The 52,320-nt window shown below is 55.2% G+C and carries 53 protein-coding genes; 38 read left to right on the top strand and 15 right to left on the bottom strand.

Features of this window, described 5'->3' with window-relative positions:
• Together WHS88_06360 and WHS88_06355 are read left to right on the top strand one after the other, a co-directional pair.
• Nucleotides 1-246, top strand: a 246-nt coding sequence (locus WHS88_06360) for a hypothetical protein (protein ID MEJ5259796.1), incomplete at its 5' end; no start/stop codon positions are given.
• Nucleotides 247-294: 48 nt separating this feature from the next.
• Nucleotides 295-1,557: a tagaturonate epimerase family protein gene (locus WHS88_06355; protein ID MEJ5259795.1), complete on the top strand. Its 1,263-nt coding sequence runs from the start codon at nt 295-297 to the stop codon at nt 1,555-1,557.
• Here the strand turns inward: WHS88_06355 and WHS88_06350 are convergent.
• The gene (locus WHS88_06350; GenBank protein MEJ5259794.1) at nt 1,554-2,864 is read right to left on the bottom strand and encodes an FtsW/RodA/SpoVE family cell cycle protein; all 1,311 of its coding nucleotides are present in this window, start codon (nt 2,862-2,864) and stop codon (nt 1,554-1,556) included. The two genes, WHS88_06355 and WHS88_06350, sit on opposite strands and share 4 nt — an antisense overlap.
• A 485-nt stretch (nt 2,865-3,349) precedes the next feature.
• Here WHS88_06350 and WHS88_06345 point away from each other — a divergent pair, with 485 nt between their 5' ends.
• Together WHS88_06345 and WHS88_06340 are read left to right on the top strand one after the other, a co-directional pair.
• Nucleotides 3,350-4,318 carry a hypothetical protein gene (locus WHS88_06345; GenBank protein MEJ5259793.1) on the top strand — a complete coding sequence of 323 codons (969 nt, stop codon included), beginning with the start codon at nt 3,350-3,352 and terminating at the stop codon, nt 4,316-4,318.
• Nucleotides 4,319-4,393: 75 nt separating this feature from the next.
• Nucleotides 4,394-4,894: a PEP-CTERM sorting domain-containing protein gene (locus WHS88_06340; GenBank protein MEJ5259792.1), complete on the top strand. Its 501-nt coding sequence runs from the start codon at nt 4,394-4,396 to the stop codon at nt 4,892-4,894.
• Between the two features lie 267 nt (nt 4,895-5,161).
• Here the strand turns inward: WHS88_06340 and WHS88_06335 are convergent, their stop codons facing one another.
• From WHS88_06335 to WHS88_06325, 3 genes are all read right to left on the bottom strand, one after another.
• Nucleotides 5,162-5,491 (bottom strand): DUF86 domain-containing protein, encoded by a 330-nt coding sequence (locus tag WHS88_06335; protein ID MEJ5259791.1) that lies wholly within the window; start codon nt 5,489-5,491, stop codon nt 5,162-5,164.
• Complete coding sequence (locus WHS88_06330) at nt 5,488-5,814, bottom strand: nucleotidyltransferase family protein (protein ID MEJ5259790.1); 327 nt, start codon at nt 5,812-5,814, stop codon at nt 5,488-5,490. The genes WHS88_06335 and WHS88_06330 overlap by 4 nt, the downstream gene beginning before the upstream one ends.
• A 259-nt stretch (nt 5,815-6,073) precedes the next feature.
• Nucleotides 6,074-6,451 carry a GxxExxY protein gene (locus tag WHS88_06325; GenBank protein ID MEJ5259789.1) on the bottom strand — a complete coding sequence of 126 codons (378 nt, stop codon included), beginning with the start codon at nt 6,449-6,451 and terminating at the stop codon, nt 6,074-6,076.
• A gap of 562 nt (nt 6,452-7,013) precedes the next feature.
• Here WHS88_06325 and WHS88_06320 point away from each other — a divergent pair.
• Together WHS88_06320 and WHS88_06315 are read left to right on the top strand one after the other, a co-directional pair.
• Nucleotides 7,014-7,511 (top strand): PEP-CTERM sorting domain-containing protein, encoded by a 498-nt coding sequence (locus tag WHS88_06320; protein ID MEJ5259788.1) that lies wholly within the window; start codon nt 7,014-7,016, stop codon nt 7,509-7,511.
• Between the two features lie 177 nt (nt 7,512-7,688).
• Complete coding sequence (locus WHS88_06315) at nt 7,689-8,285, top strand: hypothetical protein (GenBank protein ID MEJ5259787.1); 597 nt, start codon at nt 7,689-7,691, stop codon at nt 8,283-8,285.
• Between the two features lie 15 nt (nt 8,286-8,300).
• On the opposite strand, the gene WHS88_06310 is transcribed toward WHS88_06315, so the two are convergent.
• The 10 genes from WHS88_06310 to WHS88_06265 all read right to left on the bottom strand — a co-directional run bounded on the left by WHS88_06310 (nt 8,301) and on the right by WHS88_06265 (nt 19,753).
• On the bottom strand, nt 8,301-8,774 hold the full coding sequence (locus WHS88_06310) for a type II secretion system protein (GenBank protein ID MEJ5259786.1): 474 nt from the start codon (nt 8,772-8,774) through the stop codon (nt 8,301-8,303).
• Nucleotides 8,775-9,185: 411 nt separating this feature from the next.
• Entirely contained in the window at nt 9,186-10,181 is a 996-nt protein-coding gene (locus WHS88_06305; protein MEJ5259785.1) for a GTPase, read from the bottom strand.
• A gap of 100 nt (nt 10,182-10,281) precedes the next feature.
• Nucleotides 10,282-12,702, bottom strand: a complete 2,421-nt coding sequence (locus WHS88_06300) for an alpha-L-arabinofuranosidase C-terminal domain-containing protein (protein MEJ5259784.1) — start codon at nt 12,700-12,702, stop codon at nt 10,282-10,284.
• Nucleotides 12,703-12,770: 68 nt separating this feature from the next.
• Nucleotides 12,771-13,856, bottom strand: a complete 1,086-nt coding sequence (locus tag WHS88_06295) for a 3-isopropylmalate dehydrogenase (protein ID MEJ5259783.1) — start codon at nt 13,854-13,856, stop codon at nt 12,771-12,773.
• Entirely contained in the window at nt 13,857-14,834 is a 978-nt protein-coding gene (locus WHS88_06290) for a site-specific DNA-methyltransferase (GenBank protein ID MEJ5259782.1), read from the bottom strand.
• A 66-nt stretch (nt 14,835-14,900) separates the two neighbouring features.
• Nucleotides 14,901-15,392, bottom strand: a complete 492-nt coding sequence (locus WHS88_06285) for a 3-isopropylmalate dehydratase small subunit (GenBank protein ID MEJ5259781.1) — start codon at nt 15,390-15,392, stop codon at nt 14,901-14,903.
• A gap of 123 nt (nt 15,393-15,515) precedes the next feature.
• Complete coding sequence (locus WHS88_06280) at nt 15,516-15,881, bottom strand: four helix bundle protein (protein MEJ5259780.1); 366 nt, start codon at nt 15,879-15,881, stop codon at nt 15,516-15,518.
• A gap of 69 nt (nt 15,882-15,950) precedes the next feature.
• Nucleotides 15,951-17,222, bottom strand: coding sequence for a 3-isopropylmalate dehydratase large subunit (locus WHS88_06275; GenBank protein ID MEJ5259779.1), 1,272 nt, complete (start codon nt 17,220-17,222; stop codon nt 15,951-15,953).
• 81 nt (nt 17,223-17,303) lie between these two features.
• Nucleotides 17,304-18,866 carry a 2-isopropylmalate synthase gene (locus WHS88_06270; GenBank protein MEJ5259778.1) on the bottom strand — a complete coding sequence of 521 codons (1,563 nt, stop codon included), beginning with the start codon at nt 18,864-18,866 and terminating at the stop codon, nt 17,304-17,306.
• A gap of 266 nt (nt 18,867-19,132) precedes the next feature.
• Nucleotides 19,133-19,753: a hypothetical protein gene (locus WHS88_06265; GenBank protein MEJ5259777.1), complete on the bottom strand. Its 621-nt coding sequence runs from the start codon at nt 19,751-19,753 to the stop codon at nt 19,133-19,135.
• Nucleotides 19,754-19,908: 155 nt separating this feature from the next.
• Between WHS88_06265 and pyrF the strand changes: the two genes are divergently transcribed.
• The 17 genes from pyrF to WHS88_06180 all read left to right on the top strand — a co-directional run bounded on the left by pyrF (nt 19,909) and on the right by WHS88_06180 (nt 35,530).
• On the top strand, nt 19,909-20,850 hold the full coding sequence (pyrF, locus tag WHS88_06260; protein ID MEJ5259776.1) for an orotidine-5'-phosphate decarboxylase: 942 nt from the start codon (nt 19,909-19,911) through the stop codon (nt 20,848-20,850).
• A 288-nt stretch (nt 20,851-21,138) separates the two neighbouring features.
• A complete protein-coding gene (locus WHS88_06255) occupies nt 21,139-22,941 on the top strand; it encodes a HEAT repeat domain-containing protein (GenBank protein MEJ5259775.1) in 1,803 nt (600 codons plus the stop codon).
• A 61-nt stretch (nt 22,942-23,002) separates the two neighbouring features.
• Complete coding sequence (locus WHS88_06250) at nt 23,003-23,308, top strand: AtpZ/AtpI family protein (protein ID MEJ5259774.1); 306 nt, start codon at nt 23,003-23,005, stop codon at nt 23,306-23,308.
• Nucleotides 23,309-23,423: 115 nt separating this feature from the next.
• Nucleotides 23,424-23,738: a hypothetical protein gene (locus tag WHS88_06245; GenBank protein MEJ5259773.1), complete on the top strand. Its 315-nt coding sequence runs from the start codon at nt 23,424-23,426 to the stop codon at nt 23,736-23,738.
• The gene (gene atpB, locus WHS88_06240) at nt 23,728-24,540 is read left to right on the top strand and encodes a F0F1 ATP synthase subunit A (GenBank protein MEJ5259772.1); all 813 of its coding nucleotides are present in this window, start codon (nt 23,728-23,730) and stop codon (nt 24,538-24,540) included. Before WHS88_06245 ends, atpB begins: the two co-directional genes overlap by 11 nt.
• A 39-nt stretch (nt 24,541-24,579) precedes the next feature.
• A complete protein-coding gene (locus WHS88_06235; protein MEJ5259771.1) occupies nt 24,580-24,894 on the top strand; it encodes an ATP synthase F0 subunit C in 315 nt (104 codons plus the stop codon).
• 23 nt (nt 24,895-24,917) lie between these two features.
• Nucleotides 24,918-25,517, top strand: a complete 600-nt coding sequence (gene atpF / locus WHS88_06230; protein ID MEJ5259770.1) for a F0F1 ATP synthase subunit B — start codon at nt 24,918-24,920, stop codon at nt 25,515-25,517.
• 33 nt (nt 25,518-25,550) lie between these two features.
• Nucleotides 25,551-26,141, top strand: a complete 591-nt coding sequence (gene atpH, locus WHS88_06225; GenBank protein MEJ5259769.1) for an ATP synthase F1 subunit delta — start codon at nt 25,551-25,553, stop codon at nt 26,139-26,141.
• 24 nt (nt 26,142-26,165) lie between these two features.
• A complete protein-coding gene (gene atpA / locus WHS88_06220) occupies nt 26,166-27,689 on the top strand; it encodes a F0F1 ATP synthase subunit alpha (GenBank protein MEJ5259768.1) in 1,524 nt (507 codons plus the stop codon).
• A 24-nt stretch (nt 27,690-27,713) separates the two neighbouring features.
• Nucleotides 27,714-28,610 carry an ATP synthase F1 subunit gamma gene (gene atpG, locus WHS88_06215; protein MEJ5259767.1) on the top strand — a complete coding sequence of 299 codons (897 nt, stop codon included), beginning with the start codon at nt 27,714-27,716 and terminating at the stop codon, nt 28,608-28,610.
• A 16-nt stretch (nt 28,611-28,626) separates the two neighbouring features.
• Entirely contained in the window at nt 28,627-30,045 is a 1,419-nt protein-coding gene (gene atpD, locus WHS88_06210) for a F0F1 ATP synthase subunit beta (GenBank protein ID MEJ5259766.1), read from the top strand.
• Nucleotides 30,046-30,061: 16 nt separating this feature from the next.
• The gene (gene atpC, locus WHS88_06205; protein MEJ5259765.1) at nt 30,062-30,514 is read left to right on the top strand and encodes an ATP synthase F1 subunit epsilon; all 453 of its coding nucleotides are present in this window, start codon (nt 30,062-30,064) and stop codon (nt 30,512-30,514) included.
• Between the two features lie 72 nt (nt 30,515-30,586).
• Nucleotides 30,587-30,889 carry a hypothetical protein gene (locus WHS88_06200; protein MEJ5259764.1) on the top strand — a complete coding sequence of 101 codons (303 nt, stop codon included), beginning with the start codon at nt 30,587-30,589 and terminating at the stop codon, nt 30,887-30,889.
• Between the two features lie 3 nt (nt 30,890-30,892).
• On the top strand, nt 30,893-32,026 hold the full coding sequence (locus tag WHS88_06195; GenBank protein ID MEJ5259763.1) for a PQQ-binding-like beta-propeller repeat protein: 1,134 nt from the start codon (nt 30,893-30,895) through the stop codon (nt 32,024-32,026).
• Nucleotides 32,027-32,049: 23 nt separating this feature from the next.
• On the top strand, nt 32,050-33,660 hold the full coding sequence (purH, locus tag WHS88_06190) for a bifunctional phosphoribosylaminoimidazolecarboxamide formyltransferase/IMP cyclohydrolase (GenBank protein ID MEJ5259762.1): 1,611 nt from the start codon (nt 32,050-32,052) through the stop codon (nt 33,658-33,660).
• A 167-nt stretch (nt 33,661-33,827) separates the two neighbouring features.
• Nucleotides 33,828-34,445, top strand: a complete 618-nt coding sequence (locus tag WHS88_06185) for a sigma-70 family RNA polymerase sigma factor (GenBank protein ID MEJ5259761.1) — start codon at nt 33,828-33,830, stop codon at nt 34,443-34,445.
• Complete coding sequence (locus WHS88_06180; protein ID MEJ5259760.1) at nt 34,442-35,530, top strand: hypothetical protein; 1,089 nt, start codon at nt 34,442-34,444, stop codon at nt 35,528-35,530. The genes WHS88_06185 and WHS88_06180 overlap by 4 nt, the downstream gene beginning before the upstream one ends.
• A gap of 12 nt (nt 35,531-35,542) precedes the next feature.
• Here the strand turns inward: WHS88_06180 and queG are convergent, their stop codons facing one another.
• A complete protein-coding gene (gene queG / locus WHS88_06175) occupies nt 35,543-36,490 on the bottom strand; it encodes a tRNA epoxyqueuosine(34) reductase QueG (protein MEJ5259759.1) in 948 nt (315 codons plus the stop codon).
• Nucleotides 36,491-36,649: 159 nt separating this feature from the next.
• Between queG and prfB the strand changes: the two genes are divergently transcribed.
• The 15 genes from prfB to WHS88_06100 all read left to right on the top strand — a co-directional run bounded on the left by prfB (nt 36,650) and on the right by WHS88_06100 (nt 52,233).
• A protein-coding gene (gene prfB / locus WHS88_06170; GenBank protein MEJ5259758.1) for a peptide chain release factor 2 occupies nt 36,650-37,784 on the top strand; the annotation gives its coding sequence in 2 pieces (ribosomal slippage) (nt 36,650-36,715 and nt 36,717-37,784; 1,134 coding nt in all).
• Between the two features lie 32 nt (nt 37,785-37,816).
• Nucleotides 37,817-39,337, top strand: coding sequence for a leucyl aminopeptidase (locus WHS88_06165; GenBank protein ID MEJ5259757.1), 1,521 nt, complete (start codon nt 37,817-37,819; stop codon nt 39,335-39,337).
• A 28-nt stretch (nt 39,338-39,365) separates the two neighbouring features.
• Entirely contained in the window at nt 39,366-41,225 is a 1,860-nt protein-coding gene (locus WHS88_06160; protein MEJ5259756.1) for a chloride channel protein, read from the top strand.
• Nucleotides 41,226-41,315: 90 nt separating this feature from the next.
• Complete coding sequence (locus WHS88_06155; GenBank protein ID MEJ5259755.1) at nt 41,316-41,504, top strand: hypothetical protein; 189 nt, start codon at nt 41,316-41,318, stop codon at nt 41,502-41,504.
• Nucleotides 41,488-42,099: a GTP cyclohydrolase I FolE gene (gene folE / locus WHS88_06150; protein ID MEJ5259754.1), complete on the top strand. Its 612-nt coding sequence runs from the start codon at nt 41,488-41,490 to the stop codon at nt 42,097-42,099. Before WHS88_06155 ends, folE begins: the two co-directional genes overlap by 17 nt.
• Before the next feature lie 4 nt (nt 42,100-42,103).
• Complete coding sequence (locus tag WHS88_06145) at nt 42,104-42,907, top strand: 6-carboxytetrahydropterin synthase (GenBank protein ID MEJ5259753.1); 804 nt, start codon at nt 42,104-42,106, stop codon at nt 42,905-42,907.
• Nucleotides 42,908-43,178: 271 nt separating this feature from the next.
• Nucleotides 43,179-44,495, top strand: coding sequence for a UDP-glucose/GDP-mannose dehydrogenase family protein (locus WHS88_06140; protein ID MEJ5259752.1), 1,317 nt, complete (start codon nt 43,179-43,181; stop codon nt 44,493-44,495).
• Nucleotides 44,492-45,436, top strand: a complete 945-nt coding sequence (locus tag WHS88_06135; GenBank protein ID MEJ5259751.1) for an NAD-dependent epimerase/dehydratase family protein — start codon at nt 44,492-44,494, stop codon at nt 45,434-45,436. The genes WHS88_06140 and WHS88_06135 overlap by 4 nt, the downstream gene beginning before the upstream one ends.
• Nucleotides 45,433-46,452: a GDP-mannose 4,6-dehydratase gene (gene gmd / locus WHS88_06130; GenBank protein ID MEJ5259750.1), complete on the top strand. Its 1,020-nt coding sequence runs from the start codon at nt 45,433-45,435 to the stop codon at nt 46,450-46,452. Before WHS88_06135 ends, gmd begins: the two co-directional genes overlap by 4 nt.
• On the top strand, nt 46,449-47,423 hold the full coding sequence (locus WHS88_06125; protein MEJ5259749.1) for a GDP-L-fucose synthase: 975 nt from the start codon (nt 46,449-46,451) through the stop codon (nt 47,421-47,423). The genes gmd and WHS88_06125 overlap by 4 nt, the downstream gene beginning before the upstream one ends.
• A complete protein-coding gene (locus tag WHS88_06120; GenBank protein MEJ5259748.1) occupies nt 47,420-48,538 on the top strand; it encodes a DegT/DnrJ/EryC1/StrS family aminotransferase in 1,119 nt (372 codons plus the stop codon). Before WHS88_06125 ends, WHS88_06120 begins: the two co-directional genes overlap by 4 nt.
• Nucleotides 48,539-48,642: 104 nt before the next feature.
• Complete coding sequence (locus tag WHS88_06115; protein MEJ5259747.1) at nt 48,643-50,022, top strand: hypothetical protein; 1,380 nt, start codon at nt 48,643-48,645, stop codon at nt 50,020-50,022.
• Between the two features lie 147 nt (nt 50,023-50,169).
• Nucleotides 50,170-50,550 (top strand): HEPN domain-containing protein, encoded by a 381-nt coding sequence (locus tag WHS88_06110; GenBank protein ID MEJ5259746.1) that lies wholly within the window; start codon nt 50,170-50,172, stop codon nt 50,548-50,550.
• Nucleotides 50,529-50,846, top strand: a complete 318-nt coding sequence (locus tag WHS88_06105) for a nucleotidyltransferase domain-containing protein (protein ID MEJ5259745.1) — start codon at nt 50,529-50,531, stop codon at nt 50,844-50,846. Before WHS88_06110 ends, WHS88_06105 begins: the two co-directional genes overlap by 22 nt.
• Before the next feature lie 73 nt (nt 50,847-50,919).
• Complete coding sequence (locus WHS88_06100) at nt 50,920-52,233, top strand: nucleotide sugar dehydrogenase (protein ID MEJ5259744.1); 1,314 nt, start codon at nt 50,920-50,922, stop codon at nt 52,231-52,233.
• The last annotated feature ends 87 nt before the right edge of the window (nt 52,234-52,320 follow it).

Raw genomic sequence — 52,320 nt, 5'->3', positions numbered from 1 at the left:
TGCTTTTCTCTTTCGGTGCCTTTTTTCTTTCCTTTCCTAATCTGTGTCATCCGTGAAATCTATGGTGAAATAAAAATTGTTCTCCTTTCCCCAGTCTGTGAAATCCGCGGTGAAAAACTTGTTTCGGATTTCGAGTTTCGTGCTTCGAATTTCGGCCGTCCGGCCGTCCGCTTGGATGTCTTCATCCCTCTCTTATTTCCAATCCCAAAAAATCCTTGCCCCGAGGGCTGGTTTTCCCGAAAATAACCCCTTTACTCAATAAAAAGGCGGTTTTCTTTCAGGCAGGAGTGTGTTATGGCGGACAAACGGCTGGAAACGTATTCGATGGGCATCGGCGATCGGTTCGGGCATCAGGGGCGGGCACAGCTTCGGGCGATGCAGGCGGCCCGGGCGGAGGGCATCGAGATTGTGCCGGTCTGGAATAAATCCTTTCGTGAACACTCCATCATCGGCACACGGCCGGCGGATGTCCGCGCCGAAGCGGATGCGGCCGTCTCGGCCATGGGCTGGAAGCATTCCTACTATGTGGATGCCGACCATATCAATTTCAAGAATGTCGAGTCATTTATTGAGTGCAGCGATTTCTTTACGCTCGATGTGGCCGAAGAAATCGGACACCCCGCCGAGCCGAAAGAGATGGAGGCCTTTATCCGCTCCTGCCGGGATTTTTTGGGGACGCTGACAATTCCGGGCATCGAACGTCCGTTTGTCATCGGCGAAAAGACACTCGAGGCCGCCGCGGCCAAGTATCTGTTTGCCGTTCAGCAGGCGGGCCGCATCTATCGGCATCTGGCGGAAAAGAAGGGCCCCGGCACCTTTATTACGGAGGTGTCAATGGACGAAACCGACAGCCCGCAGACACCGGTAGAGCTGCTGCTGATTTTGTCGGCGATTGCCCGCGAGGGCATCCCCGCCCAGACAATTGCCCCCAAGTTTACCGGCCGATTCAATAAGGGGGTCGATTATGTCGGGAATCTGGAGCAGTTCGAAAAGGAATTCAATGAAGATTTGGCGGTGATTGCCTTTGCCGTCAAAGAATTCGGGCTGCCGGACAATCTGAAGCTTTCGGTCCATTCCGGCAGCGACAAGTTTTCCATTTACGGCCCGATTCGGCGGGCAATTCATCGATTCGGAGCCGGACTGCACCTGAAAACGGCCGGCACCACCTGGCTGGAGGAGCTTATCGGTCTGGCCGAGGCGGGCGGCGAAGGGCTGGCCATCGCCAAAGAGGTCTATGCCAAGGCCCTCGAAAACCGCCAGGCCCTTTGTGCGCCGTATGCAACGGTGATTGACATCGATGCCGCCAAACTGCCCTCGCCGAAGGAAGTGGACCGGTGGGATGGAAAGCGGTTTGCGGCAGCCCTGCGGCACAACCCCCGCTGCCCCGACTACAATCCCCATTTCCGGCAGCTGCTGCACGTGGGCTACAAGGTCGCCGCCCAGATGGGCAGGCGGTTTACGGACGCGCTGGAGCGCTTCGAAGAGGAGATTGCCAAACACGTCTCGGCCAACCTCTTCGAGCGGCACATCCGGCCGGTCTTCGGCAAGGGGGCTTAAGAGGTTTCCGGCAGAAACTCAAAGGGCTTCTGGGCGACGGAGAAAGGCCGATATTGGCCGATGCTGTTCAGCAGCCCCAGAGCGATATAGTTGGTCAGCAGACTGGAGCCGCCGTAGCTGATAAACGGCAGCGTCAGACCAGTAATCGGCATCAGCCCCAGCGTCATTCCGATATTGACGAAGACCTGCACGGCAAACATCGTGGTAATGCCGACGGCCACCAGCCGCCCGAACGGGTCGGTATTCCGCCAGGCAATCTCCATCCCCGCCGCGAAAATCACCCCATACAGCAGGAGGATAAAGAGACACCCGACCAGACCGAATTGGTGGGCCACAATAGCAAAGACAAAGTCGTTGTGCTTGTCCGGCAGGAAGAAAAAGTCGTCCTGCACATATGGCCCGCGGGCAAAGCCGTATCCGAACAGCCCGCCGGAGGCGATGGCCTGCTTGGCCTGCAGCAGCTGGTAGCCCCCGCCCTCTTTCCAGTTATACAGCCGTTCGGGCCTGCCGACCAGGATCCGTGCCAGTGTCGGGTGCTCGCGGGCCATCGCACGCACTTTGGGACTCTGCAAAACCAGACTGGATATCCGCATCCGCTGATAATCCTTCATCGACATCCACAGGAAGGGACTGGTCAGAATGGCCAGGCCGATAATCAGCAGCAGATGCCAACCCTTGGCCCCGGCCGCAAACAGCATCGCAAACAGAATCGGCATCATCAAAATCACCGTCCCCAAATCCGGCTCCAGCAGAATCAGCACCATTGCCAAAAACGTCAGGGCAAAGGGTCCGATAAGTCCCAGCAGCCGGCGGTAGTTTTTGCGGTAGCGCAGGTAATACGCCAGGGCGAGAATAAAGGCAATCTTGCAGAACTCCGACGGCTGGATCTGGAAGAAGGTATGGCTGCCGATGGAAAACTCAATCCAGCGGCGGGCCCGGCCCTCCCGGTAAGGCACGAACGGGATATCGATAACCATATCCACCAGCAAAATTGCCAGCAGAACCAGCACAGCCGCATACAGACCATAAGAAACAGGCCCCAGCCGGCGGTAGCCGATTAGATTGACAGTAATCATCCCGACGAAACCTATCAGGACATAAAATATCTGTTTCTTCCACAAAGAGGCCAATTTTGCGGCCCGTGTGGAAGAAGTCGCCGAACTATCCGTTTCAGCCGGTTGTGTATCCGCCTCATCGGGAGTTTCAGTGTTAAGATAGGGGGTTTGCGGTTCCAAAGGTTCCGGATGGCCGGCTGCATAAATCACGGCAACGCCGACGGCCGTCAGCAAAAACCCGGCTGTCAGCATAAATATCCGTGTAAAAAGCAGCCGTCCTGAAAACAGGTCTTTCAGCATCTCCAATCTCTATTAAATTTCGAATATCGAATGTCGGATTTCGGACTTCGAATTTCGGATTTCGAGTTTTCTGTATTATTGTATCGTCTTTTAATGCGTCGGAAAAGGAAACTTTTTGTCCAATAATACTGGGCTGGCTATACAGGACAAGGCATATCCGAATATGTTTTTCAATATAGGTAAGCGGCCCCTTATCGGATTTTTTTGACTTTTTCAAAAATTTTCTTGATTCGGAGGCGGCTTTATTGTATCATCAGCGTTGTGTTGAGGAGCAGAAAAGTGAAATACAGTGAAATGAAGAGGGTGATGGAAAGTCATTTCGTTTCATCATTCCGCTAAAGCATGGGGGAATTTCGGAAGCGAGAGAGAACCTTGAGGCGCGTGGCCTTTAAGGGTGATGAATAGGGAAAAAGAAAAAGAGAAAGGAAGGTGTAGCAATGAGAAAAGTACTCCCGATTTTGTTGGCGATTGCGATCGCTGCGCCGGCACTGGCGGATGTGACCGTGTCGGTCTCGGATGCGGGCAGCGAAACCGCCCAGATTGCTTTGGCGATTGACGGCGGCGCGGTGGTCCGCGGCGTGGCCCTGAAGGTGACCATTACGGGGGCCGAACTGGCCGCCATTGCGGATGTCACCGATGTGATGGCCGCGTTCAATGCCTACATTGATTACTACTACAGCAACCCCGGCTTCCTCGGCGGACTGGCCGATGAGACGGCCCTGCCCGGAACGGGCGCTCATGCCCTGGCCGATCCGGATGCAGCCGGCGTTCTGGCGACCCTGCCTGCCACCACGTTCGTTATCAGCGTGGGCGCGCTGGACAACAGCGGCAATCAGGGCGGTGTGACGGCCGGCGGCGTTCTGGCCAATGTTAAACTGAGCAACTTCGCCGGCAGCACGGCTCAGGTCTGCGTGGAGGCCGATGCCCTCCGCGGCGGAATCGTCGGCGACAACCTCGGCACCGTCTCCGCCTCCGCTTGTGCAAATATCGCCTCCGCACCCCAGGAATGCGTCAACTCTGCCGCTCCCTTCTATGCGGCGTGGGTCCAGTTCGGCAAACCCAACTGCTGGTGCTATGCAAGAAACTGCCGTGGCGATGCTGATGGGCTTTCTCAAGGAAATGTTCTCCAGGGTTATGCTTACGTTTTTACAAACGACCTTAATGTGCTTCTCGCGGCTTATGGCGTTCGTGAGTCGCCTAAAGGCCCGGGTATTATGAGTGTTCCGAATGGCATTTGTGCTGATTTTGCCCGTGATCAGCAGGGTAATGTTTTGCAAGGATATGCGAGGGTCTTTACGAATGATTTGAACATTTTCCTCTCATATTACAATGTGAGAGAAGCGCCAAAAGGGCCTGGTGTGCCAACTTGTGATGGACCGAATTACAATTTCTTTGTAACGCCTTAATTTATGACACACACTTCACACGCGGGAAGTTAACGTCAATAGACAACGATTGTTCGAACAATTGAAAGGAGAACGATGATGAAGAAGTTGTTAAGTCTGATTCTGGTTCTGGGAATGGTCTCGATGGCAAGTGCGGGGATTCAGCTTGTAGTTGTAGGCCCGGATACAATAGGCATCGAGAGTAGCGATACGAAAGCCTGGTCAGCGGTAATCGGCTGGTCGGCACAACTTGATGTAATAGCCGAAGGTTTTACAGAAGCAGGTCAAGGCGGATTAACATCCTCGATGCCATATGGTGTCCAAAATGGTGCAGATCTTGGTCTTGACCAGCTTGGAATGGTCTACCTCAAGGCTTTGGCCCCTGCAGGAACGCCGACGGATATGATCGAAGCTGGCATTCAGTATACGGTTAAGTTTGCGAATGTGCCGGGCTTTGGTACAGAGGACATGGGCCTTGGAAGAGTAGATTTGATCAGCGAGGATTTGGGGACCATTCTTCAGACATTCTATGTCATTCCGGAGCCGGCATCGATGCTGCTGCTGGGACTGGGCGGTCTGTTCCTTCGCCGCAAATAAGAGCTGTTTCCAAAGGACCAGAATCGACAAAAGCGTTTAACGAACGCGTTGTGAAACACACGAAAAGCCCTCTCAGACCGAGAGGGCTTTTTTTTAACCACAGATTACACGGATTTCACAGATTAAAGATAACCACAGATTTTAACCACGGATTAATACGGATTAAAGTAAACCACAGATTACACAGAATAAGGTAAAGATTAACCACAGATTTCACGGATTACACAGATTTGGGGGTTAACCGCAGGTTGGAAGGGACTGCTGCTTTTAGGAATGAAGCAGGGCGTTTACGGCTTCTTTGAGCGGAGGAAGGTCCCGTTCAATCACATTCCACACTTCATTCAAATCAACACCCATATATCCGTGGATGAGCACATCCCGAAAGGAGGCAATCTGACGCCAGGGAATATGGGGCTGACGCTCCAGCGTGTCGTCAGAGATATTCTTGACGGCCTCTCCGATGATTTCAAAATTGCGTATCACGGCATCCTGCACCAGAGTAGAGTTCACAAATGCTTCTTTTCCGCACCGGGTATAATCCTCGATTCGGCGGATGCTCTCAGCAATGTGAGTCAGATAAAGAAAATCTCGCTTCACAGGGGAATGCTCTCCTGCAGGATGGTTTGACGAAGTGAAGGATGAAGGGCGTTCTCATTGACGGCATCGACTTTGACCCCCAGCAGGGCTTCCAGCTCCTGCATCAGAGCAATCCGGTCCAGCAAAGACGCATCCGGACGCATCCGAACCAGAAGGTCCAGATCGCTGGATGCATTTGTTCTGCCGGCAGCCACAGAGCCGAAAATCCAGACCTTCTCCGCGCCGTGTGCGGCGGCAATCCGCCGAATCTCCTCCCTGTGCTGCTGGATGTGATGCAAAGAAACCATAAAAAACAGTTTAATCAGGGTCAGTCTCTTTTTCAACAGGGAAACGCTTTTCCGGGCTCTGTGTTTTTATGTCTTTGTGATAAAATTAGTTACAGCGGCCCGGATTGTGATTAACCGCAGATTTCGGAAAAACTGATTAACCACGGATTAACACGGATTGGAGATAAGGGTTAAAATAAATTACGGATTCACGCCTGCCGCGGCGGGCCTGCCCGACGGGCGGATTATCACGGATTAAAAGGGGGTGTTAACCACAGATTACGCAGATTTCACAGATTAAGGTTATGGATGAAGATTAGAGGACAAAGCGTCGGATTTTCAGCGAGGGTTCACCAAAATTCAGCAGGAGTCCGACCTTTAAGCCGCCGGCCTTGAGATAATTTAGTACTTGGGCCTCCTCTGCAGCGGATATCGTTTTCATTGCCTTCAGCTCCAGCAGAACTTTCTGATCAACCAAAAAGTCGCAGACAAAATCTTTCAGTTTTTTCCCTTTGTAAAACACGGGAAGCGGCTTCTGCTGCTCATAGGGTATTTTTCGCAGGTCCAGTTCAACGGCCATCGCGGCTTCATAAACACTTTCGAGAAATCCGTGTCCAAGTTTTGTATGAACCTCCATAGCGGCCGCTATGAGCGATTCCGTCAGATTTTTATGCAGAAAAATTTCTTCAGTCATTGAAAGCCCTTTCGTCAGGTTTACCGCCTTCTTTACATACCGCAATAAATATATCTTCCGATTTTACAGATATTTATAATATATACGATCATCCTCTTTTTTTCTGCATTCTTTTTAATCTGTGTAATCTGAGAAATCTGCGGTTAAAAAAATTTTTTCTCTTGACACGGCCCGGCCGTTCCTGTATATTACCGGTATCATGCCTGGAGAAGAAGGAAAGATTGCTTACCGCACAGTTTTTAGTTTATTTGTTAGGATTTAGTTTTTAGATTTTAGAATTTAATTTTGACGCTTATCGTCAAAATTCCTTCCGTTCGATTTGGGGTTGAGGAAAGAGTTAACGATACGGATATCTTGCGGTTTTTATTAATCCGTGTTTATCCGTGTAAATCCGTGGTTAATAGAGTTTTTTAGGAAACTGTGTAATCCGTGAAATCCGTGGTTAAACCAAAAAATCTAAATCCGTGTTAGTCCGTGGATAATTAAATATCGACCACACACACACGCGTGAAGAAGTGAACGTTTTGTTTCGGCCTCTATTCGGCCGGAAAGGAGAACAGCAATGAAGAAACTGGTAAGTCTGGTTCTGGTTCTGGGGATGGCTTCGATGGCAAGTGCGGGGATTCAGCTTGTAGTTTTAGGCCCGGATACAATAGGCATCGAGAGTAGCGATACGCTAGCCTGGTCAGCAGTAATCGGCTGGTCGGCACAACTTGATGTAATAGCCGAAGGTTTTACAGAAGCAGGTCAAGGCGGATTAACATCCTCGATGCCATATGGTGTCCAAAATGGTGCAGATCTTGGTCTTGACCAGCTTGGAATGGTCTACCTCAAGGCTTTGGCCCCTGCAGGAACGCCGACGGATATGATCGAAGCTGGCATTCAGTATACGGTTAAGTTTGCGAATGTGCCGGGCTTTGGTACAGAGGACATGGGCCTTGGAAGAGTAGATTTGATCAGCGAGGATTTGGGGACCATTCTTCAGACATTCTATGTCATTCCGGAGCCGGCATCGATGCTGCTGCTGGGTCTGGGCGGCCTGTTCCTTCGCCGCAAATAAGAGCCAGTTCCCTGAGAACCGGAAAACGGGAACATATTCACGCGTGTTTACAAAAAGCCCTCCCCGCACAGGAGGGCTTTTTTCTTTTGAAAAATTTTTTAGATAGTTTTATAATAGTGCGAGATGAAGAAGTCTTTTTTGAAACATAAGGTTCAGGTCGAGAGAAGGTTGTACATTATGGGAAAAATATTGTCTTTTTCTCTTTTTATCCCATTTTTTGTTGGCTGTTCAGGGAAAATTCAAGACGTTCGGACACTCTCGTCTTCAGATGAAACGTCTGTCAGCCAGGTTCTTTTAATTAATGCTAAAAAGTTCCCTTCCGAAGCAGCAGGTGTCTGGATCAATGAAGATTACGGTTGGATACTTCGTATAGAAAAAGACGGACGTCTGTCAAAGATACGCCATACAATTGGTCGTGCAGCTCTGAAAACAGGGGAGACAACATCAGTTCCTTTAATTAATAACGGTCATGCAGTTATTGAACCAGGTCCATGGTATGTTCAGTATGATGGGAAAATACAGACGGTTACAATTGAGATAAATATCAGAAACTTTTTCTATGATATTGGGGGAGGCAATGTAGTAAAAGGTTCCAGTCGTGATGTATTTATGGGGCCGTTGCCCCAAAAAGGGGAAGACCGTTGGGTGCTTAACTGGCTCAGCTTTCCTGAGTATATTGCTTCAACCGGAGATAAGGAATTTTTAGACTATAAATTGCCTTTCGAACCAGGCGATGAGGATAAAGGAGAAATTGTTTTTCAAAGGTTTCAGTAGTTTTTTAGCACAATCTCAATAATTATAATATTTTTCTCCGTGAGTATCGAATCCTTGTTGGTTTATTTTTAATGTTTTTGTATAGGGGTGATAAAGCCAGCCTACGGTAGGGGGGTATTGAGCATTAGGGTCTATAGGGTTGTCATTGGAAAACACCAAAATATTAGTGTAGTTATTGAAAGGATTTTTGGGTAGTCTTTTTAAATATTTATTTTTGATTATCAACTGACTGTAAAGTGTTGGATAAGTGGGTGTTTTGCTAGTGTCATCATCCGGGTATCCCGGAGGAATGCCGTTGTGGTCGAGGGCGTATCGTTCGATGGCCTCGCGGAAGATGCGGAGGTTGTCTTTGGCGGCGGCTTCTTTGGCCCGCTGGGAATAGCCCTGAACCTCCGGAAAGACCAGCGCGGCCAAGATGCCGATGACGGCCACCACAATCATCAGCTCCACCAGCGTAAACGCCGAATGCTTTTGAACCACAGATTTCATTTATTAACCACGGATTTCACAGATTACACAGATTACAACCAACCAATTCACTACGGATTAACACCTGCCGCGGCGGGCTTGCCCGACGGGCAGAGTACACAGATTCCGGAACAAAATTAATTAACCACGGACTGCTCAGACTTTCAGCAGAGACTTTATCGGCCGAAAAGGGGGGAGAATTAACCACGGATTTCACGGATTACACAGGAAGGTTAACTGCCTAAAAAACCACGGATTTCACGGATTACACAGGAAGGTTAACTGCCTAAAAAACCACGGATTTCACGGATTACACAGAAATCAGAAAGAAGATATTTCATTAACCACGGATTATCTCGGATTTTCTCGGATTTAAGATTCTTTTTAGGTTATAAAAACTGAATCTGTGAAATCTGTGTAATCTGTGGTTGATTATGGGAAGTGCAGCTCGATGATTTCTTTATCGGACAGAACGTGGTCGCGCGGGACGTTCTGTCCGTCGTGGATGCCGGGGGCGCCCCAGGCGCGGGCAAATTTGAGCTGCTCGGCCAGGTCGCGATGGATTTTGTAAGCCAGGTCGATAACGGTTGAGCCCCGCGGCAGCGTGAAGGGGTCCTTAAAGTCCGGCTCATGCCCGGGTTTTTTGGCGTAAATCCGCACCACATCGAGCATTTCGAAGATTCGCCGCATCAGCAGGTCCAGATTCTTTCCTGTTTTTGTCGAGATTTCGATAAACTCCAGCGGCCGGTCCGTCAATTCTTTCAGGGTCTGTAATGTGCCGGCCGGGGCGAGATCGGCTTTTGTCGCGATGACGAAGGTTTTGCGGCCGAGCGGGCTGCCGGATTCGGTGAAAGCCGGAGTTTTCTCATCCAGAATCAGCCGGTGCGAGTCAAGATAACGAGTGCAGATGTCCATTTGTTCGAGGACATCGCCGGATAAGTCGATGACGACGGCAATCAGGTCGGCCCCGCGATAGACATTGACCTGCCCCGGGGCGGCGTAATCGGCGGTAATCGGCGGGGTATCGACCAGCTGGATTTGGACGTCCTCAAACTGGGCCATTCCGGGAACGGGCTTGTCGGTGGAGAAGGGGTAGTCGGCGACATTGACGGGGGCGTTGGTCAGGGCGGCCAAAATGGAGCTTTTTCCGCTGTTGGGGGTTCCAATGAGGGCGACCTGGCCGGCGCCGGATTTGGGGATATGGAACAGGTCGGTGTGTCTGCCGCTGCCTTTTTTGGCACGCCCTTCGAGCGTTTCGCGCAGTTTGCTGATGCGGCGCTTGATGTCGGCCTGCATGTGCTCGGTGCCCTTGTGCTTGGGGATGGTCCGGAGCATCTCCTCGAGGGCCAGCAGCCGTTCTTCATCGGTGGTTGCCGCCCGGTATTGCTCGTCGGCTTTTTTGTATTCGGGTGTCAGGTTGGCCGGCATTGTCGCTCCCTGGCTTCACAGCGTCTCGCAGACAGAATAAAGAAAAACGCCGGGGTTGTAAAGGCGCCCCGGCGTTTTGCATTCAGTCCCTGCCGAACGGTTACCGAATCGGCACTTTGAAAAGCGTGATGCTGATGGGCTTTATGCTGACCGTCTTGGTGAGGTCCGTCGGGGAGAGCGTCTGGATATCGATGGTCGGCTTTGTCTCCGACGGGTCATTGTGAGCCATCGGGTTTTCGTGAGAAATCAGCCAGCCCTTTGCAGGACCTGCCGGCGTGAGGGATTTGAGGTCAAACTGGACCTGGTATGTATCCCAGCTTGCATTGACGATACCAATCGTCAGGAATTTTTTGTCGGTCGTCAACGCGGCGGATACATCCAGTTTTTCATTCCAGCCGGACACCTCCAGCGGCAGGGTGCCGAATTCTCTGCGGTAAAGGACAAGGGGCAGGCCTGTTGCATCAAAAGCCGCCGCCGTCTTGGTGGTTTTGATGCAGCCGATGACATTGACGGTCTGGGCATAGAAGGCCCCCCAGAACATCTCGGAGTTGCGGAAATACTCGTGCAGGCCGGCGGCGATGCCGAGGGCATCTTTCATAAAGTACCGTGTGCCCAGCTCCCCAAAGACATGCGGGCCGTACCAGTAGTTCCATTCCGTCATGGCAATCCGGATATCTTTGCCCTTCAGACTGTCTAAAGTCTGGCGCAGCCGCCGATGCCCGTCGGCCTTGCTTTTGATGGCGTTGGGCACCTGACGCACATGGGCGGTCAGGTCCGGACGAGACTGGCAGTAGAAGTGTTCAGCGATGCTGTTCATATGGTCGGCGCAATTTTTCAGCAGGCCTTCGGACCAGCCGCCGCCGAGGTCTCCGGAGGCAATTGTAAAGATGGTCGGGTCGACCTGACGCATTTTTTCCTCGACCCAGTTATGTTTGAGAACATAATGGTGCAGCTGCATATATCCGAGCTGCCAGTTGCCCCACATTTCGTTGCCGACGCACCAGTATTTGACGTTCAGGGGGTCTTTGCTTCCGTTTCGGGCCCGCCATTGTCCCATTGGGGTCTTCAGAGAGCCGTTGGCGTATTCGACCTGAGCGGCCGCCGAGTAGGCATCTCCAAAGCCGGTGTTGACGGTGATGAGCGGTTCGGCATTGAGCAGCCGGCAGAGCTCGACGAATTCGTGCATGCCGACATCGTTGGTTTCAATGCCGGTCCAGGCGGGGTTGGTTCGGGTGGGCCGGCGGTCCCGATCACCCAGGCCGTCGCGCCAGTCATAGCCGCTGACAAAGTTACCGCCCGGCCATCGGTACATTGGGCTGTTGAGCTGCTTGAGCAGGTCGAGTGTGTCTTTGCGGAACCCATTGACATTGTCTGCCGGCATTAACGACACGGCGCCGATTGTCCAGGAGCCCTTTCCGGTGCCCACAATTTCCAGTTTGGCATTGTCGGTGGCGGCGCCGGCCTTGAACTTCAGCGGATAGGTTTTGAATTTGCGGTCCAGACGCGAAATGGTGACGGTCTGCCGGTCAGTCGGCCGGTCTCCCCAAATCAGACTGACCTGAATCGGTCCGGCTGTTCGGTCGCCGCGCAGGACAATCCGTCCGACATAGTCTTTGCCCGCCAGCACCCCGAGCTCTTCCTGATAAAGCCCGCCCGGCTGCCCGGTTAGAGTAATCTTCGGGGCGTGCTTGCCGGACAGCGGCTCGTCCGTGCTCATCTGCACGTTTTCCTTAGGACCGATGACCTTCCAGGGCGAAGCAGCCAGCACCCGGGCGCCGGCTCCGGTTGTTCTCCAAATCGGACCTTCAGCAGGCACCGGGTAGAAGAACTTTCGGTCTTCGAGCATTTCCGCCCAGATGCCGCCATAGATGCAGCGGCCCATGTGTTCGATAAACTGACCGTAAATCAGCTCTGAAATGGGTTCTTTTTTCACGGACGGGTCGATGGAGATTTGAGCTGTGACGGTTTGGCTGGCCGGCTTGATTTCTTCCAGAACCTCCAGCACGATGTCATCGAACCAAGCGGTTCCGACGGCCTGTCCCCATCCGCCGAACAGGCACAAAACCTGAACGCTGCTTTGGCCCATGACCTGAAACTCGCATTCGAGTTTGGTCCAGTCGCTGGAGGATTCCTTCAGTGCGGCCGTGCGGGCGTTTTCCATATCGTGGATGCTCAGCTGAACTCCCCGACCGGTTGTGGTGCGGAAGTTTTCGGTTTTGACCCAGCCGGACAGCCGCAGCCGGGCAAAGGGAGGAACCTCGACCGTCTGGGACCAGGCGGCGTCCGCCCCATTGGCGGACGTGATGCGGGCGGCTTTGCCGGTGCGGCCTCCGTCTTCAACGGCAAATTCCGCCTGCCCGCTCCAGGTTTGGGTAGTCCACCCGCGGGGGCGGTTGTCCTGGAGCCGTTCAAATCCGCCGTTTCGCAGGAGGTTTTGGGATGGCGCTCCTGCCCAGACCGTTGCGGCAAGCAGGCTCATCAGAGAGGCGGCGAGTGTAGAGACTGTAAGACGTTTGCCCATATTAAACTCCTTTCTTAAATGGGTTGTGAGCAGAGGACATCCCCCGCGGTCTGTCCTCTGCTTTTTGGTTATTCCGCAACTTTTTCGGCTACGAGGTCGCCGACCTGAGACGTCGAGTATCCCATTTTTCCGGCGGCCAGCGATTTGAGTTTGTTGGCGGTTACGTATTTGACCGCCTCCTCGACTTTCTGAGCGGCTTTCTCTTCGCCGAGGGTCTGGAGCATCATCTGCATGGCACAGATGGCGGCCAGCGGGTTGATGACGCCCTGTCCGGTGTATTTCGGAGCCGAGCCGCCGATGGGCTCGAACATCGAAACGCCTTCCGGGTTGATGTTGCCGCCGGCGGCGATGCCCATTCCGCCCTGCGTGATGGCACCCAGGTCCGTGATGATGTCGCCGAACATATTGCCGGTCACCAGCACGTCAAACCATTCCGGATTTTTGACCATCCACATGCAGCAGGCATCCACGTGGTAATAGTCCCGGCGGATGTCAGGATAATCTTTTTTGCCGATTTCGTGGAAGGCGCGTTCCCAGAGGTCGTAGATGTAGGTGAGCACGTTGGTTTTTCCGACCAGACCGACGGTGTTTTCCGGTCCGACGCCGCGGGCCTTTTTGCCGTACTTGCGGGCGTATTCAAAGGCATATCGCAGGCAGCGTTCCACCTGAAAGCGGCTGTACACGGCGGTTTGAACGGCGACTTCGTGGGGAGTCCCTTTCATCGTGATGCCGCCGGTGCCGGTGTAGGCATCGCCGGTATTTTCCCGAACCACTACGTAGTCGATTTCTTTCGGGCCTTTGCCCTTGATGGGGGTTTCGACGCCCGGGAAGAGCCGGACGGGCCGCAGGTTGATGTACTGGTCAAGAGCAAAGCGGAGTTTGAGCAGAATGCCCTTTTCGAGAATACCCGGAGCGACATCCGGGTGTCCAATCGCCCCCAGCAGGATGGCGTCGAACTTTTTGAGCTCTTCAACGGCACTGTCAGGCAGGGTTTCGCCGGTGCGTTTGTAGCGCTCGCCGCCGAAATCAAAATAGGTTTTGTCCGTTTTGAAACCGAACCTGGCGGCGGCCGCATCCATCACTTTGACCGCTTCGGCGATGACTTCCGGGCCTGTGCCGTCTCCGCCGATGACAGCAATCTTGTACGTCTTCATTCAACCGTGTCCTTTCCAACTCTTCAGATTGTTTATTCTTGTATTGTTTTCCAAGGGTCTTGCGTTTCGTTCCCAAAAGACGCCGTCCGCGTAGCCCTGTATCGTTTTGTCCGTATCCGCCAGCAGGAGACGCTTTTCCGCCAGACAGGCAAACAGGGGTTCAATTTCGATGCCAATATAGCGTCGGTTCAGCTTTTTTGCAACCACGGAAGTGGTTCCGGAGCCGAGAAAAGGGTCCAGAACGACATCGCCGGGATGAGTGGAGGCCAGAAGGATTTTGGCCAGCAGTTTCTCCGGTTTCTGGGTAGGATGCTCCGTGTTTTCAGGCATTGACCAGAAAGGGACCGTCAGGTCGGTCCAGAGATTAGAGGGGGCGGTCAGTCGAAAAGGGCCTTCGGGGGCGGACTGCCAGTCTTTCGGGGTTCCGTCCGGATGGGTATAGGGGGCCAGGACGCGTCGTTTGAGTTTGACAGCGTCCACGTTGAAGGTATAGCGGTCGGAGACGGTGCAGAACCAGATATCCTCGGAGCAGTTTTTCCAGTTGGTTTTGGCCCCGCGGCCTTTTTCCCGCTCCCAGGTGATGCGGTTGCGGACGATGAAATATTTCTCCGCAACGCTTTGGACGGCGGAAGAGCCGCGCCAGTCCGAGCAGATATAAATCGAAGCGGTCGGCTTCAGCAGCCGCAGGAGCGGAGCCAGCCAGACCTCCAGCTGAGCGGCATACCGCTCCGTAGAGGTTTTTTTGAAGATTCGTCCGTTGAAGGCCTTGTTCAGGTTGTACGGCGGGTCCAGGAAGAGCAGGTCTGCGATACCGTCCGGCAGGAATCGGCAGGCCTCCTGCATATCCTGACAGATGGTGGTATCCAGAATCTCCTTAATTCGGACCGGGCGGTCCAGCCGGATAAGCCGTTTGGCATATGCCTGCCTTTCCGCTTCCGTCAGGACAATCGTCCGATTCCGTTCAGCCCGCTGCTTCATAAATAAAAAGGCAAAAGAGAAAAGGAAAAAGGACAAGGCAAAGGGGAAAACCGTCGTTTCGCTTTTTCACCGGACATTTTCCTTTTTCTTTATGTGCTCCAAGAGCCCGCCGTCGCGGATGATGGCCAGAGCGAAATCCGGCAGAGGAGTAAACCGAATGTTTGTCTTCTGCGTCTTGTTGCGGATGGTGCCGGCTTCGTAGTCGATTTCCAGCTCATCGCCGTCGCGGATTTTTTCGAGGGCGCCGGGCAGCTCAATGGGGTAAAAGCCGCCGTTGATGCAGTTGCGGTAAAAGATGCGGGCGAAGGAATGGGCGATGACGGCGCCGACCTGAGCTCCCTGAATGGCCCAGACCGCGTGCTCTCGCGACGAACCGCAGCCGAAGTCATCGCCGGCGACAATCACATCGCCGGGGGCGCATTTCTTCACAAAGCCCGGGTCCAGGTCTTCCAGACAGTGTTTGGCCAGTTCGGCGACGTTGTCCGTGTTCAGATACCGGGCCGGAATGATTTCATCGGTATTGATGTGGTCGCGTTTGTACACATGAGCTTTGGGCATATATAACTCCAAGCACTAAAGGGTAAAATTTCTAAATCCTAAACACTAAATCCTAAACACTCAATCCTAAACAATCGAAATCCTGAACAGTTTGAACATTGACAGATGAAAGTGCTCAGAAGATTATTCGCTTTTTGTAACAATAGCACCGAAGATATGTGTCAGTTCGTTTGCTTCATTCTCCAGATGCCGTCTTTCCGTCTCGAGGTCTTTGTCTTGTCCGATGTCGATTAGACCAAGCCAGTAACGGCTTTCTTTGGATTCTTTTCGACATATTTTTACTCTCATTATGAAGTCTTTTTTGCTCAATGCTTCGTTTGCTTCTCTGTAATTAGCTCCTACTGAACCCGATGCCTTAACCAGCTGCCGAGAATCTTCGATGTTGGATATCGTTTTCGGGAGCTTCTTGATAAAATCTCTGACCCTTCTGGCAAATTGATAGGTTCGCTCTTCCAAATCATAATGTTTAGAACTTTCTTTCTGATTCATTTCGTTCTTGCAGTTTAGAGTTTAGGATTTAGAGTTTAGGATTTAGAGTTTGGATTTAGAGTTTAGGATTTAGAGTTTTTCCAAGTATTTCCTCGGGTCGGTCAATTTGCCTTCCACAGCGCTGGCGGCGGCGGTGGCCGGGCCGGCCAGATAGACTTCGCTTTTGGGATGTCCCATCCGCCCGACGAAGTTGCGGTTGGTGGTGCTGATGCACCGTTCGCCTTCGGCCAGGATGCCCATAAAGCCGCCCAGGCACGCTCCGCAGGTCGGGGCGCTGATGACGCAGCCGGCGTCATAGAAAATCTGCGCCAGGCCTTCGTCAATCATCTGCTTCCAGATGTGGGGCGTAGCGGGCACGACGACGGTGCGGGTTTTGACGGTGCGGCCTTTCATTACCGCGGCGGCCTGCCGCATATCTTCGATGCGTCCGTTGGTGCAGCTGCCGATATAGGCCTGGTCCATCGGCAGCCCGGCACACTCCGAAATGGGCCGGCCGTTGCTGGGCAGATGCGGAAAGGCGACCATTGGCTCCAGTTTTGAGCAGTCGATTGTCTCCGTGGAGACGTACTCGGCATCCGGGTCGGATTCAAAGACGGTGTAGTCGGTTTTGCCTTTCAGTCGGCCTTCCAGATACGCCCGGGTGGTTTCGTCAAAGCCGATGATGCCGCTTTTGCCGCCCGCTTCGATGGCCATATTCGTGATGGTCATTCGGGCCTCCATGCTCATCTGTTTGAGGGCCGGGCCGACAAACTCCATCGCCCGATACAGGGCGCCGTCGGTGCCGATGCGGCGGATGACCTCCAAAATGACGTCTTTGCTGCAGACGCCGTGCGGCAGGGTGCCGTTGAGGACGAACTTCATCGAGGCGGGCACTTTGAACCAGAGCATTCCCGTAGCAATGGCGGCGGCCAGGTCCGTCGAGCCGATGCCGGTCGAAAAGGCCGCAAAGGCGCCGTATGTGCAGGTGTGCGAGTCGCCGCCGACAATCACTTCGCCCGGGCGGATGTGGCCCTGTTCGGGCAGGAGGGCATGACAGACGCCGGCCCGCCCGAGCGGGTAGTAGTAGCGGATGTTTTTCTCACGGGCCCATTGGTCCAGCCGCTTGTGCAGTTCCGCGCTGGGGATGTCTTTGGCGGGCTGAAAGTGGTCGGGCGTGACGACGATTTTTTCCGGGTCGAACACGCGGTCAATGCCGTGCTTTTTGAGCATGGAAATCGCCGGCGGTGTCGTTACGTCGTGGCACATAATCATATCGATTTTGGCGTTAATCAAATCGCCGGCCTTGACCGACGGTTTGCCGGCGGCCCGGGCAAGAATCTTTTCCGTAATCGTCATTCCCATACTTGGCTCCGCAAAGAAATCCTAAGGGTTAAATCCTAAATTCTAAATCCTAAAAGTTGAAATTCATATCGCGAAAGTTTTTTACAGGACTGCTTTGGGCTGGTCTGTCGAGCCGTTCTTTTCGGCCGCGACCATCCGGTTAATGGCGTCCACATAGGCTTTGGCGCTGGCCTCGATGATGTCCGTGGAGACTCCGCGTCCGATGAACCGCCGTCCGTGCTCGTTCTGAATCCGCACGGTGGTTTCACCCAGAGCGTCTTTGCCTTCCGTGACGGCGCGAATGGAGTAGGAATCCAGTTTGGGGGCCTTGCCGGTGGCCTGGCGGATGGCCTCATAAGCGGCATCGACCGGCCCGTCGCCGCAGGCCGCGGCCTGGAGGATTTCCTGACCGGCACGGATGCGTACGCTGGCCGTCGGGATGGTTCCGGTTCCGCAGGCAACCAGCAGGTACTCCAGCTGATAGGTCTGCTCGGTTGTGCGGACTTCATCGCTGATGATGGCGGCGATATCTTCATCAAAGATTTCTTTTTTACGGTCAGCCAAATCCAGAAATTTCTGATAGGCGATTTCGACCTCGTTATCAGAAAGGTTGTAGCCCAGCTGCCGGCAGCGGTCCACAAAGGCGTGCCGTCCGGAATGGCGGCCGAGCACAACCCGCGAACCCTCCAGGCCGATCATCTGCGGCGTCATGATTTCATAGGTTTCGCGTTTCTTGAGGATGCCGTCCACGTGGATGCCGGATTCGTGGGCAAAGGCGTTTTTGCCGACGATGGCCTTGTTGGGCTGAATGACAAAGCCGGTCAGCTGAGAAACCAGCTGGCTGGTGCGGTAAATCTGGCGGGTGTCGATGCCGGTGGTTAAATTGCCGAAAAAGTCCTGACGCGTGTGGATGGCCATCACGATTTCCTCCATGGCGGCATTACCGGCCCGCTCGCCGATGCCGTTGATGGTGCACTCGACCTGTCGGGCCCCGTTGCGCACGCCCGCCAGCGAATTGGCGGTGGCCATTCCGAGGTCATTGTGGCAGTGCGTGCTCAGGACCGCCCGTTCAATGCCTTTGACGTTTTCCCTGAGCTTGGCGATGATTTGGCCGTATTCATACGGAAGGACGTATCCGACTGTATCGGGAATATTCAGTGTGGTTGCCCCCGCTTCGATAACGGCGGCAAGGACTTCGTAGAGAAACGACAGTTCGCTCCGGCAGGCATCCTCCGGAGAGAATTCAACATCGTCCGTAAATTGACGGGCCATTTTCACCGCCTCGACGGCCATTTTGAGAACCTGGTCGGGTTTTTTGCGGAGTTTATACTCCATATGAATGGGGCTGGTGGCGATGAACGTATGGATTCGCCGTCTTGGGGCGGCCTGGAGAGCGCTGCCGGCGGCGGCAATATCTTTTTCGTTCGCCCGGGCCAGAGCACAGATGACCGGCCCCTGAACCTGTTCGGCGCAAAGACGGGTGGCCTCAAACTGCGCCGGCGAAGATATCGGAAAGCCCGCTTCAATGATATCCACGCCCAGTTTGGCCAGCTGATGTGCAATCTCCAGTTTCTCACTGATAGAAAGGGCGGCACCCGGGGATTGTTCCCCATCACGGAGCGTGGTATCAAAAATCAAGACTTTTTCTGTCGGTTCTTTTTTCATCTTTCTATCTCCGGAACGAGACAAATTTAAGGGGTACATTATGCCAAAACGGGCATAAAAAATCCACCTCGAAAGTGGAAAACGGAAAATCAGGATTATGTGTGTGGAGTTTCTTGCGCCGCTACGGGCGCAGCAGGAGCAGGCCCAAAAGGACCGGATGATTGTCAGAAATGATTCGGTTCATCTGCATACTTGTTCTCATTTGAACAATCTATCGTTTCAAATGCAAGGAGGTTTTATAAAAAAATGATGCGGTTTAAGGAAATCTATCGAATCGGTGTAAAAAAGAGCCGTACCTTGCCGGATTCGATAGTAAGTTTGGTAATTCGAGCGGATTTGTCGAAAATTCGGAGAACCGGGTCGAACGGCTGATTCGAAATGATGGCGTAATTGATGGATTCGACAGGGTCCTGCGGGTCAAAATGCTCGCGGACATATTTTTCGGCAATCGTCCGAGCCAGAGGAGTAATGGGGAGCAGGCCCAGATAGACGGATTGGATATTCAGGTTCATCTTTCCTGCTGAATCAAGATAGGGATTAGCGTATATAGATAAAATGGACGACAAACCTCTGTAATTGACCTTTGCCATCAAAACCGTTGTTTCCGGAGAGAAGGTGAGCATGGGGGTGTAAATGGTAAACCCTTCGAGCTGAATCGGCCATGGATAGCGAGAAAGTATATCGTTAATCCCTTCTTGTTCGACCAGCAGTTCAAAGGGCTCGTCGAGCTGGACCTTGTCGTAAAAATCCGGACCGAGTTTGTGGGTTAAATAGGGGCTGACCTGGTTGGGATTTTCGGGCTGCACCGGACGATAGGATTTGGGGTGAACGGCCGGCAAAAGGAATACTGCGGCTGCCGCCGCACACAGGGGGAGCAGGACTATCAATCTTTTAATCCGGTTTTTCCAAAGCGGACGTGGGGTTGTCATAGGGGTTTCTCAAAAACATTCTTGCGAATCGATTGGGGAGGGATTATAGTAAACCCTCTTTATGAATGGAAGAAGTTTTTTACGAGAGCAAAACGTTCGGTAAGGAGTCTTTTGTGGCCAGTCATTTTGGTGATCGTCTTTGCGAAGCAGTACAAAAGAAAAGCACGCCCCTGATTGTGGGGCTGGACCCGGTGTACAGCCGACTTCCGGAGGCCATCCGGAAGCATAAGGATATGAATGATGCGCAGGACCTGGGTGCCTCGGTGGATGCCTTGTTTGAGTTCTGCAGCCGCGTGATGCGCATTGTCGCCCCGCTTGTCCCGGCGGTGAAGATGAATTCGGCCTATTTTGAAAAGTACCTTTGGGAGGGAATGGAGACTTACTATGCCCTGGTCAGCGAGGCCGATGCCCTCGGGCTGGAGGTGATTGGAGACGTCAAGCGGGGCGACATCGGTCATACCGCCCAAATGTATGCGGAAGGGCATCTGAAGAATCCGGATTTTGTGGGGATGGAGGATGTGATTGTGCCGGATGCGGTGACCATCAGCGGTTTTGCCGGTGCAGAAGGGATTGTGCCGTTTGCGGATATGGCCGAAGAGCAGGGCAAGGGCGTTTTTGTCTGGGTGCGTTCGAGCAATCCGACCGCCGGAGCGCTTCAGGATTTTGAAAACGCCGCCGGTCAGAAATGGTATGAGAAACTGGCGGAAATCGTCGGGGAGATTGCCAACCAGAACAGGCGAATCGGTGCATCCGGCTACAGCAATGTGGGAATGGTGGTCGGCGGAACCAGTCCGCAGGCCGCTGCGGCTCTTCGGCAGCGGTATCCGAAGTGCTGGTTTTTGGTGCCCGGATACGGCTCGCAGGGGGCCGGTGCCGCCGAGTGTATGCGGTTCTGCAATAAAGACCGGCTTGGGGCTTTGATTAATGCCTCCCGCTCTATTATCTATGCTTATGAAGACCCCAAGTATAAATCGCAGTTCGGCGACAACTGGGAAAAGTGTGTCGAACAGGCCGCTCTGGATGCCAAAATGGAGCTGGCGCGGGTGACGCTGTAGTCGCCCTCGTTTCCGTCCCTGTTTTCGGCCGTGCCGACGTATGGAGGCGTTTGTGAAGGCAGAGAAGGGCTTTTTTGCTTTGACAGAGGGGGGGCAGGCCTTATAATGAAGCCCCCAGAGGGCTGACGAGGGAGAAACGGATTATAAGGGATTATTTTCAAAGAGGTTAGTTTATAAAAAACGGGACCTCTTGCTCTTTTTTATAGACCGTTGGTTTTTGGGAAACAGAGCCTGGTTCGGCGGGGCTTTTCCGGTGCAGCCGGGTTCGGTGTTGACAGGAGACAATCCATGCGGATGAACGAGAGGATGATGCGGGGGTTGATTTGGGGGATTCTGGCGGTTTGGGCAGGGGCCCAGACCACCGTGGTGCCGCAGGAAGGGCCGTCGGCCAAGGCCGTCGAAAGCGACTGGAATGATTTTCTTCATTATACCCTTATCGGACGGTTTGACCTGGCGCAGGGATACGGACAGCGGCTTTTGGAGGCCAAGCCGGACCCGCTGCTGCTGCTGGAGCTCAGTGAGGAAAATCCCCGCGGTTATGAACTGCTGCTGAAGATGCAGGCCGACAGCGACCAGCTGCGGGAGATTGCCTCCGGGGTCCTGAAGCTTATTGAGGAAGGCCGTTACCAGCGTCGGACGGACCCGAAGATTATTCTGGCGGAAATCGCCCGTCTGAATACGACGATTCGGGGCCGCATTGCTGCGCAGGAACGGCTGAAAAACACCGGAGAATATGCGGTTCCGTTTCTGCTGAATGTGCTGGAAGACAGCAGCCGTCGCGAAGAGTTTGCCAATGTGGTGCAGACGCTTCCGATGCTCGGCCGGGCGGCGATTCGTCCGCTGACGGCGGCCCTGCAGATGCCGAATACGGCGGTGAAGGCCGAAATAATCGAATCGCTGGCCAAAATTGGCTATTTTGAACCGCTGCCGTATCTGAAATATATAGCGGAAAAGGATGAATCTGCCCAGCTGAAACAGGCGGCTCTGGCGGCCATCGACCGGATTGACTCCTCCGCCCGGCGGATTCCGGCGGCGGAACTGTTCTTCCAGCTGGCGGAAAAATACTACAATCGGGATGACTCGGTGGCGGCTTCTTCGGAGTTTTCGTTTGCAAATCTGTGGTTTTGGGATGCCGAGCGGCAGATGCTCCGCCGGCTGGAGGTTTCGCACGAGTATTTCAATGAGCTGATGGCGATGCGCTGCTGTGAGTGGGCCCTGAAGGCCGATGCCGGACTGGGCAAAGCCATTGGGCTGTGGCTGGCGGCGTATTTCCGGGCTGAGTCGCACGGCATTCCGATGCCGGAGTATTTCGGCGAAGGGCACGCCCCGGCGATGACCTATGCGGTGACGGCCGGACCGGAATATCTGATGCAGGCGCTGTCGCGGGCGCTGAAGGATAAGGATAACTATGTGGCGCTGCAGGTGGTGGAGGCGCTGGCGGTCAACGCCGGCTCCCAGGCCCTCCTGACACGGATTGGGCTGCAGATGCCGCTGGCGGACGCCCTGCAATATGAGGACCGCAAAATCCGCTACAGTGCGGCGATTGCTTTGGGGCAGGCCGGTCCTGTGGCCGGTTTTGCAGGCAACGAACTGATTGTGCCGCTTTTGGCGGAGGCCCTTCTGAAGAAGGGGGCGGATGAGATGGATGCGCCGACCGCCGAGGCCTATTCGGTTCGTGCGATGGAGACCCTCGAGCAGCTGGCGGTCAGCGGCAATGCCGCCGTGGATTTATCGGCGGCGATGGAGGCGCTGATTGAGATGACGCGTACCGGCTCGGACGAAATGAAGATATCGGCCGGACGTGTGCTGGTCTATCTGTCCAGTCCGCAGGCCCAGCGGGCCATTGCCGCAGCGGCGATGGATGAAAACAGTTCGAACGAGCTGCGGATTGCGGCGTTTGCCTCACTGGCTCGTTCAGCCAAGCGGAACGGCAGTCTGCTGCTTAGTGAGCAGATTGAGGCGCTCTATCAGCTTGTGCAGTCTCGGCAGGCGGAGCCGTCCCTGCGGGAAGCGGCCGCCGGTGCCTTCGGGGCGCTGAATCTGCCCAGTCAGCGGGTGAAGGATTTGATTCTGGAGCAGGCCCGCTCCTGAAACAGCAGGCGTTTTTTGCTTCTTATAGGTTCGGCAAAACGGAATCAAACAGGACATTTTCATGTCTGAAAAGAAAAAACGGTTTGCCGCCGACAGCCGGTTTTATCGCGGAGCGATGCGATGGATGGGTGTCGGATTCGAGTTTTTAATTGTCATCGGGGTCTTTGCAGCGGGGGGGTACTGGCTGGATGAGTTGGAGGGGACCCGGCCGGGGTGGATGATTCTCGGGTTTTTTGTCGGGTTTGGGGTGATGCTGTATATTATGATTCAGCGGGCCCGCAAGGACCAGGCGCAGGAGGATGCCGAGAAAAAATCCGAATGGCAAGCGGAATTGAAACCGGATGAACAGGACCGTGACAGAGAATAAAACAGTTCTGATTGACAGGTTTTTTCTCAATCCTCCGTGGGCATTTTTTCGGAGGATGTTCTTTTTTTGCGGGTTGGGGATTTTCGGTCTCCTCCGCGCCAGTGAATTCGGCACTGTGGAAATACAGGAAGCCTGCCGGGCCGCATTGCTGGTCAGCGGGCTGGGAGGGGCTGCCGGAGGGTGGCCGATCTGGAGCAGTTGGGGCAAGAGCCGCTGGCGTCTGTTAACAGGGGTTCTGCTGGGAGTACTGATTCGTCTGTTGATTGGTCTGGCTGGTCTTGTTATAATTCTTCTTTTTACCAGTATTCACCGGTTTTGGGTGTTGATTTTTCTGCTGGTCGGATATTCGATTTTTTTGACGGTCGATACGGCCGCAGCGGTTCGTCTTTACAGCTGGACGGTCCGCAGCGAGGAAAAAAGTGTGGTTTAACAAAACATTTGGGTTGGTATTGGGTGTAAACCCGCTGCAGGAAGTAGCCAGCCGGCCTTTGTTTACGCTCCGCGCCGGAGGTCTGGAGCTGGACTTTACGAACCATATGTTTATGGTGATGCTCTCTGCGCTGGTGCTGATGGCGGTATTGCCGCTGGGTGTTCGAAATCGGCGCGGGTGGGTGCCCCACGGCTTTACCAACCTGCTGGAAACGATTTGTCTGTTTCTTCGGGAGGATGTGGTTCGTCCGTTTCTGAAGGAGCGCACCGACCGATACATCGAAATCCTCTGGACGCTGTTTTTTTTCATTCTTACGATGAATCTGCTGGGGCTGATTCCGGTGGATTATCTGTTTTGGTTTGTGACCGGACTGCAGGTTCATTTCGGCGGGGCGGCCACCGCCAATCTGTTTGTGACCGGAGCGCTGGCGCTGGTTTCTTTTGTGCTTTTTCATGCGGCCGGTATTCGGGAAAAGGGGTTCTGGCATTATTGGGCGACGCTGGCTCCGAAGGTTCCCTGGCCGCTGATGCCGTTTCTGTTTCTGATGGAGCTGCTCAGTACGTTTGTTCGGATGTTTTCGCTGGCGATTCGACTGTTTGCCAATATTCTGGCCGGTCATCTGGTGCTGACGGTGATTCTGATGTTTATTGTGATATTCAAGACGTTTCTGGTGGCGGTACCGTCGGTCCTGACGACGCTGGCGATGAGTTTTCTGGAAATTTTTGTGGCGTTTCTGCAGGCGTATATTTTCGTGTTTTTAACGACGATATTTATCGGATTTGCCATCAGTGAGGAGCACTGAGGCCTTTCAAGTGGACAAGGAAACGGAGGTTATGAGCGTATGATTTTTTTGGGACAGATTTTCCCGCAGGTACTGGCTCAGGCGGAACCGTTGCCTGCCGGCAGCGGGATGTGGGAAACGGTCGGCATCGGCATCGGAGTTCTGGGCGGTGTGATTGGAGCCGGTTTGATTGTGATTGGAGCGGCTCGGGGTATCGGGATGCTGGCGGCCAGTGCTACGGAGGCGATTGCCCGTCAGCCTGAAGCCGGCGGACGCATTTTTACCACGATGATTATCGCGGCGGCTCTGATTGAAGGGGTGACGCTGTTCGGCCTGATTATCTGCCTGCTGGCGGTGTTGGGAGTGCGTTTGTAAAAGACAGCTCCTGAGGAGACCGTATGAGAACAAGCCGGATAATGGCGGCGGCGGGTTTTGTCTTTGTGCTGTGTGCCGCGGCCCTGGGGTCTGAAGAAGCGGCCTCCGAACGAAACATCAGCATCTGGGGCGGCTATATCGGCGAGGCTGTCTGGACGCTGGTTTGGTTTGGACTGCTGCTGGTGGTGCTGCGTCTGTTTGCCTGGAAGCCGCTGCTGGCGGGTCTGCGGAGCCGGGAAAAACATATCGAGCGTCAGATTGCCGAGGCGGAAAAGCGCCGCCAGGAGGCCGAACAGGTCCTTCAGGAGTACCGGGCGCAGCTGATGGATGCCGAGCGGCAGGGACACGAAATCATCACCCGCCGAATCCAGGAAGCCGAGGAAAAGGCCCGCGAGATTCAGGCACAGACCCAGAAGGAGATGGAACGGATTCGTCAGCGGATGGAAGCGGACCTGGAGCGGGAACGCGCAGAGGCCGAACGGCAGCTGTGGGAGCAGGCGGCGGTGATTGTCAGGAAACTGGGCCGGGAGGTTTTTGGAAAAGTCCTCGATGAGGGCGACAATCAGAAACTGATTCAGGAAGCGATTGAACGGCTCCGGGAAGTGGAGCAGGGACATTCGTAAGACCGTCGGCAGCGGCGGGCCGGGGAGCCCAAGATGGCGGAAACAGCCCGACATATCGTTCACGAAATCTACAGCGATGTGATTTTTGAACTGGCCGAGGAAACCGGCCGGCTGGATGAGGTGCTCTCGGACCTGCAGGCGGTCGGGAAGGTTTTTCGTGCCGAACCGGAGTTTTTTTCGCTTTTGGTGTCGGCCAATCTGAGCGAGGCCGAAAAAGCGGCGATGATTCGCCGGGTCTTTGCCGGCCGGGTGTGCCCGCTGGTGCTGGATTTTCTGTGTGTGCTGGTGCGGCGGAACCGGCTGACGTTTCTGAACGGCATCGCCGGACGCTACGAGGACCGCTATGACAGCGTGCGAAACCGCAAGCGCGTGGTGGTCACGCTGGCCAAAGAGCCCAGCGAGGCGGAGGTAGAGAAGCTCAAAGAGGAAATCCGCCGGGCCGTCCAGGCCGAGGTGAAGCTGACGGTAAAAGTGGACCCGGAAATACTCGGCGGGATTATCATTCAGAAAGGCGACCAGAGGATTGATCATTCGGTCAGGAATATTCTGGACCGTACCGTAAATGCGATTCTGGAGTACGGGAAGAATCGACCGAGACCTTCGGCTCCGGAATCGCCGAAATGAGTTTGGAGTTTGTGAGCAGCCGATATGAAGTTTGATATGACGGAAATCAGCGGACTGATTAAGGAGGAAATCCGCCGCTATCAGTCCAAGATTGAGGTCTCGCAGGTCGGGACCGTGCTGGAAGTCGGCGACGGAATCGCCCGGATTTACGGGCTGGATTCCGTGATGGCCAACGAGATGCTCGAGTTCGAGGGCGGGGTCATCGGCGAGGCGTTTAATCTCGAGGAGGATACGGTCGGGGCGGTGATATACGGCGACCCGACGAAGGTGCAGGAGGGCTCAACCGTCCGTTCGACCGGTCGGGTGCTCTCGGTGCCGGTGGGAGAAGCGCTGCTGGGCCGGGTGGTCAATGCCCTTTGTGAACCGGTGGACGGGCTGGGGCCGATTGAGGCCTCCGGCCGGCGGTTTCTGGAGTTTCCGGCGCCGGGCATCGCCCAGCGGCAGCCGGTCAAGGAGCCGCTGGCCACGGGTCTGAAAAGCGTCGATTCGATGATTCCCATCGGGCGAGGCCAGCGCGAACTGATTATCGGCGACCGAAAGACCGGCAAAACCGCCATTGCCCTCGATACGATTATCAATCAGAAGGGCAAGGGGGTTATCTGTGTGTATGTGGCCATCGGCCAGAAGGAATCGACTGTCGCGGAGGTGGTGGCGACGCTCAAGGAACACGGCGCGATGGCCTATACGGTAGTCGTAACGGCCTCGGCCTCCGAGAGTGCGGCAATGCAGTATGCCGCCCCCTATACCGGCACGGCGATTGCCGAATACTTTATGTATGAGAAAAAAGGCCATACGCTGTGCGTGTATGATGACCTCAGCAAGCATGCGGTGGCCTATCGCGAATTGAGTCTGCTTCTGCGGCGGCCGCCCGGACGCGAGGCGTATCCGGGGGATATTTTTTATCTGCACAGCCGGCTTCTGGAACGCAGCGCCAAACTCTCGGCGGAGCTGGGCGGCGGCTCGCTGACGGCCCTGCCGATTGTCGAAACCCAGGAAGGGCAGGTGTCCGCCTATATTCCCACGAATATCATCTCGATTACGGACGGGCAGATTTACCTGCAGCGGGATTTGTTTTTGGCGGGTGTGCGTCCGGCGATTGATGTGGGCATCAGCGTCAGCCGCGTCGGCGGCGATGCCCAGCCGCAGGCGATGAAAAAGGTCGCTCCGAAACTGCGTCTGGATTTGGCGGCGTTTCGCGAACTGCAGGATTTCGCCCGGCTGGGAACGGAGCTGGATGAAGCCGCCCAGCGGCAGCTGGACCGGGGCTACCGGATGGTGGAGATTCTCAAGCAGAAGCAGTTTGCCCCGCTGACGGTCGGCCAGGAGGTGGTGAGCATTCTGGCCGGAACCAGCGGAGCCGTGGATGAGATTGAGGTGTCGCGGGTGGGCCATTTCATTGAAGAACTGCTGACCTGGATGAAGCTGGAAGCGCCGGAGTATATTGACAATATCGACCGCACCGGCCAGCTGACCGATGCGCAGGTCGAGGAGCTCAAAGAAGCCATTCAGACATTTAAGATGATTTATAAATTTTCGTACGGCGGATAAAAACGACGGACGCGCAATCGGCCTATGGCACATGCCCGGCAAATTTTGGCGCGGCGGAGAGCCGCTCAGAATATCTCGAAGGTGACCGGCACGATGGAAACCATCAGTGCGGTGCGCTATCGTCAGTACTATCACCAGTGGGCGCAGGGGCTGGCGTTTTATGATGCCCTGGCGCAGATGGCGTATCTGATGGTTGCGGCGGAAAAACCGATTGAGCATCCGCTGATGAAGCCCTCGCCCTCGAAGACGCAGGCGCTGCTGGTCATCGGCTCCGACCGGGGTCTGTGCGGGGCGTATAACAACGATTTGTTTCGGCTGCTGGACACGCACCTGAAGATGGCCAAAAAATTCGGCCGCACGCTTCAGATTTACGTCAAGGGCCGCAAGGTGCTCAGCTACCTGGAGCACCTGAAAATTCAGCCGGCGAAGGTGTACACGGAATTTGCCGAGGTGCCCGCAACCGCTCAGGCCAACGAAATCGGCGATTTCTTTCTGAAGGAGTATCTGGAAGGCCGCATCGGCCGGCTGGGGGTTGTGTACAACCGGTTTTATTCCCCCGCCAGCCAGAAAGCCCAGACGCTGACGGTGCTGCCGGTGGCGGATTTGATAGATGACCTGACCACACGTTCCACGATTATCTGGCCGTGGGAGCAGAACTTTGAGGATTTTCTTCTGAGTCCCTCCGGCGAGGAGATTTTTCAGACGCTTTCGGAAATGATTGTGCGGACCTCGATTCTGGGCTGTTTCATCGAGGCGGCCGCCAGCGAGCATCTGGCGCGGGTGGTGACAATGCGCAACGCCAGCGACAATGCCGACGAAATGATTGCCGATTTGACCAAGGCCTACAATCGGGCCCGGCAGGGTCAGATTACTACGGAACTGCTGGATATTGTCAGCGGTATGAATGCAATGAAGTCGTAAGGCAGAGACACAACCGATGGAAAATATTGGACGAATCATCCAAATCATCGGAAGCACGTTTGAAGCGGAATTTCCGGTGGAGCGGATTCCGGGGATTTATTCGGCCCTGGAGGTTCGCGGAACGTTTGAAGGCAGGCCGCTGCGTCTGGTTGGAGAGGTGCAGCAGCATCTGGGCGGCGGCCGGGTGCGGGCGGTGGCGCTGGGCTCGACGATGGGGCTGCGGCGCGGAATGGAGGTGGTGGATACCGGCGGGCCGCTTCAGGTGCCGGTCGGGAAAGAAACGCTCGGGCGGGTGTTTAATCTGCTCGGCGAGCCCATCGACGGCAAGGGGCCGATTGAGGTCAAACAGAAGCGTCCGATTCACCGCAAGCCGCCCAAGTTTACGGAGCTGACCGCCAAGTCGGAGATGTTCGAGACAGGCATCAAGGTGATTGATTTGCTTTGTCCGTTTGTCCGCGGCGGCAAGACGGGTCTGTTCGGCGGAGCCGGGGTCGGCAAGACCGTGATTATTCAGGAGCTGATTGCCCGCATAGCGACCCAGCACGGCGGTTTTTCGGTGTTTGCCGGAGTCGGCGAGCGGACCCGCGAGGGCAACGACCTGTGGCTGGAGATGCAGCGGACCCGCATCGGCAGTACGAACTCGACGGTGCTGGACAACACCTGTCTGGTTTTCGGGCAGATGAATGAGCCGCCGGGGGCGCGTCTGCGTGTGGCCCTGACAGGCCTGACGATGGCGGAAGCCCTCTGCGAGATGGGCGGAGAGACGCTGCTGTTTATCGACAACATCTTCCGGTTTTCGCAGGCCGGTTCGGAGGTGTCGGCACTGCTGGGACGCATTCCGAGTGCGGTGGGCTATCAGCCGACGCTGGCCAGCGAAATGGGCCAGCTGCAGGAGCGGATTGCCTCCACGGCCTACGGAGCGATTACCTCCGTGCAGGCGGTGTATGTGCCGGCCGATGACCTGACCGACCCGGCGCCGGCGACGACCTTTACCCATCTGGACTCGTCGGTCGTTTTGTCCCGTCGAATTACGGAGAAGGGCATCTACCCGGCGATTGACCCGCTGGAAAGCACCAGCCGAATCCTCGACCCGAACATCGTCGGCCAGGAGCATTACGACACGGCCCAGCGGGTGCTCGAATATCTGCAGCGCTATCACAGTCTGCAGGATATTATTGCGATTCTGGGGATTGATGAGCTCAGCCGGGAAGACCGGCAGATTGTCAGCCGGGCTCGTCGTCTGGAGCGGTTCTTCTCCCAGCCGTTTATCGTAACCCGCCAGTTTACCGGCCTGGAGGGCAAGTATGTGAGCACCGCCGATACGGTCCGCAGCTGCCGGGAAATCTGTGAAGGCCGGTGGGACCACCTGCCGGAACAGGCCTTTTTGTACATCGGAGCGGTGGAAGAGGCCCAGGAAAAGGCCGCCAAAGCATAAAAACGAAGGCCGCATTATGGTGGAACTGACGCACGGATTGTTTCGGGTGATTCTGCTGACGCCCAAGGCCAAACTGCTGGACTGCCGGGCCGGCTCATTGGTTGTGCCGGCTCACGACGGCCAGCGCGGGATTCTGCGCAATCACTGCCCGATGCTGGCCAAACTGACGCTGGGGATTATGGAGGTACGCCAGATATTGGACAAACCCGATTCGTTTTATATCCTTGAGGGCGGGTTTGTCCGTGTGACGGAAAACCACGTGACGGTTCTGGCCTACGATGCGATGACCTTCGAAGGCATGCCTGCCGAGCGGGTTCAGCAGATTATTTCGGAAGCCCAGGCCGTCCTGGTCGGCAAGGAATACATCCGAACCCAGCGGGGTCAGGTTGATGTCCGCCGGTCCCGGCTGATTGTGCGGATGGCTCAATTGGCCGGCATCGAAACAACCCTGGCCGAATCTCCCTCGTAAACACGGGGGTTTTCGATTGCTTTTCGGGGGGGCAAACGGTACGATGTTTCTCTCGGAAAACCGGGAGTGCCTATGTCGGGAAAGCAGCGGAAAAAACCGGACAAAGCGCCCTCTTTGTCGGTGGAAGAGTTCGTCCGGCATTTGAGCCAGGAGCACCGGCTCCTGGTTATCTTGAAAACCCAGCTGTACGGAGGCGACTGGGAGCCGATGCTGGAGGATTTGCAGAACCGGCTGGAGGGAAAACCCTATATTTTCAAACTGGTTAACCGGATTCAGGATGACATCGAACGCATCCGGCAGCTGCGGCAGTTTGAACAGGAGCACGGCATTGACCTGGCGGATTATGTGCAGTTGGATGAAACGCATGAGGAGTGATCGATGACGATTATGGGGAAACGGAAATCCCGCTGTCTTTGGCCGGCGGGACTGCTTGTGTTGTTCTGGATGACAGCTGCGGAGAGCCGGGCGGCTTCCACGGACCCTCTGATTTCGCCGCGTCTGCTCTCGGAGGCAGGACTGAAACTGAACTGGCAGATTCAGCTGCCGGTCAAGACGGAGGTGTCCGAGAAGATTGAGCGTCTGTTTGTTTTTGATTCGCATCTGATTGTTTTGACAAACCGCAATTATCTGTTCTGTCGAAACCGTCAGGACGGCACGGAGCGGTTTCAGATGCAGGCGGCGGAGGAACGGCTGCCGATGGTGGAGCCGCTGTTTTTGGACAACCGGCTGTATTTTCTGACCGGCAGCCGGCTGGTGATGCTGGACCCTGTCAGCGGGACGGTGATTCGAAGGCAGGAGCTTGGCGAAGCCCCGGCGAGCCGGGGGGTCTGTCTGGCCAAAAACGACTGGTTTCTGTATGTGGCCGGTGTGGACCGTCGGATTCATGCCTACCAGCGGCAGGAGGACGGCGATTATGTCAAGCTGTTCAGTGCCACAGCCGACGATGATTCTGCGATTACATCCGTTCTGGCAACAAACGAGCAGGTGTTTTTTGCAGCGGCCGGCGGAGCGGTCACGGCGATGAAGACGGATGAGCCGGTTAAGCTGTGGCAGTACAACTGTTCCGGAGCAATTACAGCCGCCCTTGTACTGGATGCTGGGGCGATTTATGCAGGCGGGGAGGATACCAAACTCTATAAAATCAATGCGGCCACGGGCCGGCTGATGTGGTCCATGCCGTTTTTTGCGGGCGAAAAGATTCGGCAGCCCCCAATCGTCGGGCAGCGGCTGGTGTATCAGAATGCCGGACGAAACGGGCTGTACGCTGTTTCCAAAGACAGCGGACAGGAAGTCTGGAATGTGCCGGACGGTCAGCTGCTGCTTTGTGAATCGCAGGAGCGGGCATACGTTTTTGCTCAGCCGGGCCTGATTGTGGTGATGAATAATGCGACGGGCCGACCGGTTGCTTCGGTGAATGCGGCGGCGGTTCGTTTGGGAGCTGTGAATCTGAAAGACAATCTTATCTATCTGGCGGATGAACAGGGGCGTGTGGCCTGTTTGTCTGTGCCGTAATTTTTTTTGAGGGAACGATTTCGATGGATGTACGGATTCGGCGTGCGCTGATCAGTGTTTCGGACAGAAGCGGCCTGACGGACTTTGCGCAGGCCCTGGCGGGAATGGGGGTTGAGATTATCAGCACCGGCGGGACGGCGCGGACGCTTCAGGACGCGGGGATTCGGGTGATTCCGATTGATGCGGTGACGGGTTTTCCGGAGATGATGGACGGGCGCGTCAAGACGCTGCATCCGAAGATTCACGGGGCGCTGCTGGGGCTTCGGGACAAGGCCGACCATGCGGCGGCGATGAAGCAGCACGGCATTGAGCCGATTGATTTGGTCTGCGTGAATCTGTATCCGTTCGAGAAGACAACCGCCCGTCCGGACTGCACCCTCGAGGAGGCGATTGAGAATATCGACATCGGCGGGCCGAGTATGGTGCGTTCCGCCGCCAAGAATTATCGGTTCGTGACGATTGTGACCTCTCCGTCGCAGTACAGCCGCGTGCTGGAGGCGATGCGGGACAATCAGGGCGCGGTGCCGCTGACGCTGCGGGAGGAACTGGCGCGGGCGGCCTTTGCCCTGACGGCTTCCTACGATGCGGCGATTGCCCGGTATCTTTCCGCTCGGGCGGAGGATTTGTTCCCGGAGCGCATCTCCATTGCCGCCGTGCGGGCTCAGGAGCTGCGCTACGGCGAAAATCCCCACCAGCGCGGTGCGTTTTACCGCTTTGCGGACAGTCGGGAGGTGAGCATCGGTTCCGCTCGGCTGATGGAGGGCGACACCCCTATCAGCTTCAATAATCTGATGGATGCCAATGCGGCGTTTGAACTGGTCAAGGAGTTTGACGAGCCCGCCGCAGTCGTGGTCAAGCATATGAATCCCTGCGGCTGTGCGGTTGATGAGGATATCTGCAGGGCCTATGAAAAGGCCTATCTGGGCGATGTGGTCAGCGCTTTCGGCGGCATTATCGCTCTGAACCGTCCGGTGGATAAGGACCTGGCGACGGTGATTATGGAGTCGTATGACCGATTCGGAAAAGCCCGCGGGGCCGCCGGTTTCTTTGCCGAGGTGATTGCAGCGCCCGCTTACACGCCGGAGGCGCTGGAGATTATTCGAGGCCGCAAGGCCTGGGGCCAGCGAGTCCGTCTCCTCGAGACCGGGCCGATTGACCGGACGAAACGGGATGTGCGGGAATATGATGTGCGCTGTGTCGTCGGGGGGCTTTTGCTTCAGGAGCGGGATTTGGCCGGATGGGAACCGGAAAATCTGACTTTTCCGACCAAGGCCAAGCCGACCAAAGAACAGATGGAGGACTTGCGGATTGCCTGGCTGTGCGCCAAACACGTCAAGAGCAATACGATTACACTGGTCAAAGACCGGCGGCTGGTGGGGGTCGGCGCCGGACAAATGAACCGGGTGGAGTCCGGCTTTATTGCCATCAAGCACGCCGGAGAGAATGCCCGCGGTGCCGCGATGGGTTCGGATGCCTTTTTCCCGTTCCCGGACAATGTGGAAAATGCGGCTGCCGCGGGAATCGCCTGCATTATTCAGCCCGGCGGTTCCAAGAAAGATGATGAAGTCATCGCGGCGGCCGACAAGGCGGGGATTGCGATGGTGTTTGCAGGGAAACGGCATTTCAAACATTAAAATTTTTTTCACGAAGACATTTCTCATTGGTCCGAAACTTTATTGAAAGAGTAATATTTTGGGGGAATATACGCCTTCTGAAAGGTAGGTCTTTTTGATTTATTTTCATCTGGGATTCCTGTATAATGGTCTCTTCGTGGAAACGGAGAACCTGAATATTGGAAAATGTGAATAAGAAAAATCCTGAACAAGCGATTTCGGATGCGGAACTTCTCCAGCGGTATCGGCAGGGAGATGAGACAGCATTTGAAGAAATCGTAAATCGTTATAAGAACCCGCTTTACGCATTTCTGCGGCGTTTTGTCAACCGGCAGGATATCGTCGAGGATGTTTTTCAGGAGACTTTTCTGCAGCTGTATACGAGCCGGGACAGTTTTGATGCCGACCGCCCGCTGCGTCCGTGGCTGTTTACCATAGCGGCCAACAAGGCCAAGGATGCCCTGCGAAAAATCCAGCGTCAGTCCTCGATGAGCATGGGGACCCTGGCCGACGCGGGCGAACTGTCTCTGGACGAGGTGGTCAATATCCTTACATCTTATGAGACCACGCCGGAGGCCGAGATTTCCAAAGAAGAAACCGCCCGGCGAGTTCGACAGATTATATCGGAAATGCCGGAAAATCTGCGGGGAATTCTTATTTTAGCCTATTTTGAGCAATTTTCCTACAAACACATGGCCGAGATTTTAAGTATACCTATAGGGACGGTGAAAAGCCGGCTTCATACTGCGGTCGTCTATTTTATGAAAAAGTGGAAATCCGCCGAACGGAGCATAAAGCATTTATGAGTCATTTAACTCCCGAGCAGTTGCAGCTGGTCATGGATTTCTTTTTTCAGTGCGGCGACGAAGGAGAACTTGAAAGAGGCCGCATGCTGGTTGAAACGGATTCAGAAGCAGCGCGAGTTTATGCCTCTTTAAGTGTGACGTTTGGGTGTCTGGACTGCCTGGACGGCGAAGAATGCCCCGACGACCTGGCCCAATTGACCATCGCCCGGCTGAAGCTGGCGGCTCGTGTGCAGCAAAGTTCGCCCGTCAAGCGTCTCGATGAACTGCTTGAGGACGAAAGCCGCAAAACCCTTCCCATCGATTTTTCTTCTCCCTCATCTGTATCTGAATCCAAACCGCGTGTTCTGAAAATTGCGTTTGAAATTGCCGCGATGGCCGCCGCGGTGGTTTTAGTTTCCGGTCTTCTTCTGCCGGCGGTTTCGGCGATGCGGGATCACAGCCGGCAGGTGGCCTGTTCGGTGAATTTGGGACGGATCGGACGGGCGCTGTCGGCCTATGCGGATGACAATGACGGGCGGTTTGCCTCGGCGCAGCTGCAGCCGGGGCAGCCCTGGTGGATGGTCGGCGACCAGGGCGATCAGCCGCGCTCCAGCACACGCTTTGTCTGGCAGCTGGTTCGGCTGGGGTATGTGGGCGGCGAGAATTTTGTCTGTCCCGGTCATCGGGACGGCTGTGCGGTCCAGTACAACAGCGCTTCGATGTCCGGGCTGAAGGATTTTCCCTCCCCGCAGAATATCAGCTACAGTGTAATGCTCCGCTGCGGTCAGAACAAAACGGCTCAGAGCGGCCAGCGGCGCATCATTTTGAGTGATATGAATCCGGTTTTTGTGTCGTTCCGCAAGCGAACCAATTGTACGGCGCAGCGGGATGAGTATGAAAGAGTGCTGCTCAATGAGGACTTAAAGAAGCTGCTCAGCCCCAATCACAATCAAAGAGGCCAGAATGTTCTTTTCTGCGACGGCAGTGTGGAATTTCTGGCCTCGCGGTTTTATCAGGAGGACGATATTTTTACCGTTCGCGGCGTAGAGGCCTATACAGGCCGCGAAGTGCCCGCCGATGAGAAAGATATCTTTTTGGTTCCGTAATAAAAAAGGGCTTTATCGTGTGTTTCCGGTCGGCTTGTCTGAGGATTTCAGGCAAGCCGCTGCATTTTGCTGAAGTTTTTTCAGGCCGATTCGCTCCACGCAGGACTTTTTGAAAACCCGCTCAAAGTGGATAGAATCCCATTGAAGGATGTCCTCGGGCCGGAGGGCTGCGCGTTCCGGCGTAAAGCCCGGCGGAGTGGTTCGGCAGGGCGGGGCCTTCTGTTCATACGGACAGGCCAGCAGGCACTCGTCGCAGCCGAAAATCCAGCGACCTGTCTGGATATTGGGCGCATCGCTTGCATATTGAGTCAGAAAGCTGATGCATCGATTGGTCTGAAAGAAGCCGTCGGGGCGAAGAGCCCCGGCGGGACAGGCCTGCAGACAGCGGGTGCATCGACCGCAGCCGTCCATCGAAGCGGGCTTGTCCGGCGGCAGCGGCAGGGTGGTTACCAATTCTCCCAGCAGGATTTGACAGCCCAAGACCGGATGGATGAGCATGTGATTCTTCCCGATAAACCCCAGACCGGCCCGGGCTGCCAGGGCCCGTTCCGCCAGCGGGACGCTGTCGGTGCAGATTTTGTATGTCCAGCGGGTCCCTTTCGGCAGGCGGCTTTCGATAAAACAAGCCAGCTGCCGAAGCTGTTCTTTGAGAAACAGATGATAATCCTCGTATAAGGCAAAACGGGCGATTTGTGCACAACCCGGAGAGGAGGGGATTTCGGCGGGTTTGTAGTGAACAGCAACACAGATGACGGACTGAGCCCCTTCGAGAAGCTGGGCCGGAGCAAAACGCTTTTCGATGTGCCGCTGCATATAGTCCAGACCATCCGCACCGCCTTCGTCCAGCCAGCGGCGAAAACGGTCTATATGCACCGATTCCAGCGGCTCGGCGGTGGTGATGCCGACGGCATCAAAGCCCAGCTGAAGGGCATGTTTTTTGATGACTTCCGCCAGTTCCATAGGAGAAAGTATAATCGGATTGGAGAATCAGAACAATCAATGGCCGCAAACAAATCCTCGAAAGACGCCTTGCCAAAACCCTTCAAATCGGGTATAAGAAAGGTCTTAATTTTTCGGGATTTATAGCGATTCAAATGGGGTTAGCCCCGAAAGGGTTTTATGGAAAAAGCAGAAATCAAGTCGGCTTTGGAGGCCCTGGAGGCCCGAATACAGCAGATTCGGGACTGTCTTTGACATTCCCAACAAAATGACCCTTCGCAAGGAACTGGAAAGCCGGATGTCTCAGGTTGGGTTTTGGGACAATCCGGAAACCGCTCGTCAGGTTGTTTCCGAATTAAGTGCGGTCAAATCCGTCGTTGAACCCGTTCAGGAGGCCCAGCAGACCTTAAGCGACCTGCAGGAGCTGTTTGAGCTGGCCTGTGCGGAAAATGACGCCCAGACCCTGGCTTCGATTGAGCAGGACCTGGCCCGATTGTCCCGTCAATGCGACAAAATTGAGATTGCGGGGATGCTGAACGGTCCGGATGACGCCAAGAACTGTTTTTTCAGCATTCACGCCGGCGCCGGCGGCACGGAAAGCTGCGACTGGGCCAGTATGCTGCTGCGGATGTACACGCGGTATTTTGAACGGGCCGGATACACCTACAAAGAAATGGACATCACGCCGGGTGAAGAAGCGGGCATTCGTTCCATTACGCTGCTGGTGAGCGGGCCGTTTGCCTTCGGGAAGCTGTCCTGCGAGACGGGCGTTCACCGCCTGGTGCGCATCAGCCCGTTTGACGCCAACAGCCGGCGGCATACGAGTTTTGCCGCCGTGGATGTCATTCCGGAGCAGGATGAGGATTTTGAAATCGAAATCCGCGATGAGGATATTCGCGTGGATACCTATCGAGCAGGCGGAGCCGGCGGCCAGCACGTCAACAAAACCAGTTCCGCCGTTCGGATTACGCACCTGCCGACCGGCATAGTGGTCCAGTGCCAAAACGACCGAAGCCAGCACAAAAACCGCGCCGAAGCGATGCGGATGCTCAAGAGCCGGCTGTATATGCTCGAACAGCAGAAGCGCGATGCGGAGCTGGCCAAACTGTACAGCAGCAAGGGGCAAATCGCCTGGGGCAACCAGATTCGCAGCTATGTCCTTCAGCCCTATCAGCTGGTCAAAGACCATCGGACGGATTACCAGACCGGCAATGTGCAGGCCGTTCTGGACGGCGAGATTGAGGAGTTTATCGACAGCATGCTGCGGCATCGGATGCAGAACAAGCAGCAGACCGCCAAGGCCGCATCCCGATAAGCAGAACAGGAATACTGGAGAAGAAAGCAGCGATGAAAAAAGCCATAGACACGGCGGTGGTATGCCGACAAGCAGATCCGCTTCAGATTCGCACGGATGTATTGGCGGTGGGGGTTTTCGAAAAAGAACCGCTGGGCGGCTGGGCCCAGCGGGTTGACCGGCGGCTCAAAGGGCAAATCAGCCGGCTGCTGGAGCTGAAAGACTTCAAAGGCAAGCCGCAGACGACGGCCCTTTTGTACACCCGCGGACAGCTCGGTGCAGAACGGGTGCTTCTGGTCGGACTGGGGGAGAAGAAGAAAGCCAATGCGGATGTGCTTCGCAAAGCGGCAGCTCTGGCGGCTTCGACGGCGGTGGATTTGAAGGTTTCTTCGCTGGCGGCGGCAGTGGACTGGAGCGATTGGGCGGGCCATACGCCGCAGGAGCTGGCTCAGGCCTTTGCCGAAGGGATTCATTTTGGCGCCTATCGCTATATCGAATACCGCAGTCCGGAGCCGTCGGAACCGCCGGTTTTTTCTCTGCAGGCGGTTTTGGCCGAACCGGATGACAAACGCCTGCGCGCGCTGCAGCAGGGCATCCGTGTCGGCGGCATATTGGGAAAGGCCCAGAACTATGCCCGGACCATTGCCAATCGTCCGGCCAATGTGATGACGCCGGCGGCCCTGGCGGCCGAGGCGCAGAAATTGGCCCGCAAAACCCCCGGACTTCGATGCACCGTGCTGGATGAAAAGAAACTGGCTGCGGAGAAAATGGGCGGCATTCTGGCCGTAGGAAAGGGCTCGGCCAATCCGCCGCGACTGGTTGTTCTGCGGTACAGCCCGCCGGTGGCCTCTTCCAAAGCCGCACCGCTGGCCTTTGTCGGCAAGGCGATTACCTTTGACAGCGGCGGCGTCAGCTTAAAACCCAGCGAGGGGCTGCACGATATGAAGTTTGACAAGTCCGGCGGGGCGGCTGTGCTGGCGGCAATGAGCGCTGTGGCCGCTCTCAAACCGCGGCGCGTTATTTACGGCATCATTCCGGCCGCCGAAAATCTGCCCAGCGGAACCAGCTATCGGCCCGGCGACATTGTGACCACCTACAGCGGCAAGACCGTCGAGATTCAGAATACCGATGCGGAAGGGCGGATGCTCTTGTGCGATGCCATCGCCTATGCGGTGAAGCTGGGCTGCAATCCGATTGTGGATGTGGCCACACTCACCGGCGCCTGCGTGGTGGCCCTCGGGACCAAACGCGCCGGCCTGATGGGCAATGACCCCAAACTGCTGGAGGCAATTCAGAAGGCCTCCGAGAAGACCGGCGAGCGTGTTTGGCGGCTTCCGTGCGATGACGAATACGTCGAAGCGATGAAAAGTCAGGTTGCGGATTTGAAAAATGTCGGCGGCAAGTGGGGCGGCGCCTGCACGGCGGCGGCGTTTTTGAGCCAGTTCGTCGGCAAGGCCCGCTGGGCGCATCTGGATATTGCCGGAGTGGGTGTCTGGGGAGCTGGTGAGAAAGACACGCCCGGCTCCATCGGATTCGGTGTGCGGCTGCTGACGACGTTTGCTGTCTCTCTGTAACGATTGAAAAAACACAAGGGAGGTCGGTATGGCTGTACTGACGGGGCTGCGGCTCCGGAGGCAGAAGGCGACAAGTCCGTCCGTTCCCGCCGGGACATCGGAAAACTCCCTCCGTTTTTCTGCCGGTTTTCGGGAAGAAATCCTGCTGTATGTTCTGGCGGCCGCCGTCGGGCTGCTCACCGGGGCGGCGGCGGTGTTGTTTGACAAAATGGTGCTTGCAGTGGACGGATTTTTCTACGGCACGGGCAGCTGGCAGGGTTTGTATCGGGGACATCTGCTGCTGCTGTTTCTGCTGCCGATGGCCGGGTTTTTCGGCGTGGGTCTGATTGCGCGTTTTTATTCACGCGAAGCGGTCGGCCACGGCGTGCCGGAGGTGATGGATGCCATCGTCCGGCGGGACTGCCGAATCAAGTTTCATGTGGCCCTGGCCCGGATGCTCACCTGTGCCCTGACGGTCGGCAGCGGCGGAGCCGTTGGAATGGAAGGGCCGATTATTCAAATCGGAGCCGCTATTGCCTCCTCAACCGGTACCTTTTTTCGGCTGATGCGGCATCATATGCCGGTTCTGCTCGGCTGCGGAGCGGCCGGCGGGATGGCCGCCATTTTCAATGCCCCCATCGCCGGAGTGCTCTTTGCGATTGAGGTGCTTTTGAAAGACATCAACTACCGAACCCTCTCTCCCATCCTGATTGCTTCGGTGCTCAGCAGCATGACGGCTTCGATGCTGCTGGGCAAAAAGGAAACCATCTTTCCGCTCAGTGACCTGGCGGCATACAGTTTTCACAGCATTGAATTGGGCAATTATATCCTGCTGGGGCTGCTGTGTGCGGGCACGGCGATTGTGTTTACGCATACTTTGTACGCCGTGGAGGTTTTTTTTGAGCGGCTTCGAGTCAGCGAAATCGTCCGGCCGGTCATTGGGGCGGTCGGACTGGGGCTGGTGGGGCTGCTGACGGTCTGGCTGGTTCGGCCTTCGCTGCGGGGCGAGCCGATTGTCTTCGGGAGCGGGTATTCCTTTATCGGTTTGTGCATCGGAAGCCGCTCGGCACAGGGCGTTTCCGGGTTTGAGCTGAGCATCGGAATGCTGTTTATTCTGATAGCGGCCAAGATTATCGCCACGTCGATGACGCTGGGGTCGGGAGGGTCAGGAGGCATTTTTGCTCCCTCTTTTTTTCTGGGTGCGAGCCTCGGATACGGATTCGGCCTGCTTTTGCAGCGGACTGAACTGTTTGCGCAGGTCAGTCCGGCGACCTACAGTCTGGTTGGTATGGCTTCCGTCGCGGCGGCTACGACCCATGCCCCAATGGCCAGCATCGTCATGCTCTTTGAGATGACCCACAATTACACGATTATTCTGCCGGTGATGTTTTCCTGCACCCTGTCGCTGCTGTTCAGCGAAATCGTCTGCCGAAAATCGTTTGCCGCCTCGCGGGTACATCGAATGGGGATTCGGTTCGGGGTCTATGCCCGCACGGCTCTGCTGCGGCGATTTACAGTCCGGGATATAATGAAACCCGGAGCGATTGTCGTGCCCGGTTCAATGCCCCTGCAGGAAATCATCCAGAAAACGGCTGATGAGGAGGTCTCGGATTTCGTTGTTGTGGATAAACAGGGTCGATACAGAGGGCTTTTGTGTGAAAAAGACCTCCGCAATACGCTGATGCATCCGGAGGCAATTCCGCTGATGGTCGGGGATGAACTGGCCCGGCGGGAAGCGCCGGTGGTCTCGCCGGAGGACACGCTCGATAAGGTTCTGGAGCTGTTCTCTCATTTGGATGTGAACAGTTTGGCGGTAGCCGATGATGAAAACAAGACCCATTTTGTCGGAATGGTCCTGCGCTCTGAGGTCCTTCGCCGGTATATGGACCTTCTGCAGGAAGTAGCTTAAACGGCGGATACCTCTTTCCAGAGGCGGGGTTTTTCAGTACAATTACTCGTTTCTGTCTCAGAAATGGTTTCAAATGGATGAATTTGGTCAATGAAATTGGTACACAATGAAATCCTGCGAACAATCCGAATGGGACTCAAGAGCGGACTGCTGCTGTTGATTTTGGGGTGGGCGGGCTGTCGGTGCGGGTGTGCGGCTCGACAGCAGACGCCGCCGGATGCTCCTGTTCAGACGCACTTAACCGTGGAGGTGCAAAATACATATGGGCGAAGCTTCTAAGAAGATTTCGAACCCGAGCCCTGAGGGAGTTGTGGATACGGAACGGATTGAAAAGGCCGTGCGGGAGATTCTGCTGGCGGTGGGAGAGGACCCGGAGCGGGAGGGCCTGAAGGCCACACCGCAGCGGGTTGCCCGAATGTATGCGGAGCTGCTGGCCGGAATGAAGCAGGATCCGGCGGAGCATCTCAAAAGCATCTTTCATGAAAAGTATGATGAAATCGTGCTCCTGCGGGAGATTCCTTTCTACAGTATCTGCGAACACCATTTGATGCCGTTTATCGGGAAGGCCCATGTAGCGTATCTGCCGGCCGGGCGGGTGCTGGGGGTCAGCAAACTGGCTCGCATCGTGGACACCTTCGCCCGTCGGCTTCAGGTGCAGGAACGGCTGACAGACCAGATTGCCGATTTCCTGATGAAAAGTCTTGAACCCATCGGTGTAGCGGTGGTTCTGGAGGCCAGTCACAGCTGCATGACCATCCGCGGCATCCAGAAGCCCGGTGCGGTCATGGTAACCAGCTCCCTTCGCGGCATTTTCAAGCGAGACCCGCGAAGCCGGGCCGAAGTGCTCACCTTGATGCATTCCAATCGAACATGACCCTATGCATACACTCTGTCGGCAAGTGCGTTTTTCCGTCAATCCGTTTGGACCGGCCTCTGAAACGGGGTTTAACTCGTATGCATCCAAACCCTGCGGGGACGGTTTGGCGGTGTATCTGGCGCTGACGGCGGCCCTGCGGGGTCCGGTCGAGAACCAGACCGGTTTTGTTGTGAATGTCTCAGAAATCGATAAAGCCGTGCGGCAATATGCTGTTCCGCTGTTTGAACAGCGGATTCGCCGCCGCTTTCTGCAGGGTCGGGGGCTGACTCTGAACGAGTTATTCGTCTGTCTTGCAGACAGCGTGCGGGCTTTGCAGTCCGTTTTTGGAACAGTTCGAGTGAGCCGGCTGGATTTGGCCTTGAATCCTTTTCGGATTCTTTCCCTCCGAACGGAGAAAAACCCTATGCGTTTTTACAGTGAACGGTTTGAGTTTGCGGCCATGCATCGGCTTTGGAACGATGAATTCAGCCCGGAAGAGAATGCCCGTCGTTTCGGCAAATGTGCCAACCCGGCCGGCCACGGACATAATTACATCATCGAAGTTTCGATACAAATTCCGGATGAGCAGGAGCCGCACGGCTGGATTGCTGGTTTTCAGAAGGTTGTGGAAGAGCATTTTCTTTCGATTGTGGACCACAAAAATCTGAATGCGGATGTGCCTCATTTCTCTAATGTGAATCCAACGGTTGAAAACATTGCTTCGTATGCCTGGCAATGTTTAAAGGGGAAGTTTGGGGGAAATAGATTGTTTCAGATTACGGTCTGGGAAAACGACAGGACCTCTTGTACAGTTCAGGAGGAATAGAAAAAAAACATGCAGATTTTTAGGACGTTTTTAACTCGATGTTTATGATAGACCGATATTTATATTATCTTTCTGTTGAAAGAAAATCCGGGTTTTCCGCCGCAGCTTTGAGGGCGGCTGGACGGGTTTTTTAGAATCACAACATGTTTAATATCAAGGATTTAAGTCCTAACGGCGTGCGGACTGCAGCCGACGGGGACGGAGTGTAAATTCAAGACGTTTTCGACAGGCGAAAATGCTGTAATTTACTGTTTTACTTAGACTTAATGATATGAAGGTTTCCGTAGTCGGTGTTGGATATGTGGGACTGGTAGCGGCGGCCTGCCTGGCGGAAGGCGGAAACCATGTCATTTGTATAGACAATGACAGGAAAAAGATAGACAATCTCAAAAAAGGGCTCATTCCGATTTATGAACCCGGGCTGGAGGAGATTGTCAGGCGAAATGAAAAAAGCGGGCGGTTAACTTTTACGACCGATTTGAAAGAGGGGGTTGAGCAGTCGCTGATTTTGATTCTGGGAGTGGGCACCCCCAGTGCTCCGGATGGTTCGGCGGACATCTCCGCTGTGCTCTCAGCAGCCGAAGAAATTGCCCGCTGGATGAAGGAGTACCGGATTATTGTAGTCAAGAGTACCGTGCCGGTCGGCACCCACAAGATTGTCAGTGAGCTGATTGCCTCCAAAACGCAGGTGCCTTTTGATTATGTGAGCAACCCGGAGTTCCTGAAGGAAGGTTCCGCCGTCGAGGATTTTCTCAAACCCGACCGTGTCATTATCGGCACAACCAACCCGGCCGTGATGGAGTTGATGAAGCATTTGTACGCTCCCTTTATGCGAAAGAGCAGCCGGATTTTCTTTATGGACCCGGCCAGTGCGGAGATGACCAAGTATGCCGCCAATGTGATGCTGGCTGCTCGGATTTCCTTTATGAATGAACTGAGCGCCTTGTGTGAAGAATATGGGGCGGATATTGAGCAGGTGCGGGCGGGTATCGGCAGCGACAGCCGAATCGGTCCGTCGTTTTTGTTTCCGGGGGTGGGTTTCGGCGGCAGCTGTTTTCCCAAAGATGTTCGCGCCCTGATTTATATGGGCCGCCAAAAAGGGGTGCCGATGACGATTGCTGAGGCCGTTCAGCAGGTCAATCTCCGACAGCAGCAGCGGTTTGCCGACAAAGTGCTCCGGTATTATCAGGGGCGGAGGGATGTTCGACTGGGGGTCTGGGGATTGTCGTTCAAGGCGCGTACGGATGATACGCGGGAGTCGCCGGCGGTTTTCTGCATTCAGCGGTTTTTGGAAGCGGGCGTGCAGGTTGCCGCCTATGACCCGGAGGCGGTTTGTCCGGAACTGGACGGCCGGATTCAGCGGATGGAAAATGCCTATGATGTGCTGGACGGGGCGGACGGGCTGGTGATTTTTACGGACTGGCAGGAATTCCGAACGCCGGATTTTGACCAGATTGCACGTCGGCTTAGAAAACCGGTAATTTTCGACGGACGCAATCTTTACAGTCCCTCGTTTGTTCAGAAACAGGGAATTGAATATTACAGCATCGGCCGTTCTGTCGTGCGGCAGGTGCCGGAGGGAAGATGAGAATCCTTGTAACGGGGGCGGCCGGGTTTATCGGGTCGCATTTGTGCGAACGTCTGACGGCAGAGGGCCATTTTGTAGTCGGCGTGGACAATTTCGACCCGTTTTATGACCCGGCGGTCAAACGAAGAAATCTGACCGAGCTGCTCAAATCCAGCCGCTTTGTGCTGAAAGAAGGCGACATTCGAGATGCGGCCTTTCTGGAAGCGGCCGCAGAGGGTTCAGATGCCGTGGTGCATCTGGCGGCCAAAGCGGGTGTGCGGCCCTCTATTGAAGACCCGCTCGGCTATGCCGATGTGAATGTGCGGGGCACGGCGGCCGTGCTCGAGGCGGCCCGGAAAAACAAGATTCGCACGCTTTTGTTTGCATCCAGTTCAAGTGTGTACGGCAACAGCAGCCGAATTCCTTTTTCCGAAGACGACCCGGTCAATGAACCGGTTTCTCCGTATGCCGCCACCAAGAAGGCCGGGGAAATGCTGTGCCGAACCTATCATCACTTATACGGAATGCATATCTTCTGTCTTCGGTTCTTTACGGTGTACGGTCCGCGGCAGCGTCCGGACCTGGCGATTCACAAGTTTGCCCGGCTGATTGAGGCCGGCAGACCGATTCCGATTTACGGCGACGGCTCTGCTGAGCGCGATTTTACGTATATTGACGACATTATTGATGGAACGGTTTCAGCGCTGAAGGCCTGCCGCGGTTTTGCCGTTTACAATCTGGGGGAATCCTGCCCGATTCGGCTGGATAATCTGATTGCAGCGCTGGAGGAGGTTATGAACAAGCGGGCCCAGCGGCGGTTTCTGCCTCCGCAGCCGGGCGATGTCATTCGCACGTGTGCCGATATCCGAAAGGCCGCCGAGGACCTGGGCTATTGTCCCAAAACATCCCTTAAAGAAGGGTTAGCCCGTTTTGTTCAGTGGATGCGCAGGGAGGCCGTATGAAAAAGAAAAAGGCGCTCATTACCGGGATTACCGGGCAGGACGGCTCGTATCTGACGGAGCTGCTTCTGGAAAAGGGCTATGAGGTGTACGGCATCGTGCGGCGCAGCTCCACCTTCAGCACCGAGCGCATCGACCATCTGTATCGCGACCCGCATGAGCAGCCGCCGCTGAGACTGATTTACGGCGACCTGACGGACGGCGGCAGTCTGTCGTCTATTCTCAATGAGATTCAGCCCGATGAGGTGTACAATCTGGGGGCCCAAAGTCATGTTCGGGTCAGTTTTGACCAGCCGATTTACACAGTCAACGTCGATGCCCTCGGGACGCTTCGGCTTCTGGAGGCGCTGCGGATGATGAAAAAGCCCCCGCGGTTCTATCAGGCCTCCAGCAGCGAGATGTACGGCAAGGTGTCCGAAATCCCCCAGACGGAAAAGACACCGTTTTATCCTCGAAGCCCCTATGCCTGTGCCAAGGTGTACGCTTTTTGGCAGACGGTCAATTATCGGGAGGCCTACGGGCTGTTTGCCTGCAACGGGATTCTCTTTAACCACGAATCGCCGCGCCGGGGCGAAACGTTTGTGACCCGCAAAATCACGCGGGCGGCCGGACGAATCAAAATGGGGCTTCAGAGCAAACTGTATCTGGGCAATCTGGAGGCCAAACGAGACTGGGGATATGCCGGCGACTATGTCGAGGCGATGTGGCGGATGCTTCAGCAGGACCAGCCGGATGATTACGTGGTGGCCACGGGCGAATCGCACTCCGTCCGCGAATTTCTGGATGAAGTCTTCGGTTATCTCGATCTGGACTGGCGTGAGTATGTTGAAATTGACCCTCGGTATTTTCGCCCGACGGAGGTGGATGTGCTGCAGGGCGACGCCTCCAAGGCCCGAACCAAACTCGGCTGGGAACCGAAGGTGACCTTCCGACAGCTGGCCCGGATGATGACGGAGGCGGACTTGAAGCTGGCGGAAGAAGAAAAGGTGCTCAAAGACCACAAAAACAATCGGCGATGAGCGGATTTTTTGAAAACAAGCGGGTGGTTGTGACCGGCGGGGCGGGCTTTCTGGGCCGCTATGTCGTGCAGGGCCTTCAGCAGCGGGGCTGCCGAGAGGTCCTTGTGCCGCGAAGCGCTCAGTACAATCTGGTGCGGATGGACGATGTGGTGCGGATGTTTGAGCAGATGAAGCCGGATATGGTGATTCATCTGGCGGCGGTGGTCGGCGGCATCGGAGCCAACCGCAGGCACCCCGGGCGGTTCTTTTATGAAAATCTGATGATGGGGGTGCAGCTGATGGAACAGGCCCGGCTGCACGACGTGGAAAAGTTCGTCGCCGTCGGGACGATTTGCGCTTATCCGAAGTTTACGCCTGTGCCGTTTAAAGAAGAGGATTTGTGGAACGGCTATCCGGAGGAGACCAACGCCCCTTACGGCCTGGCCAAAAAGATGCTTCTGGTGCAGTCGCAGGCCTATCGGCAGGAGTACGGTTTTCATTCGATTTATCTGCTGCCGGTCAATCTGTACGGCCCCGGCGATAATTTCGACCCGGAAACCAGCCATGTGATTCCGGCCCTGATTAAAAAATGTGTGGATGCTGTCGAGGAAGGCCGGGATTGGATTGAGTGCTGGGGAACCGGAACTGTTTCGCGGGAGTTTCTTCATGCGGCGGATGCCGCCGAGGGCATCCTGCTGGCGACGGAATACTATGACAAGCCCGACCCTGTGAATCTGGGCACCGGACAGGAAATCACCATTCGGGCTCTGGCGGAGATGATTGCCGAGCTGACGGGGTTTGACGGACAAATCCGATGGGATGTTTCCAGGCCCGACGGTCAGCCCCGCCGCTGTCTGGATACGAGCCGGGCCGAAAAGGAATTCGGCTTCCGTGCCCGCACGGACCTGCGGACCGGCCTGAAGGCGACGATTGACTGGTATCGAATACACAAAACGGCCCCCAAATCCGGGGATTTCAACGACTTATTTTGAAGCTTGAGGTGAACATGCAGGTTCCTTTGCTGGATTTAAAAGCCCAGTACCGCACAATTCGCCAGCAGGTGCTGGCTCAGATTAATGAAGTGCTCGATTCGCAGGTCTGTATCGGCGGCCCGAAGGTAGAGCAGCTCGAAAAAGAGATTGCTCAGCTGTGCGGCTGCCGATATGCCGTAGGGGTTTCCAGCGGCACGGATGCCATCTTAAACAGTCTGATGAGTCTGGAAATCGGTCCGGGGGATGAGGTTATCACCACTCCCTTTACCTTTTTTGCAACGGCCGGCTGCATCGCCCGGGTCGGCGCCAAGCCCGTTTTTGTCGATATTGACCCGGTTACCTTCAACATCAATCCGGCCTTGATTGAGCGGGCGATTACCTCCCGCACCAAAGCCGTTATGCCGGTGCATCTCTTTGGGCAGATGGCGGATATGGACCCGATTCTGCAGATTGCCGAGCGGCACCGGCTGGCGGTGATTGAAGATGCGGCTCAGGCGATTTCCGCAACCTACAAAGGACGGCGGGCGGGCAGTCTCGGCACCTGCGGCTGCTTTTCCTTCTTTCCGAGCAAGAATCTGGGCGGCATCGGCGACGGCGGGATGGTTGTCACCAACGACGAGGCCCTGTACCAGCGTCTGATGATTCTGCGCAATCACGGCAGCCAGCCCAAATATTATCACAAATACGTCGGCGGCAATTTCCGGCTGGACCCGATTCAGGCGGCGGCCCTGCTGGTCAAACTGCCGTATCTGAACCAGTGGTCGCAGGCCCGGCGGATGAATGCGGCGTATTACACCAAACGTTTCCAAGGGAGCCCCGTCCGCACACCGGTTATTTCAGAGGATTGTGTTTCCATTTTCAATCAGTATGTCATCCGGGTGCCGCGGCGGGATGAGCTGGTTGCTTATCTGAAGGAAAAGCAGATCGGCTGCGAGATTTATTATCCGGTGCCGCTGCATCTGCAGGAATGCTTTGCCTATCTGGGCGGCCGTGAGGGGGACTGCCCCGAGGCCGAAAAGGCCGCCAAAGAGGTCCTGGCCCTGCCGATTTATCCGGAACTGACAGATGAGATGAAAGAATATGTTGTCCAGACTATTCTTGCGTTTTACAGCTGAAATTTCTTCCGCAGGGTGTGTAATGCCCCGGTGATTTGCTGAAGCTGTTGCTTGGTTGCTCACGAAGGGCTTTTAGGAAGGATTTCAAAAGAAAGGAGGTCGTGATGAAGCGGTTTTGGATGGCGGTGGTAGGGGTAGGAATGTTGGCAGTATCGGCAGCAGCGGATTTGACAAGGTTTCCTTTGTGTACGGCCGGCGGAGTTCAGGATTATCCGGCGATTGACGGACCGGTGGTTGTCTGGCAGGACGAACGCAGCGGGATGCTGAACATGGATATTTACGGCTTCCATTTTTCTGAGCCGAATGAGCTGGTGATTTGTACGGCTCTTCAGGAGCAGTCGGCGCCCTCCGTCAGCGGTCCGATTGTCGTCTGGCAGGATATGCGCAGCGGCAATTATGACATTTACGGTTTTGATTTGCGGACTCGTCAGGAGTTTGCGATTTGCACAAACAGTGCCGCTCAAATGAATCCCCGCGTGAGCGGTTCGATTGTGGTCTGGCAGGACTATCGAGCCGGCAATTGGGATGTGTACGGATACAATCTGGAAACCGGCGAGGAGTTTGTGATTTCCAACGGTTCGGCGTTTGAAGGGTATCCGGCGATTGACGGACCGTGGGTAGTTTGGGTGGACCTGCGCAACAGCGGCAACTGGGATATTTATGCCAAAAATCTTCAGACCGGCCAGGAGACGGCCGTCTGTACGCAGTCTGCACTTCAATTTCGTCCCTCCGTCAGCGGGGGGCTTGTTGTCTGGCAGGATGAGCGAAACAAGAATGAAACCGGTGTGGATTTGTATGCCCGCCGGCTTCCGGATGGACCGGAATTCGCCGTTTGTCAGGCGGCCGGTGACCAGATTCTGCCGGTTATTCAGGGTTCGATGGTTGTCTGGGAGGACTATCGAAACGGCTCTGCCAATTCGGATATCTATGCCTGCAATCTGGCGACCGGGGCTTTTCTGGAGGTGGATACGCGGTCGGGTCCACAGCTGCGCCCCGTCGTCTGGGGCAGCCGGATAATCTGGCGAAGCGGAGATGACCTTTTTTATGCTGATGTGCCGGTGCCGACGGTTCTGACGATTCTTTCTCCAAACGGCGGGGAGATGTTTTTGGCAGGCACAGAAGTCCCTATCCGCTGGCAGACCGAAGGGCCTTCGCCGGACTATATCAAGATTGTCTATTCGACGGATAATGGAAACACCTGGAATCTGATTACTCCCGGCGTTCCCAATACGGGCGATTTCCTTTGGAAACCCCTGCCGGATGCGGATTCGACGGAATGCTGGATTCGCATCAGTGATTCGGCTGACCCGTTGAAAACGGATATGAGCGATGCGGCGTTTACCATTTTTCAGTGTGAAAGGGCACTGACGGCGGATTTGGATGGAGACTGCTTTGTAGGTCTGTCTGATTTCTCCGTGCTGGCGAGCCAATGGCTCCGCTGCGGCAATCCGTATGACCCGCAGTGGTGTTTGAATCATTTTTAAGGCAGAGGAAATGTGAAAACCTTTCAGGACCGAAAGCGGTCAATCCGATTTGAAAAAACAATAGACCGTTGGTTATAGGGTTCTTGCACGGGAAACGGTTTGGTCATTGAGGCTGATTGGAAAACGAGATAGGAAAAACGGCGAAAGATGGACAAAAAAGCCGTGGAATGGATGAAACAGGCTGACTATGATATGGAAACCGCAGAGTTTATGCACAGCGGCGGGAGATATTTTTACGCGGTTTTTCTGTGCCATCTGTCTCTTGAAAAGGCACTGAAAGGCCTTTACCAGGCGAAGCTGCGAGAGATTCCGCCCAAAACGCATAATCTGATTTATTTGCTGGATAAGATGGGAATCAAACCAGAAGAGAAAACAGGGACAATTATTGCTCGGCTTAATGAAGCCCATATTGCGACAAGGTACCCCGAAGATATTGAACAATTGCAAATCCATTATACGGAGGCGATCTCGAAGCAGTTGATTATTCAGGCTAAGGAAATTCTCCAATGGATAAAAAAGCAGTTTTAGCCGTCATTTCTGATTTTCAAAAAGCCCTGCAGGAGGTCGGAATAAAACCCCAAAAAATTATTTTGTTCGGATCCTATGCGTCCGGACGGCAGCGGGAAGACAGTGATATTGATTTGGTGGTTATTTCGGAGGATTTTGAGGGAAAGGGATACTGGGAGCGAATCGAATTATTGTCTTCCGCAATTTATAAGGTATTTAAACCGATTGAAGCGGTAGCGATGACTCCGCAGGAGTGGCAATCCGGGAAATCACTTATTGCCGATTATGCCCGTGACGGAGAGGTAGTATACGGCTGAAAAAACGCCCATTGCGGCAACCCGTATGACCCGCAGTGGTGTTTGCAATAAGGTTCAATGAGGAAGGATGAATATGGACAATCTCGAGAAAAAAATTGCGAGTAAAAAGGTTGTGGTTGGCGTTCTTGGCTTGGGCTATGTGGGACTGCCTTTGGCTCGGGAATTTGCGTTGGCGGGCGTGAGGGTGCTCGGATTTGATATTGACGACAAGAAAGTCAAGATTCTCAATTCCGGCCGAAGCATTATTAAAAATGTCCCGCACGAAGTTGTCCGCAAGATGGTCAAAAGCGGAAAATTCACCGCCACATCGGATATGTCCCAGATTCGCAAGGCCGACGCGGTTCTGATTTGCGTGCCGACGCCGCTGACGCCCAACCGCGAGCCGGACATGCAGTATGTCGAAGGCAGCTGCCGCACCATTGCAAAATATCTGCGAAAAGGCCATCTGATTTCTCTGGAAAGCACGACCTATCCGGGTACGACGCGGGAACTGATGAAGCCGATTCTGGAGGCCACGGGTCTGAAAGCGGGTAAGGATTTCTATCTGGCCTTTTCGCCCGAACGGGAGGACCCGGGCAACAAACAGTACACCACCCGCACGATTCCCAAAGTCGTCGGCGGGCTGACCCCGAAGTGCCGGCAGCTGGCGTACCAATTGTATTCGCTGGCTATTCAGAAAATGGTGCCGGTTTCCTCGGTGGAGGCGGCGGAGGCGACCAAGATTCTCGAGAATGTCTATCGGTGCATCAATATTGCGATGGTCAACGAACTGAAGATGGTTTTCGACCGGATGGGCATCGACGTCTGGGAGGTTATCCGAGCGGCCAGCACCAAGCCGTTCGGCTATCATCCGTTTTATCCCGGGCCCGGGCTGGGCGGCCACTGCATCCCGATAGACCCGTTCTATCTGACCTGGAAGGCCCGCCAGTACGGGATGGCCACGCGGTTTATCGAATTGGCCGGTGAGATTAATACGGGTATGCCCCATTATGTCGTTCACAAGGTGATGGAGGCCCTCAACGAGCGAAAGAAGAGCTTAAAGGGCTCCAAAATCCTCGTACTCGGGCTGGCCTATAAGCCGGATATCGATGATGTGCGGGAATCACCTTCGCTGGAGCTGATTGAACTGCTGCAGGAGCGGGGGGCGAAAGTGGACTATAACGACCCGTATGTACCGAAAACCCACAAGATGCGGGAATATGATTTGAAGATGACCAGCCGGCCGCTGTCAGCGGCGATGCTCCGTTCGTATGACTGCGTGCTGATTTCCACCAACCACAGCTGCTATGATTATGCGTGGATTGTCAAACACGCCAAGCTGGTCGTGGATACCCGCAACGCCACGGCCGCGGTCAAATCCGGCCGCAGCAAAATCGTCAAGGCCTGAAAAAGCGGACACAAGAAGAAGAGATTATCGGACTCGGTATTTCTACGGATTTGTTGATTGGCCGGTGTGCCGCGAGGGGGGAATATT

This window comes from Anaerohalosphaeraceae bacterium, assembly GCA_037479115.1.
Lineage (GTDB): Bacteria > Planctomycetota > Phycisphaerae > Sedimentisphaerales > Anaerohalosphaeraceae > JAHDQI01.
The sequence above is the reverse complement of the archived record's forward strand: the minus strand, read 5'-3'. Positions and strand labels throughout refer to the sequence as shown.

What these genes read in the sequence shown, in the direction of transcription:
- WHS88_06355 (MEJ5259795.1), top strand. Translation starts at nt 295, where the DNA reads ATGGCGGACAAACGGCTGGAAACGTATTCGATGGGCATCGGCGATCGG.
- WHS88_06350 (MEJ5259794.1), bottom strand. Translation starts at nt 2,864, where the DNA reads ATGCTGACAGCCGGGTTTTTGCTGACGGCCGTCGGCGTTGCCGTGATT.
- WHS88_06345 (MEJ5259793.1), top strand. Translation starts at nt 3,350, where the DNA reads ATGAGAAAAGTACTCCCGATTTTGTTGGCGATTGCGATCGCTGCGCCG.
- WHS88_06340 (MEJ5259792.1), top strand. Translation starts at nt 4,394, where the DNA reads ATGATGAAGAAGTTGTTAAGTCTGATTCTGGTTCTGGGAATGGTCTCG.
- WHS88_06325 (MEJ5259789.1), bottom strand. Translation starts at nt 6,451, where the DNA reads ATGACTGAAGAAATTTTTCTGCATAAAAATCTGACGGAATCGCTCATA.
- WHS88_06320 (MEJ5259788.1), top strand. Translation starts at nt 7,014, where the DNA reads ATGAAGAAACTGGTAAGTCTGGTTCTGGTTCTGGGGATGGCTTCGATG.
- WHS88_06315 (MEJ5259787.1), top strand. Translation starts at nt 7,689, where the DNA reads ATGGGAAAAATATTGTCTTTTTCTCTTTTTATCCCATTTTTTGTTGGC.
- WHS88_06310 (MEJ5259786.1), bottom strand. Translation starts at nt 8,774, where the DNA reads ATGAAATCTGTGGTTCAAAAGCATTCGGCGTTTACGCTGGTGGAGCTG.
- WHS88_06305 (MEJ5259785.1), bottom strand. Translation starts at nt 10,181, where the DNA reads ATGCCGGCCAACCTGACACCCGAATACAAAAAAGCCGACGAGCAATAC.
- WHS88_06300 (MEJ5259784.1), bottom strand. Translation starts at nt 12,702, where the DNA reads ATGGGCAAACGTCTTACAGTCTCTACACTCGCCGCCTCTCTGATGAGC.
- WHS88_06295 (MEJ5259783.1), bottom strand. Translation starts at nt 13,856, where the DNA reads ATGAAGACGTACAAGATTGCTGTCATCGGCGGAGACGGCACAGGCCCG.
- WHS88_06290 (MEJ5259782.1), bottom strand. Translation starts at nt 14,834, where the DNA reads ATGAAGCAGCGGGCTGAACGGAATCGGACGATTGTCCTGACGGAAGCG.
- WHS88_06285 (MEJ5259781.1), bottom strand. Translation starts at nt 15,392, where the DNA reads ATGCCCAAAGCTCATGTGTACAAACGCGACCACATCAATACCGATGAA.
- WHS88_06280 (MEJ5259780.1), bottom strand. Translation starts at nt 15,881, where the DNA reads ATGAATCAGAAAGAAAGTTCTAAACATTATGATTTGGAAGAGCGAACC.
- WHS88_06275 (MEJ5259779.1), bottom strand. Translation starts at nt 17,222, where the DNA reads ATGGGAATGACGATTACGGAAAAGATTCTTGCCCGGGCCGCCGGCAAA.
- WHS88_06270 (MEJ5259778.1), bottom strand. Translation starts at nt 18,866, where the DNA reads ATGAAAAAAGAACCGACAGAAAAAGTCTTGATTTTTGATACCACGCTC.
- WHS88_06255 (MEJ5259775.1), top strand. Translation starts at nt 21,139, where the DNA reads ATGCGGATGAACGAGAGGATGATGCGGGGGTTGATTTGGGGGATTCTG.
- WHS88_06250 (MEJ5259774.1), top strand. Translation starts at nt 23,003, where the DNA reads ATGTCTGAAAAGAAAAAACGGTTTGCCGCCGACAGCCGGTTTTATCGC.
- WHS88_06235 (MEJ5259771.1), top strand. Translation starts at nt 24,580, where the DNA reads ATGATTTTTTTGGGACAGATTTTCCCGCAGGTACTGGCTCAGGCGGAA.
- atpF (MEJ5259770.1), top strand. Translation starts at nt 24,918, where the DNA reads ATGAGAACAAGCCGGATAATGGCGGCGGCGGGTTTTGTCTTTGTGCTG.
- atpH (MEJ5259769.1), top strand. Translation starts at nt 25,551, where the DNA reads ATGGCGGAAACAGCCCGACATATCGTTCACGAAATCTACAGCGATGTG.
- atpA (MEJ5259768.1), top strand. Translation starts at nt 26,166, where the DNA reads ATGAAGTTTGATATGACGGAAATCAGCGGACTGATTAAGGAGGAAATC.
- atpG (MEJ5259767.1), top strand. Translation starts at nt 27,714, where the DNA reads ATGGCACATGCCCGGCAAATTTTGGCGCGGCGGAGAGCCGCTCAGAAT.
- atpD (MEJ5259766.1), top strand. Translation starts at nt 28,627, where the DNA reads ATGGAAAATATTGGACGAATCATCCAAATCATCGGAAGCACGTTTGAA.
- atpC (MEJ5259765.1), top strand. Translation starts at nt 30,062, where the DNA reads ATGGTGGAACTGACGCACGGATTGTTTCGGGTGATTCTGCTGACGCCC.
- WHS88_06200 (MEJ5259764.1), top strand. Translation starts at nt 30,587, where the DNA reads ATGTCGGGAAAGCAGCGGAAAAAACCGGACAAAGCGCCCTCTTTGTCG.
- WHS88_06195 (MEJ5259763.1), top strand. Translation starts at nt 30,893, where the DNA reads ATGACGATTATGGGGAAACGGAAATCCCGCTGTCTTTGGCCGGCGGGA.
- purH (MEJ5259762.1), top strand. Translation starts at nt 32,050, where the DNA reads ATGGATGTACGGATTCGGCGTGCGCTGATCAGTGTTTCGGACAGAAGC.
- WHS88_06180 (MEJ5259760.1), top strand. Translation starts at nt 34,442, where the DNA reads ATGAGTCATTTAACTCCCGAGCAGTTGCAGCTGGTCATGGATTTCTTT.
- queG (MEJ5259759.1), bottom strand. Translation starts at nt 36,490, where the DNA reads ATGGAACTGGCGGAAGTCATCAAAAAACATGCCCTTCAGCTGGGCTTT.
- WHS88_06165 (MEJ5259757.1), top strand. Translation starts at nt 37,817, where the DNA reads ATGAAAAAAGCCATAGACACGGCGGTGGTATGCCGACAAGCAGATCCG.
- WHS88_06160 (MEJ5259756.1), top strand. Translation starts at nt 39,366, where the DNA reads ATGGCTGTACTGACGGGGCTGCGGCTCCGGAGGCAGAAGGCGACAAGT.
- WHS88_06155 (MEJ5259755.1), top strand. Translation starts at nt 41,316, where the DNA reads ATGAAATTGGTACACAATGAAATCCTGCGAACAATCCGAATGGGACTC.
- folE (MEJ5259754.1), top strand. Translation starts at nt 41,488, where the DNA reads ATGGGCGAAGCTTCTAAGAAGATTTCGAACCCGAGCCCTGAGGGAGTT.
- WHS88_06145 (MEJ5259753.1), top strand. Translation starts at nt 42,104, where the DNA reads ATGCATACACTCTGTCGGCAAGTGCGTTTTTCCGTCAATCCGTTTGGA.
- WHS88_06140 (MEJ5259752.1), top strand. Translation starts at nt 43,179, where the DNA reads ATGAAGGTTTCCGTAGTCGGTGTTGGATATGTGGGACTGGTAGCGGCG.
- WHS88_06135 (MEJ5259751.1), top strand. Translation starts at nt 44,492, where the DNA reads ATGAGAATCCTTGTAACGGGGGCGGCCGGGTTTATCGGGTCGCATTTG.
- gmd (MEJ5259750.1), top strand. Translation starts at nt 45,433, where the DNA reads ATGAAAAAGAAAAAGGCGCTCATTACCGGGATTACCGGGCAGGACGGC.
- WHS88_06125 (MEJ5259749.1), top strand. Translation starts at nt 46,449, where the DNA reads ATGAGCGGATTTTTTGAAAACAAGCGGGTGGTTGTGACCGGCGGGGCG.
- WHS88_06115 (MEJ5259747.1), top strand. Translation starts at nt 48,643, where the DNA reads ATGAAGCGGTTTTGGATGGCGGTGGTAGGGGTAGGAATGTTGGCAGTA.
- WHS88_06110 (MEJ5259746.1), top strand. Translation starts at nt 50,170, where the DNA reads ATGGACAAAAAAGCCGTGGAATGGATGAAACAGGCTGACTATGATATG.
- WHS88_06105 (MEJ5259745.1), top strand. Translation starts at nt 50,529, where the DNA reads ATGGATAAAAAAGCAGTTTTAGCCGTCATTTCTGATTTTCAAAAAGCC.
- WHS88_06100 (MEJ5259744.1), top strand. Translation starts at nt 50,920, where the DNA reads ATGGACAATCTCGAGAAAAAAATTGCGAGTAAAAAGGTTGTGGTTGGC.